The following is a 55733-nucleotide window of genomic DNA, read 5'->3' on the forward strand; positions in this document are numbered from 1 at the left end:
CGAAGACTATGTACACCGTATCGGTCGTACAGGTCGTGCCGGTCGTACAGGTAATGCAATTACTCTGGCGACTTACCGTGAACGCGGTAAGATCCGTGCGCTTGAAGACTTCCTAGATGCACGTTTAAACGTGTCTGAAATTGAAGGTCTTGAGCCATCTCCACCTCCTGCACGCGGTGCTCGTGATGGCGCTGGTCGTGGTCGTGATGGCGGTCGTGGCGGTTTCGGCGGTGGTCGTGGTCGTGATGGCGGCGGTCGTAGCGGTGGCGGTTTCAGCGGTGGTCGTGATGGCGCTCGTGGCGGTGATCGTCCACAACGTAGCTTCGATGACAAACCACGTGGCGATCGTCCACAACGTAGTTTCGATGACAAACCACGTGGCGAACGTCCTTCTTATGGCGATGATCGTCCTAAGCGTGATTTCGGTGATCGTCCAGCTCCACGTCGTGAAGGCGGTTTTGGTGATCGTCCACAACGTTCTTTCGATGACCGTCCAAAACGTGATTTCGGTGATCGTCCAGCTCCACGTCGTGAAGGCGGTTTTGGTGATCGTCCACAACGTTCTTTCGATGATCGTCCAGCGCCACGTCGCGAAGGTGGTTTCGGTGATCGTCCACAACGTTCGTTTGGTGACAAACCACGTACGGCTGATGACAACCGTGGTAATCGTGTAGATTACAAACCAGCTCGTGAAGGTGATCGTCCAGCTCCACGTCGTGAAGGGGATCGTCCAGCTCCACGTCGTGACTACGGTGATCGTCCGGCTCCACGTCGTGAAGGCGGTTTCGGTGATCGTCCACAACGTTCTTTCAGCGATGATCGTCCTAAGCGTACTTTCGGTGGCGAAGATCGTCCACGTCGTAGCTTTGATGACAAACCACGTACTGAACGTCCAGCTTTTGGTGGCGAAGAACGTCCACGTCGTAAATTTAACGACTAATTTACTCGTTAAATTTAGATAGAAAAAACCGGTGGAAACACCGGTTTTTTTATGGATTAATATTTGATCTTATAAGATAAAAATGTATACTCAATCATGTTTTGTTTTAAAATCGTTAAATATGAACAATCAATCTGTGCATCATATTCAAAATTTTAATCAAGAGGTGATTATGCCTTATATTGGTTTGGCCTTATTGTTAGGTAATATTGGGTACTATATCTATAACGTGTTTCTGTAACACAGCGTCCTGTTTTTATAGCTGGTTTTTATAAAAAATAAAATTACAATTAAATTCATTAGAAACTTCACTGGATTCATCGCCTTTTATCTAAAAGTGACATTTTAAGCTTTAATCCTTTATAGTATGGATGCTGAAAAAATGTAGGAAAACGCTCAGCTATGAATAAGCCAATACCCTCTCAATCTCATTCTTTGATTGAGATTAAAAATCTGAGCTTTAAACGAGGGGAACGTATCATTTATGACAATATCAGTCTAACGATTCGTCGGGGTCAAATCACTGCCATTATGGGACCTTCAGGTACAGGTAAAACTACCTTGCTGCGTCTGATTGGTGGGCAGCTGGTTCCAGACCAAGGCCAAATTCTACTCGATGGAAAAGATATTGCCACAATGTCGCGGTCTGACCTGTTTGCTGCACGGGCGCGTATGGGAATGCTGTTCCAAAGCGGGGCGCTATTTACCGATATGACCACTTATGAAAATGTGGCATTTCCACTTCGGGCCCATACCAGGTTGCCTGAACACCTAATCGCTGAAATTGTGGCATTAAAATTAGAGTCTGTGGGTTTGCGCGGTGCAGAACAGCTGATGCCGTCCGAGCTGTCGGGTGGGATGAACCGTCGTGTCGCACTGGCACGTGCCATTGCGCTTGATCCAGAACTGATTATGTATGATGAGCCATTCGCGGGCCAAGATCCGATTGTGATGGGGGTTTTGAGCCGTTTAATCCGTTCGCTACGTGAAGCTCTGGACTTAACCACCATTATTGTCTCGCATGATGTGGCAGAGACGTTGTCGATTGCTGACTATATTTATGTGGTGGCAGAGGGCAAGATTCAGGGGGAAGGCACGCCTGCTGAACTCAGAGAACATGCTTCACCTTTTGTGCGTCAATTTCTCACCGGTTCAATAGATGGTCCGGTCGATTATCAATTTAGCCATCAAGCTTATTTAAGTGATGAGGTACGTTCATGAATGCCATTGCCTTATTAGGTAGACGCGTTATTGAACGTGTACGTGGTATTGGTGTGGCAACGGTGATGTTGCTGCAAATTTTATTTTCCATGCCGACCAGATTAGGCGTAACGCTGTTTATCTATCAAATGCACCGTATTGGGGTCATGTCATTATTGATCATTGGTGTGTCTGGTCTGTTTATTGGCTTGGTGCTGGGTTTGCAAGGCTATTCCATTTTGGTGAATGTCGGTTCTGAAGCAATGCTTGGAACGATGGTGTCGCTGACGTTATTACGTGAACTTGCACCAGTCGTTGCAGCCTTGTTGTTTGCGGGGCGCGCCGGTTCGGCACTGACCGCTGAAATTGGCCTAATGAAAGCCACAGAGCAACTTTCCAGCATGGAAATGATTGGGGTCGATCCGCTAAAACGTATTGTTTCACCACGTTTGTGGGCAGGTGTTGTCAGTTTACCCATGCTGACCGTGATTTTTGCAGCCATTGGTATTTTGGGTGGTAAAATGGTCGGGGTCGATTTTTTAGGTGTTGATGAAGGTTCTTATTGGAGCGGTATGCAAAGTTCCGTTCAGTTTGGACATGATGTGGTCAATGGTATTATCAAAAGTATAGTTTTTGCCCTGATTTGTACCTGGATTGCGGTGTATCAAGGTTATGCCTGTGAGCCGACATCTGAAGGGATTGCAACATCTACAACCCGTACAGTGGTTTATTCGTCATTGTGTGTATTAGGTTTTGATTTCGTGTTGACTGCGGTCATGTTTGGAGGGGTTCAATGAAATCACGTACAAGTGAGCTGACCGTCGGTATTTTTGTCATTATCTTCGGTGTGGCGTTATTTTTCTTGGCCATGAAAGTGAGTGGATTGTCTGGCACCAATTTACGTGATGCTTATGATATGACTGCACAATTTGACAATGTAAATGGTTTAAAGCCGCGTGCTAAAGTCACCATGAGTGGGGTAACGATTGGTCGTGTCACCGATATTACTCTTGATCCGGTCTCACGTTTAGCCACCGTTCATTTTGAACTCGATGGCAAGCTGACTTCATTCAATAAAGAGCAGCTTAAAACGGTTAAAGCCAATGCTTTAGACGAACTGCGCTATAGCACTGAATATACTGAAGCAACGCCTGCACAACAAAAAGAAATGGAAAAACAACTCGTTGATAACATGAGCTCCATCACCAGTATTGATGAAGATGCTTATATTATGGTCGCAACCAATGGTTTATTGGGTGAAAAATATTTGAAAGTGGTTCCAGGCGGTGGTTTGAACTACGTGAAACGTGGTGAAAGTATTGCCAATACACAAGGCACCATGGACCTTGAAGATTTGATTAGTAAGTTTATTACTGGTGGTGCGGGTAAATCATCAGAAAAAGCGACAGATGCAAAAATATCAGGTGAATCGGCAGATGCAGAAGCATCCTTTGTTGAATAATTTGGAGAGGAAGTTTTAATGAATACTTTAGTTAAACATGTACTTACGGCTAGTATTTTATCAACAATGATGGCGACTACTGCATTTGCAGTACCGGCGGAAGCTCCACCTACTTTTGTTAAAAAAGTTGCAGATGGTCTGATTTCACGCTTGAAAGCGGATCAAGCTAAATTGCAAAATAATCCAGCTGCAGTGAAAACGATTGTACGTCAAAATCTTGACCCTTATATTGATTCACAAGCATTTACCCGTATTGTGATGGGGACATATGCGACCAATCAATATAGTACTGCTGCTCAGCGTGCTCAGTTTGAACGTAACTTCCGTGAAACTTTAATTGAAAACTACGGTAGCGCGTTTGCTAAGTTCTCAAATCAGTCTTATAGCCTTCGTCCATATAAAGAGACCAACAGTAAAAACCCTGTGGTGACAATGGACTTTAATAACAAAGGTGAAAAAATTCCTGTATCTTTCCAATTGGTGGATAAAGGCAATCAATGGAAAATCCGCAATATTAATGTATCGGGCATTGATTTAGGTTTGCAGTTCCGCAATCAGTTTGCTGCGACCGTAAAACGTAATGGTGGTAGTTTGGATAAAGCGATTGCAAACTTCCAGCCAGATGCAGAAGTAGCTGTTAATAAGAAATAATTGAGTAGGTGTTCGGTGATTGAATTCATTTATCAGGAATTACAGGTTTCTGGAAAAATAGATTATCTCAATGCTGAAAGCTATTATCAGCAGGGTTTAAAACTGATTCAATCTCAAAATCAGTTTCCGGTAGTAGTGAATTTGGCCCAGTTAGAGCAGGGTAGTACCTTGGCTTTGGCAGTATTGGTGCGCTGGTTGCGCCAGACTCCGAAAGCACAAGGCATCCAGTTTAAAGCTGTACCTGAAAAAATGCTGAAAATTATTCAAGCCTGTCATTTACAAAATGACCTGCAATTGATTGCCTGAATACTGAGAGATAAAAAAGCACCGTAAGGTGCTTTTTTATTGTCTGTAAATAGGTATTTATCAGCAGTTCTTGTGCTTCGCTCTAAAAGCAGTGCTTTAAAGCTCGCTTAAATCCATTTTTTCCAGCGGAAATAAATCAATGGACCAATGAAGAAAGCGAGCAAAATAATACCGACCATAATGAAGCTGCTTGTTCCTTTGGCAAAAGGCAGTACATCGGTATTCATGCCATAAATACTCGCAATCAGCATGGGAGGCGCGAGCATACTGGGCAAAATCGAGAATCGACGAATCGTATCGTTCTGTTCAGTGTTAATGAATCCGGAGGTGGTATCGAGTAAGAATCGTACTTTTTGGAATAAGAATGCATCATGTTCCACAAGGGAGCGCACGTCTTCACTCAGTTCTCGAATATCGGCATCGTAAATATGGCTGCCCAAAGCACGTGGGCGGGACAAGAACGTCAGCACACGGCGTAAATCGATTAAACATAATTGTGCTTTTCCAAGCATGTCTTCTAATTGGGCCAAGCGGGTAATCATGTCATCCAAATCGAGTATTTGTTCACGATGGCGGTTATTCAATACTTCGGTGGAATATTTTTCCAGGTCTTTGTGAACATCTTCCAGGATATCCGCAAGCTCATCCAGTTTGGCTTCAAGCAGACCCAGTAATACCCAGGTGGGATCTTTATAGTCAATTTCATAATCATTACGACGTGCACGGGCACGAAAGGCACGGAATGCAACCAGTTTTTCACCACGCAAGGTAAACAGGTGCTGTTTATGCAGAATAAATGCAACGGTTTGTACGGTGGCTAAAATACTTGAATCGTCATCTGTTTCCCCATCGACCTGAAAGTTTTTATTTTTCGTTAAAAAGTAGGTGCTGATATGTAAAATACCGTCATCATCACGGTAAAATCGTGCTGATGAGGAAATGTCTTCTAATGATTTTAGCGTGGGGAGATTCTGGTCATAGGCATCCAAGACCCACTGTTGTTCTTCTTGTGAGGGTGCAATTAAATCAATCCACACCAAATCTGGGTGAAGATCAAAGCCCCCATTAATGGTGGCATCTTCCAAACTACCGCGCTCTGTGGCGTAAAAGGCTTCAAGCATGCTGTCTTTTCCCTGCGCAGTATAGGTTAATCAATGGGTGTATTTTAGACAAGGAATTGAATAAAAACACTGCTTGAATCACTTTTTTATTAAAAATCTCCTGAAAATTTAACTTATTAGTATAGCATCTTCAAAACATGGTGAAAAAATGACGAATTCAATCGCAATTTTTTGTGGTTCAGCAGTGGGGACAGATACTATTTTTTTAGACACTGCACAGAAAGTAGGTCAAACAATTGCCAAGCAAGGCAAAACACTGGTGTATGGCGGTGGTCGTTCAGGCTTGATGGGTATTGTTGCCGATAGTGCTTTACAGGCGGGCGGTAAAGTCATCGGTGTGATTCCAAATGCATTGGTTGACAGGGAGCTTGCACATCCACATTTAACCGAGTTGCATGTGGTTACCAATATGCATGAACGTAAAACCAAGATGTCGGAATTGTCCGATGCATTTATAGCTTTACCGGGTGGTGCAGGAACGCTGGAAGAAATCTTTGAGCAATGGACTTGGGCGCAGTTAGGCATTCATTTAAAGCCATGTGCATTTTTAAATGTAGAGGGTTTTTATGATGATTTGCTGAAATTTATCCAGTTGACCACGGTAAAAGGTTTTACTCATTCACGCTTTACCGACAGTATTATTGCTTCAGATTCTATCGAAGATATTTTACTGCAATTTGATGCTTTTCAGGCCCCGCAACCGAAATGGGGTATGGTCGATCAGCAAGAATTGGTGAAATAAAGATGAAAGTGATTACCGTGGCAGCCGCCATTATTTTAAATGATCAGCACCAGCTTTTAGTGGTACGTAAACAGAATACCTCGTGTTTTATGCAGGTAGGTGGCAAGCTTGAACCGAATGAACTTCCTGAACACACCATGTTGCGTGAAATTCAGGAAGAAATCGGTTGTCAGGCATCGATTGAGCAATTTGTCGGGCGTTTTGAAACGGCCACTGCCAATGAACCTGATCATTTATTGGTAAGTTATGTCTATAGAGTGACTTTGGAGGATGCGCCGAAAATTGATGCAGAAATTGCAGAGATGAAGTGGGTTGATGTAGAGGATCAGCAAACTAAACTTGCGCCTTTAACCACAGAAATTGTGATGCCGTGGGTGCAGCAGTTTTTAACAGAAAGTGCGATTTCTTAGATAGGGACTAAAGCAAGGTTTACCTTTTTACTTGTCTTTTAAAAAAGGAAGCAATCTTTAAGTTTCGGCACTTGCGATACACGCTGCATAAATTTTATGACAACCCAGTTGTTCAAGCTTTTGTTTTAATGCATGGATAGAGCTGCCTGTGGTCACCACGTCATCTAAAATAAGCACACGGCGGTAACGAAGTTTTGATGTGGAGTTGATCTGAAACTGTTGTTCAATATTATCAAGACGTTCTAGCCGGCTTAAACCTTTTTGTGAATACTGCTGTAAACGGCTGACAGGTTGCCAGACCGGAACATTGATTTGTTTGGCCATAATTTTAGCCAGCACCAGAGACTGATTGTAGCCGCGTTCCAGCAGTCGTTGTGTTGATATCGGCATCGGGACAATAGCCTGAATTTTGGGTAGGTGAAGTTCGATTAATGTGCCGGCAAGCAGGTTTTGAAAATGTAGGTGTTGTTCATATTTAAATTTTTGAATGATGCGATCAATCGGATAGTCATAATGACAAGCCACTTGAATATTCATTTCCTGTCGCTGAACCGTACTTTTAGACCACGGCAATTGTTGCCAGCAATCTTTACAGAGTGAATGTTGGTGGTTCCGGTCAATTCCACATAGTGTGCAAGATGCAATGCCTTGGATTATTTTGCGGAATAATGGATTAATGAATTGCAGCATGGTTTGATTCTTCTTTTTATTTAGCGTTAATTTTACACAACGTGGATGAAGGCTCAAGAGTTTTTAAATGGATTTAATCACTCATTTTAAAATCTGCAAAGCGTATAGCGACTCTGGTCAGGACAGCATCCATGCTGTCGACTTGATCATAACTATCTGAGTAAATCTTTTATTTTTATATTCCTTATTGAATCTATTGTTTTAAAGTAGATTCTCTACACATATGCATAGCGTGGTGCTTCAGGCAACCAGCGTTTGAGTAAAGCTTTGGCATTTTCCGGATAATCTTTGAGAATTTGCTGTGCAACATAATGCGCTTGACTCAGCAGATGATCGTCTCGTTCAAGCTTGGCAACCCGAAAACCCATGTCACCGGTTTGCTTGGTGCCAAGTAGCTCACCCGGACCGCGAATTTCCAGATCTTTTTCTGCAATCACAAAACCATCATTACTTTCCCGCAAAATACGTAAGCGTTCCTGTCCATTTTGTGATAACGGGCTTTTATACAGCAGGGCACAGAAACTGGCTGTGGCACCACGGCCAACCCGTCCACGTAATTGATGTAGCTGAGAAAGACCTAATCGTTCAGCATTTTCAATCACCATAATCGAGGCATTCGGCACATCGACCCCGACTTCAATGACTGTGGTGGCAATCAATAGTTGCAGCTGATTATCTTTAAATTGTTGCATCACCGACTGTTTTTCATCGGCTTTCATTTTGCCATGCACCAGACCAATATTGATGTGTGGAAAGCGCTCTTTAATTTCCTGATAAGTGGCTTCAGCCGCTTGAGCATCCAAGGTTTCCGATTGTTCCACCAAGGTACACACCCAATAAGCCTGTTTGCCTTCAGCACAGTTAGTGGTAACCCGATTTAACACTTCTTCACGGCGGTCTAAAGGAATGGTGACGGTTTGAATTGGGGTACGACCCGGGGGAAGTTCATCAATCACCGAGGTATCCAAATCGCCGTAAGCAGACATTGCCAGTGTGCGTGGAATCGGGGTGGCCGTCATCACCAGTTGATGCGGTGTCATATTGTTGGCCCCTTTATTACGTAAGGCCAGCCGTTGATCGACTCCAAAGCGATGCTGTTCATCAATAATTACCAAACCGAGTTTGGCGAAACCGACATTTTCCTGAAACAGGGCATGGGTACCGACGACTAAATTGGCAGAACCTTCTTTGATGCCTTGTTCTGCTGCTGCGCGAGCTTTACCTTTTTGTTTCCCGGAAAGCCATGACACAGTTAAGCCAAGGGGTTCAAACCATTTTTTAAAATTTAAATAATGTTGCTCTGCTAAGATTTCAGTCGGTGCCATTAGCGCTACTTGCCAACCTTCTTCCAATGCATGACAGGCTGCAACACCAGCCACCAAAGTTTTACCTGCACCGACATCACCCTGAACTAAACGCAGCATCGGTTTGTTTTGTTTTAAGTCCTGCACAATTTCTTTGGAGACACGTTTTTGTGCACCGGTCAGACTAAAAGGCAAGCTGCCCAATAACTGTTTGGCAAAGTTTTTACTTGGTGAAAAAGACGGTGCTTCAATTTGCTGAATATACGCCCGGCGTGAAAGCAGACTAATCTGATGGGCGACCAGTTCTTCAAAAATTAAACGCTGCTGGGCAGGATGTGAGCCTTGTGCCAGTTGCAACATATTGGCATTTAATGGCGGTTCATGAATATATTCCAGTGCTTGTTTCAGCGCATAACCATTGGTAAATTTTTCCGGCAATAATTCAGGCAGGTCATCACTATGCTGTTTCAGGGCCTGTTTGACATAGTCACGGATTTTGGCTTGAGTTAAACCGTCAGTAGCCGGATAAATCGCGGTCAGTTCAGTTTTGGGTAAGGGGGTATGTTCGGTGATCAGCTGAATTTCTGGATGATAAAGCTCTAAACCGCGTGCACCGACACGAACTTCACCAAAGATGCGCAGTTGATTGCCGGGTTTGGCACGATCGGTCAGGGCTTTATAGACATGGTAAAAACGCAAGGTGACTTTGCCGAAATCATCTTCTAGCAGCACCGCCATAGATTTGCGCTTACCGGGTGGAAAATCTACACCTTTGACCACGCCTTCTAGCAAATAGCTGCGCCCCACGATCAATTGGTTCATGGCGATGATCGTGCTACGATCTTCATAATCACGTGGCAGATGAAAAAGTAAATCATCTGTGCTGAAAATATTCAGTTTTTCCAGTAAAGCAGCAGAGGCATTTCCTACCCCTTGCAATTGATGGACAGCGGCCATTTACCCTCAACTTCGGTTATGTAATCAGGTGTTTAATGCATATATTATTTATTGGTTATGGTAAAACATCTCAGCGCGTTGCCAAACAGTTATTTGAGCAAGGCCACCAAATTACCACAATTAGCCAAAGTCCGAAAACGGATCAATTTGCGACGCATCTGATTCAGGATGTTCATCACCTGGATTTAGCCAATATTTCCGCTATTGATTGGGTTTATGTTCTGCTGTCACCTTCACAAAGCACGATTGACGGGTATCAGCGAACCTATATCGACTCTATTGCCCCCATTGTCGCCGCATTAAACCCTCATCCAGTTCAAAAGATTGTCGTGGTGTCATCTACCCGTGTGTATGGTGAAAATAAAGGCGAGCGGGTTGATGATGATTCATTCATTCAGCCAATAGATGAACAAGGCCAATTACTCTTAAAGATGGAGCAGCTGTATCAGCAGGCTTGTCCCAATCAATGCATCATCATTCGTCCCACCGGCATTTATGGTACATCCGTTGCCCGCATGATCAAGCTGGCTGAAATCACTCAAAGTTATGCCAAAGTTCACTATAGCAACCGTATTCATATTGATGATTTAGCCCGATTTCTGGCGCAATTGATTCACGTGGAACATCCAGATCATTGCTATATAGTCAGCAATAACCAACCGATTGCTTTACATGAAGTGATTCAATGGTTTCAACGGCAGCTGAATTTACCTAAACTGGTTTTAGAAACTGAAGAGCTGTCAGGAAAAAGAATGTATGCAACGCGGATGGCTAAAACAGGATTTGAGCTGGAACATGCAGACTGTTTTGGGGATTATTTGCAGATGCTAGGAAATAAATGACGCTCCTTCTCCCTCTGGGAGAAGGTTGGGATGAGGTTGTTATAATTAACCTCTCCCTTGCGAACTTAGAATATATTCTCAGGGTTCTCCTCTCCTTGAAGGAGAGGGAACTATTAAGGCGCTACTTCTTTTTACGTTTTAAACGACGCTTCGCTTGTTGAGCCGCAACTGCATCCAATGCTTCTTTTAACTCTTCATCGCTAAAGGTGGTAATGTGCTGCAGCATTTGCAAAGTCACGTCATCCAGAACCAGGTTGGCGTACTGCGCAACATTTTTGAAGTTCTCATCAAACACAATGGCGTTGTCTTCATTGTTACGGATATAGCCCTGTTGGGTCAGTACTTTAATAAAGCTTTGGAACAGGGCTTTATCAAAGAATTCAGGTGAGTTGAACTCATACAACACCGATAGACGTTGACCGACCAAATGACTGAGCTCTTCAACCTGACGGGTTGAAATGTTGCCTGAACCACGCTGCGTGATCAGAGCCAGAGTCATGTAATAACGCTCAAGACTTTGCATCACAGGGGCAGCCAAAACCACCAGCTGGTTATGGTCTTCTGAATTAGGTGCAGGCGAAACCAGATTACCTTCAATATCTTCAAAAATCAGTTTGGCTTGAATTAAGGCTTCGACATAGGCACAGATTTGATCTTTCAACTCATCATCTTGCCATTTTAAGAACAATTCTGCTTTTAAGAAGGGATAGAGCGTACGAATCACATTAATCAAATCACCACGGCGAATTAAACCGTTATGCTCAACCAAAGCAGCAATTAAAGACGGCAATACAAAGGCATGCAGAATGTTATTGCGGAAGTAAGTCAGTAAAACCGCTTGATTGTCTTCAATCGCAATAATATCGCCCAACACATGTTTGATGCGTTTAATCAGTTTCAGTTTTAAACCGTAGGCAATAATTTCTTTGCCTGAAAGCGGTGTAACTTGTGTACGTTCGTCATAAGGCAAGGCAGCGACCAGCTTGCGATATGCATCGAGTTGTTTAATGCAGATCTCTTCATCCAAAGTATGTTTTGGTGTTGCCAGTAGAATCAGAGAAAGCAGTGAAACCGGGTTAATTACTACGGCACGGTTAATATTTTCTAAAATCGCATGCGCTGAACTGCTGACTGCATCCGACACTTCTTGCGGAAGGGGATCATCATTCTTTTCAATCTTGATCTGATCTGCACCGTGTTTTTTCAGCATGTCATCTAAAAATACCGGTTCACCAAAGTTGACATGGACTTTACCGAAAATGCGCTCGATTTTACGCAAGGTTTTTAAAATACCAATAATCGATTCAGATTCTTTCGGCTTGCCTTGCATTTCACCGACATAGGTTGAACCTTCCATCAGGCGTTCATAACCAATATAAGTCGGCAAAAACACGATTGGTTTTGATCGACCACGTAAATGACTATGGACTGTCATTGCGAGCATACCGGTTTTGGCTGGCAACAAACGCCCTGTACGTGAGCGGCCACCTTCAATAAAATATTCCAGTGGCGTATTACGTGACAAAATGCTGAACAGGTATTCTTTGAATACCGTGGTATATAAGCCATTGCCACGGAAGGTGCGGCGAATAAAGAATGCACCGCCACCCCGGAGTAATTGACCTACAAACGGCATATTCAGGTTATCACCCGCAGCGATGTACGGCACCATCATGCCGCGCTTGTAAATCACATAAGACAGCAATAAATAGTCAATGTGACTGCGGTGACACGGGGTATAGATAATTTCGTAGTCTTTGGCAAGTTCACGCACGGTACTAAAGTTATGGACTTCTACGCCGTCATACAGCTGCGTCCATAAACGGGTCAGCGCCATATCGGCAAAATGCACTGCAGAATGTGAATAATCAGAGACAATTTCGTTTAAATAAGCAATTGCACGACGTTCAGATTCAATCATGCTGACTTTACTGCGGATACTTTCACGGCGAATGGCTTCTTGTACATCCGTCGATTTGATCAGTGAATGCATCACATTACGACGGTCTGACAGGTCAGGCCCGAGCACAACTTCACGCTGACCGTCTAAATAGTTATTCAGCGTATTGAGAATATAGGTCGCAGGCGACAAGTTGGGATGGGTCTTTTGGGCAAAGTCGATTAGCCCACGCAAGGATTGTCCCTGATGGAATTCCAGATAAGACTGACGACCATGCAAGCCAATATTGACCAATTGCTTGATTGTACCTGGAGTGGCCCAGGTATCGGTAAACAGAAGCTTGAACCAGGAATCTTCTTTATCTGGCGAACGTCCCCACAGTACAGTCACTGGAATCAGTTCAATATCCACTTCAGGATGATGTTCTAAAAGATCAATTAAGCGGAGTAAACGGGGCGGAAAAGCATGGGGCGGTGGATTGAGTAAATTGTTTTCATTGTGATGCTGCAAGAACAGCACCGATGCTTTTTCTTTATGATTCCCGACCATTAAGGGGTCTAAGGCAGCAGGAAGTTTGAGCCGTCGTGTTTCACCATCGACAATCAGTGCATTGCTGCGCGAGTAATTTTGTAGCACATAACAGATGATTTTCTGCGTAACCGGTTGCTCTGTTATCGCATTTACTTCTGTAGTTGTCGGTTCAGTAGGAACCTCACCAAGAACATGTGGGGTTACCACGAGGTCAAGCAGCTTACTTGAAAGCTGACGATACATTTGACCAAAGCCACTCTTGGACATATACACTCCTACTTAAATGACCGAAACCACAGATTTTCTGAGGGGGAAATTGTTATGCTTCATTGTAATTTAAAACAGTATGTCATTTTCTGACAAAATGCATATCGAGTGTTAAATTTTATCGTTAAAAATCGTATTTTTAGCCATTTTGAAGCAAAAATAATCTGACAGACCAGTCAGTCTTAATCTAGGGTTTTGGTCTGGATTTATGGCAAAATAGCTGCAATAGTTTATCTGATTGATTTAAATTTTTCGCCTACATTTCAGGTATCCCCAGCAAAATAGGTCGTTTATGAATGCGTTAACCCAAGAACTGGTTGAATTACTTAGCCTTGAAAAAATTGAAGAAAATATCTACCGAGGCATTAGCCGCAACTTGGTGGGAAAACGTGTCTTCGGTGGTCAGGTGCTAGGGCAGGCATTACGTGCCGCTTCGTATACCACCGATCGTCCTGCACATTCATTACATGCCTATTTCTTGTATGGCGGTGATATCAATGCACCTATTCTGTATCAAGTTGACCGTTTGCGGGATGGGAAAAGCTTTGTCAGTCGCCAGGTTAATGCCATTCAACATGGTCGTACCATTTTTACCGCGATGATTTCTTTTGCTTATCCAGAAGAGGGGTTAAATTACCAGATCAGTGAACCTGAATATCCGGCGCCAGAACAGGTCAAATCAGAAGCTGAACTGAAAAAAATGTTTGTGGAATTTGTGCCGGAAAATGTGCGTGCCAGCTTCATGCGCGATCGTCACATTGATATCCGTCCGATTGATCCAAGCAATCCATTTCAACCCCAACCTGAAGCGCCATCTTATGCGCACTATTTACGCACGCATGATAAAATCGCGCCAGAAATTGACGAGCTTTCTTTACATCAGGCCATTGCTGCATTTTATTCAGACTATACTTTAATGACCACAGCGCTACGTCCGCACGGTTTAAGTTATTTATCGCCAAGTTTACAATGTGCCAGTATTGACCATGCCATGTATTTCCATAAGCCATTCCGTGTCGATGAATGGATGCTATACGACATGGATGCTACGGTAAGTGCGAGTTCGCGTGGCCTGAATTTCGGTCGCATGTGGCAAAACGGTGAGCTGGTGTGCAGTACCACTCAAGAAGGCCTAATTCGTATCCGCGAAATTGAAACTCAATAACCAATCATATTTTTTTATGATGTTATTTTAGTGGCAGTGCGGAATATCTTCCACACATCTTTATGACAGCCATGACTGGAATGAGCACAAGCTGTTTCCTATACTGAAAATGAGCGCGGCGAGAAGAATTATTTTTTTCATATGGGTACTCTTTTAATTATTGGTAGAGGAGTCCTGATTCAAAAGCAGATTTTATGTCCTTTATTCGGCAAGTCGTTGCAGATCCAGATAAAGTCTAAATTCTGCTTTTGCATATTTATGCTGAACGTGTGACAAAAAGTTTCTCGATTCTAAAAATAAGGCATGGCATAGTGCCTGCAAGACTTAACAATAAAAGCATGTAGAGATGAGCTTAAATACCCAAATTTTGATTGCTGCAATTTTAGGCGTGGCTTTCGGTCTTATTCTGAATCTTTATCCCGACACTGCATTTTTTGATGCCAGTTTGTATGGTTTGGGAATTGCCAGCAGTATTTTTATTGGCTTATTGAAGATGCTGTTAATTCCCCTTATTTTTAGTTCAATTGTAGTGGGCGTCTCCAATTTACAAGCGGGTGGGCAATTAGGCAAAGTCTGGAAAATCACCTTGGCCTGCTGCGTCACGACCACCACTTTGGCTTTAATTCTCGGGATCAGTTGTGCGCATCTGTTTGATGTTGGAAAGGGCGTAGACATTGCCCTGTTTCAGGATGCAATGAATAGCCATCAAACCCCAGACACTTTAACGGCAACGTCATTTTTCACCAATTTTATTCAAAATACCCTCATCAATCCTTTTAAAGCTTTTTCTGAAGGTAATGTTCTGGCTGTGGTGCTGTTTGCTTTATTTATTGGTGTAGCTTTGGTGCATGGTGGCGAGCGTTTCAAAACCGTACGTCAAGTCAGTCAGCAGTTTTTCGACATAATGATGTTCATGATCATCTGGGTGATGCGACTGGCACCGATCGGTATTTTTGCTCTGCTGGCAAAACTCATTTCAACCGAAGATATTTCTGTACTGAACCGTCTGATGGAATTTGCTGCTGTGGTGACCGGAACCACTATTTTTCACGGTGCCGTGGTTTTACCGCTACTACTGTGGATTTTTGGCAAGATGGATCCGATCACTTTTTTTAAAGGCACACGCACAGCCTTGATTACTGCTTTTGCCACCAGTTCCAGTTCGGCCACTCTGCCACTTTCCATGAAGTGTGCTCAAGAGAACTTGGGGGTACGTCCGGCAACGGCCGGTTTCGTCATTCCCTTGGGAACACAGCTGAATATGGATGGCACAGCACTTTATGAAGCTGCTGCGGCTTTATTTATTGCTAACCTGATGGGGCTGGATTTAAGTATTGGACAACAGCTTATTGTTTGTTTGACCGCCATGATTGCCTCCTTAGGTGCACCGGGTATTCCAAGTGCAGGCATGGTGACCATGATTATGGTATTGCAGTCAGTCGGTCTGCCGGCGGAAGCCATTGCCATTTTATTGCCGATTGACCGTTTACTGGATACCGTACGTACTGTGGTTAACGTGCAAGGCGATATGATGATTAGTGTGGTGGTTGACCGTCACACCCGTGATGATGAAATTCCAACTTGATCATTTCCCCAGTCTGGATTCCATGCTACTTCCCAACATGTTCATTGGGATCTTGAAAATCACCTGCATCTCCACCGGGAAAGTTGGCTTGTGCAGGTTTAATAATTTGAACACCTGCACAAGCTGCTTGCGCCATGACTTGATCGACTTCTCATGGACTAAAGACCTTATATCCAAGGGTCATTTGGATCGGACAGATTGCACTTAGTTCCAGAGGGGTAGCATGCTGAATACTCTGTTGCGGCTATAAGGCGAGTTTTAAATCTGATTGCAGGTGTATAAAAGCGACTGCACCCGAGTCATAGTGTTGACCCAGAAATACCTTCGTTATGTAAGCTAAACCTTGACAATAAAACTTCAGTGACTGCTCCAAATCCTTGACGGCAAAAGTGATAACAAAAATAGAGGGCTTCATCTTTTATCCGCAGCATTTTTATTATCTGGATTGATTGTAGTGCAAATAAAAATAGGGCATAAAGCCCTACGGTCCGGTATTTTTGTGATTGCCTTAAGCGACTTTCAGTGCTGCGCGTTTTGCAGCAGGTGAGTGATCTAAATAGGCAAGCGCATCTTCAGTTTTGGCTTCATGCACAGGATCGTACTAGGGCATTAAATACTTGCGCTCTACATTAATGCTGCGTACCGAGAGATATTCTTTATTCGCTGAGGCATGTGCCTGCCTGGCTTCCTGACGGATAAAAGCTTTAACATCCTGTTTGAGTTTTTTATCGCTAATTTGCGGCAAGACTTTAGGTTATACAGACAGCGGAACCAGAATTCACCGGCAGGTAAAATCATATTAATTTCATTGACGAAATAACTGACAAAGGGTTGATTTGGAATCCAGTCGAGAGGTGTCGGTTACCATTCAAATTTGACTTTACGCGGCTTGATTTGGTAATCAATTAAAGATCCAATTTTAGACTTTTTCAATCACCATAAAAGCTTCATCATGTTGTTCTTATTTTGTCTGTGATCATGATCACATCCACTTAGGAGCAGTATAAAAAAATGCCCTCCATTGTGCTTAGCAATAGAGGGCATTCAAATATCAAAAGATGATAATTTTTGTCAGACAACCGATATTAGTCAGCTTGTCTACTTTCATCGGTAGCATCTTCGGCAATTTCAATCTCTGCTTCATCATCTGCATACATCGATTCTACCGGTTCATCCAGATCATCGGCATCCGCTTCAGGAATACTATCTAAATCGAATTTGGTCGCTTGTTCCAAGGTGAAATTCAGACGGCCACCCATGACACTGGCAAGTTCTTCCAAACCTTGTTTGTTCATGGATGAGAACAATTGAATGGAGAAGTCCAGTTTCATTTTTTTCAATTGCTGTTGCACTTCTTGCAGCACTTTAGAGGCAGGACCACGGTTAAGTTTATCTGATTTGGTTAACAGGACATGGACGAATAAATGACGTGAATATGCCCATTCCAGCATCATTACGTCAAAGTGTTGCAACGGATGGCGGATATCCATGAGCAGCACCAAACCTTGCAGGCTTTGCCGATGAATCAGATAATTTTCCAGTTCTTTTTGCCAAACAATTTTCATAGCTTCAGGTACGGCGGCATAACCATAACCGGGCAAATCGACCAGACGCTGATCCGGATTACCCAAACTGAAGAAGTTGATCATCTGGGTACGACCCGGCTTTTTCGATGCACGCGCCAATTGTTTTTGATTAGTTAAAGCATTGATGGCACTGGATTTACCGGCATTTGAACGACCGGCAAAAGCAATTTCATAACCTGTGTCTTCTACACACAGGTTGAGCTTAGGCGCACTCATCAAGAATTCGGCTTGGCGTAACCAGTTGAGTGAACGCACGGAATATTCAGTAATGGCAGAATCAACTTTTTTCTCATAGCTGATCTTTTGCTTAGGCGCATTCGCTGTCTTACTGTTTTTGGATTTTCCTCTGCTGTGGTGCATAACTCAACTTCAATAAATGATCTACAAAGAAACATTATAAAGGAAGTCGTCTAGGCAAGCGACCTTTGCATTTTGAAAGCAGTACAACTTCGGCGGACGATTTAAAGATTAAGCAGTGCAATCGGGGGGGGAGATGCGGATTTAGCGGAACTGCCGGTATCCAGCACATCGCCTAAACGATAGTGATCTAGCGACCGGTAGAACTGCTCAAGTGCTTGATCTAAAATGCCTTTAAGTCCGCAGTTGCTGCGCATTACGCAGGGCGGAGTGTTGCATTCCACAATCTGGTTATCGCCTTGCAGGATACGCACAATTTGGCCCAGATTTAAATTTAAAGTTTCTGCATTCAAGCGAATCCCACCGCCTTTGCCGCGTGCGGTAACGATCCAATCCTGTTTTCCCATGAAATGGACAATTTTGACCAGATGATTTTGAGAGACATGCAAATCCTGTGCAATTTCTGCAATGGTATACGGGGTATCTCTGGGTCTAGAGATATACATCAATAGACGCAAGGCATAATCAGTAAATTTATTGAGTTGCATAGGGTCTTTAGAACGTGGGAAGGTGGATAGCCTAACTTGAAAGTTCCCAGAAGGGAACTTTCAATAACAAGCAATTAATGACTGATGATGCATTTAGCCTTTAACTGGTACAGAAACCTGAACCACATCACCAGCTTTGTAGTTTTCAAGCAAGATGTTAGCCACAGAATATTCTGTATGATTTTCTTCAGGTTTTACCTCAAAAGTAAACTGATCTGCAGATTGAGCTTCAGCAAAAGTAAATTGTTGTGGCTGTTGAATATCATGTCCAGGAACTTGAACCTTAACTGAAATATAGCTACCTGCTTCAGCAGCAGCAACCAGCTGACCATCTTGTGCTTTTAAAGTAAAACGTTTACCTGTGTCAGTTGCTTCAACTGCAGCGATTTCAAAAGTACGCCATCCAGCCCAACCGCCATTTTGTGCAGCCAAACCTTCATATTTCTGTTTTTCTACACCGGCTAAGATGCCTGCCAATTGCAGATAAGCCTCTTTCCAGGCAGCAATCAGGTCAGATTCAAAAGGTACATTTAAAACCTCGCTAATTGAATGCAACAGGTTGTCACCAACAATGGCATAGTGATCAGGCTGGATATCCAGGCTGACATGCTTAGTGGTAATGTGCTCAATTGCTTTAGCCAATACACTCGGGTTTTCAATATGTTCTGCATAAGCCAATACAGCAGCAGCCAAGGCGCGTGGCTGACGGCCGCTAGCTTGATGATCTAAGTTAAAGATGTTTTTTAATTCTGGATTGTTGTTCAGCATGCGTTTATAAAAATAGCTGGTCAGTGCAACACCATTTTCACGAAGGACAGGGACAGTGGATTTAACAAGTTCGATATGTTGTGGAGTCATGGCTAGAACATCTGTTAGGGTTATAAGATGTATTTAAAATACATCTTATAAAAATTATTGTAAATACTTCTTTTTAAAAAACCATAAAAAAATTATGGAATATTTGAATATTCCATAATTTTGAAAATCCTGCTAGGAAGAAGAAAGTTATTTTCTGCCGAAAAGAGAACCGAGCAAACCACGGACAATTTTCTGTCCTGTACTTCCCCCTAAACTGCGTGCCGTACTTTTGGCAAATGTTCCGACAATATCTTGAGTGATTTTTTCACGTTGCTTTGAGGCGCGTTCAGCCTCTTTCTGTTGTTCACGTACAATACGTTCTTGTTCGCGTGCTTGCTGTTTGGCAAAAGTTTCCTGATCCTTGGCTTGTTGTTTGATAAGGGCTTCTTGTTGTTTAGCTTGCTGTTTCGCTGTTTCCTCTGCCACTGTCTGTTGCTGACGCTGTGCCACTTTTTGCTGCAATATTTCATACGCACTTTCGCGGTCCACATGCTGCTCATAAATTCCTGCAACAATGCTTTGATTCATCAGTATTTTGCGTTCATCTAAGCTAATCGGGCTAAATGAAGAGTAGGGCGGCATTACCCAGCCACGTTCAACAATCTGTGGAGTGCCTTGCTCATCCAGGCAGCTAATTAAGGCTTCACCGACACCCAGTTCGGTAATGGCTTGATCGACTTTAAATTCAGAATTGGCGCGGAAGGTATCTGCTGCCGTTTTTACCGCTTTTTGATCTTTTGGGGTAAATGCACGTAAGGCATGCTGGATGCGATTACCCAGTTGTCCTAAAACGCTTTCAGGCAGGTCGAGTGGATTTTGTGTTACAAAGTAAATGCCGACCCCTTTGGAGCGAATTAAACGCACCATCTGTTCAATTTTTTCCTGTAGCGCTGTGCTGGCATTATCAAACAATAAATGTGCTTCATCAAAGAAGAACACCAGTTTGGGTTTATCCATATCGCCTACTTCAGGCAATTGTTCAAACAGTTCCGATAACATCCAGAGCAGGAAAGTGGCATACAGTTTGGGAGTGTTCATCAATTTGTCAGCTGCCAACAGGTTGATGTAACCCCGCCCTTGGCTATCCGTCTGAATAAAATCCAGAATGTTTAAACTCGGTTCGCCAAAAAACTGATCGCCACCTTGGTCTGCAAGCGCCAATAAATTACGTTGAATGGCACCCAGACTGGCAGGAGAAAGGTTGCCGTATTCAGCCTGAAATTCCGTGGCATGTTCAGACACATAAGTAATAATAGATTTTAAATCCTTAAAATCAATCAGCAGTAAGCCCTGATCATCTGCAATCCGGAAAACTGCCGAAAGTACCCCTTGTTGTGTGTCATTCAGATTGAGCATTTGTGCTAAGAGTAACGGTCCTATTTCCGAAACGGTGGTTCGAATCGGATGACCTAGTTGGCCAAATAAATCCCAAAACACTACGGGTGATGCAGCAAAGGGGATAGATTCAATATTTAAGACTTTAAGACGTTCATCGAATTTAGCATTACTTGAACCCGCTTTGGCCAGGCTTGAAACATCGCCTTTGGCATCGGCTAAAAACACGGGTACACCAATTCGGGAAAAGTTTTCTGCAAGAACTTTTAACGTCACCGTTTTACCCGTTCCGGTTGCACCCGCGATTAAGCCGTGACGGTTGGCAAACTGTGAATGTAAAACAATCTCTTGCTGCGTATTCGAGGTTTTCTTGGCAATAACGATAGGTGTACTCATGTCTGTTCCTATTTTATTTTCTTATGTTTGGTGTTATTCGAGTTGTGGTGTATTTAATTGTTTTAACGCGTTTTCTATATCTTGAATTAAATCATCTGGATGTTCCAGTCCTATACAAAAACGAACCAGCAATCCTTGTTGTAAATGTGTATGTTCAAGTACACGCATATCTTTTAAGTTATACAGCATGACCAAGCTGACAGGGCCGCCCCAGCTAAAACCCAGCTTGAACAGTTGTAAAGCATCACAGAATTTGCGGATATCTGAGAGCGTATAGTCAGGTTTGAAAATTACACTCACCAAGCCGGCACTTTGGCCCGTATGACAGATTTCTTTCCAGTAGTGATGTCCGGCAGAGGATTCATCGGCAGGATGCAGCACCTGAACAAATTCTTTTTGTCGTTTCAACCAGCCCAGCAGCTTTAAAGTGCTTTGGGACTGATGTTCATAACGAACTCGCATGGAAGCTAAACTGCGTTGAACTTGTGCAGCATCATCCCCTGAAATAGAGATACCTTGAATGGCATGCATACGAAACAGTTGGTGATGTAGGTTTTTATCAACTGTCACCACCGAACCCATCAAAACATCTCCGCCACCGCTTGGATATTTCGTCAGCGCATGTACCGTCAGATCAACACTTAAATGCTGATCAGAAAAATCAAAGGCATTAAAAGCAAGGCCGGCACCCCAAGTATTGTCCAGTGCCGTCAGGATATTGTGTGCTTGAGCTTTTTTGACCAAATTTACCAAATCTGGAAATTCTAAAGTCACAGAACCGGCTGCCTCTAGCCAAATCAGTTTGGCTTTATTGGTAGGCTGGAAACTATCCACATCTATAGAATTGTAAACCTTAACTGAAATGCCATAACGTGTTTCTAGATTACGCAAATGTTCCATGTTTGGCCCATAGATATTGTCTGCAACCCAGACTTCATCTCCGTGTGCTAAAAAACAAGAATTGACTAAATTAATGGCAGACAACCCACTTGGCGCAAGCAGACAATAATCACCTCCTTCAATCTGGGCGATGTTGTCAGCTAAAGTGAAAGTGGTCGGTGTACCGTGGGTGCCATAACTATAGTCATAGTCATCTGTCCAATGGCGATTAAACAGTGCATGGGTATCTTCAAAAATAATGGTCGATGCACGAAACAGGGGAGGTTGAACTGTAGATATGTATTGAGGGGCTTTGCGCGGTGCATGAATCAGTTCTGTTTGCGGATTTTTTTTCAAGGTTCTGCCCTAAGTCGTATCAAAATTAGTCTTAGCTTAAGAGAAACGCGCAAATTAGGCTATATAAATGCCGAAATGTATAGAAACGTTAATCTGCACATAATGTTGGCTTTATTTTTGCAAACCTATCGCAGAACACAACAATAGGTAGGAGCGTATGAAGTCGCATTTAAACGTCCATTATTTTCAGCATATCGCTGGCGAAGGATACGGCAGTTGTTATCCATTTTTAAAACAGCACCAGGCTAAAATGAGTGCAACGGAGTTTTTTGCATTACCTGTAGATCGTCCTTTGGATATTGAAGCTTTACCGCATGTGGAAGATGTGGATTTACTCATTATTATGGGTGGTCCAATGAGTGTGAATGATGAAGCAAATTTTCCTTGGTTAAAGGTCGAAAAACGCTGGTTGCGACGTTACCTGTCGATGGGTAAACCGGCAATTGGTTTATGTTTGGGTGCTCAGCTTATCGCTAATGCATTGGGTGCAGCGGTTAACCGTAATGAAAAACAGGAACTTGGTTGGACGGGGGTACGCAAAGTTAAGCATGTGCCTGAAGCATGTTTTGAATTACCAGCGCAATTTAATGTGATGCAATGGCATAGAGAAACCTTTGAAATACCGAAAGGGGCGATTCATTTGGCTGAAAATGATGTTTGCCGAAACCAGATGTACCAAATTGGCAAAAATGTCTTGGGATTCCAGTTTCATCCAGAAATCACGCCAGAAACACTAAAGCTATTTTTGGAAAATGATGAAGAGCGAGTAAACTTTTCAGGCGATTATGTACAATCCGCGCAACAACTAGAAAAATCGCCAAAAAATAATTTTATTCAAGGAAATCAAATATTAAATAAAGCAATAGAGTATGTTTTGCAAAATACCGGACGTTGATTTATTTTTAAACAATGTTACAAATTTATAATGTCAGAAAACCACTAAAAAGTTGAAAAGAGATTTGCTTAAGCGTTAAACAGTGGCTATAATGAGCGGCCCTTTAATAAAAGGGGTTAACTACGAATAAAGTAGTTAATATCGTGACAGTCGTGGCATCGATCATGACCTTAGTGATTTTCACTGCCTTTGACACTTACCAATAGGGTGAGATGCGTCAGAGGTGATTCTTTATATTTTTGGCTTGGAGTTTACTGGTATGTCTAACCAGAGAATCCGTATCCGTTTGAAGTCTTTTGATCATCGTCTGATTGATCAATCTGCTCAAGAGATCGTAGAAACAGCAAAACGTACTGGCGCACAAGTTTGTGGTCCAATTCCGATGCCTACACGCATCGAACGTTTTAACGTTCTAACTTCACCGCACGTTAATAAAGACGCGCGTGACCAGTATGAAATCCGCACTTACAAGCGTTTGATCGATATCGTTCAACCAACAGACAAAACTGTTGATGCATTGATGAAATTGGATCTTGCAGCTGGTGTTGATGTTCAGATCGCATTGGGTTAAGGCTTTCGGGTTAATTAACGCTCTAAGTTAATTAAGCCGCTTTTTTAGAGGTTTATGCACATGGCTATTGGTTTAGTCGGTCGCAAGTGCGGTATGACACGTATCTTTACAGATGCTGGTGTTTCTGTACCTGTTACGGTGATTGAGGTTGATCCTAACCGCATCACTCAAATCAAAACGCTTGAAACTGATGGTTATCAAGCGATTCAAATCACTACTGGTGAACGTCGCGAATCTCGCGTAACTAACCCCCAGAAAGGTCACTTCGCTAAAGCGGGTGTTGCTGCTGGTCGTTTGGTTAAAGAATTCCGCGTTTCAGAAACTGAGCTTGAAGGTCGTGAAGTTGGCGGTACCATTGGTGTTGACTTATTTACTGTTGGTCAAGTAATTGACGTAACTGGTCAATCTAAAGGTAAAGGTTTCCAAGGTGGTGTTAAACGTTGGAACTTCCGTACTCAAGACGCTACTCACGGTAACTCATTGTCTCACCGTTCTTTAGGTGCTACTGGTCAAAATCAGACTCCTGGACGCGTGTTTAAAGGCAAGAAAATGGCCGGTCACATGGGTGATGAACGCGTAACAGTACAGGGTCTTGAAGTTGTATCTATCGACATGGAACGTTCAATTCTTGTTGTTAAAGGTGCAATCCCTGGTTCAACTGGTGGCGACGTTATCGTTCGTCCAACGATCAAGGCCTGAGGGGAAATATTGTGAATTTAAATACTGTTTCCGGCTCTGCTGTTGAATTGTCTGAAGTTGCTTTCGGACGTGAGTTTAACGAAGCTCTTGTACACCAAGTTGTTACAGCTTATTTAGCTGGTGGTCGTCAAGGTTCTAAAGCTCAAAAATCACGTGGCGACGTATCTGGCGGTGGTAAAAAACCATTCCGTCAAAAAGGTACTGGTCGTGCGCGTGCTGGCTCTATTCGTAGCCCAATCTGGGTTGGTGGTGGTAAAACTTTTGCTGCTCGTCCACAAGATTGGTCTCAAAAAGTTAACCGTAAAATGTACCGCGGTGCTATGCAATGCATCTTAGCTGAACTTGTTCGTCAAGATCGCTTGGTATTGGTTGAAGAGTTTACTGTTGAAGCTCCTAAAACTAAAGAATTGCTTGCTAAACTTAACGACTTAAATGCTGTTCGCGCATTAATCGTTACGGATGCTGTAGATGAGAATCTATATCTTGCTGCACGTAACATTCCGCATGTAGATGTGGTTGATGCTGCTGCAATTGATCCTGTTAGCTTGATCGCGTTCGACAAAGTTGTTATGTCTGTAGCTGCTGCTAAGAAAATTGAGGTAGAACTCGGATGAACAACGAACGTATCTATCAAGTCCTACAAGGACCTGTATTCTCAGAAAAAGCGCAAGTTCTAGGTGAAGCTGCTGGTGTTCAAGTTTTTAAAGTTGCTATTAACGCAACTAAACTTGAAATCAAAAAAGCAGTGGAACAACTCTTTGGTGTTCAAGTTGTTAAAGTTAACACGACGATCACTAAAGGTAAGACTAAACGCTTTGGTAAAACATTAGGACGCCGTTCTGATGTTAAAAAAGCATACGTCACCCTGAAAGCTGGCCAAGATGTTCAGATGGCTGACTTGGGCGATACCGCTGAAAGCGCAGCGGAATAAGGACGAGAATTATGCCTATTCAAAAATGTAAGCCAACGTCACCAGGACGTCGCTTTGTAGAGAAAGTCGTTCACGACCATCTTCACAAAGGCGCGCCTTATGCACCGTTGATTGAAGCTAAAAAACGTACTGGTGGTCGTAATAATAACGGTCACATTACGACTCGTCACATTGGTGGCGGTCATAAACAGCACTACCGTTTAGTTGACTTTAAACGTAACAAAGACGGTATCCCTGCTACTGTAGAGCGTATCGAATACGATCCTAACCGTACTGCACACATTGCTTTAGTTTTGTATGCTGATGGTGAACGTCGTTATATCATTGCTCCTAAAGGTTTGCGTGCTGGTGATAAAGTACAATCTGGTAACGATGCTCCAATTCGTCCAGGTAACTGCTTGCCACTTCGTAACATGCCTATCGGTTCTACTCTTCACAACATCGAACTTAAAATCGGTAAAGGCGCGCAATTAGCTCGTTCAGCTGGTACTTCTGTTCAGTTGTTGGGTCGTGACGGTTCTTACGCAATTGTTCGTCTACGTTCTGGCGAAATGCGTAAAATTCACGTTGAATGCCGTGCTGTACTTGGTGAAGTTTCTAACCAAGAAAGCAACCTTCGTTCACTCGGTAAAGCGGGTGCTTCACGCTGGCGTGGCGTTCGTCCTACCGTACGTGGTATGGCTATGAACCCAGTTGATCACCCACATGGTGGTGGTGAAGGGCGTAATAAAGGTATTCAACCTGTAAGCCCATGGGGTCAAAAAGCTAAGGGGTACAAAACACGTACCAACAAGCGTACGACTAAGATGATCATTCGCGACCGTCGCGTTAAGTAACAAGTAAAGGAATCTGACAATGCCTCGTTCTCTGAAAAAAGGCCCATTCGTCGATGCGCACTTGTTCGCTAAGGTTGAAGCGGCTATCGCGGCTAATAACCGTAAGCCGATCAAAACTTGGTCGCGTCGTTCGATGATACTCCCAGATTTTGTTGGTTTAACAATTTCTGTTCATAATGGTCGTAACCATGTTCCGGTAATCGTATCTGAACATATGGTTGGTCATAAACTCGGTGAATTCGCGCCAACTCGTACCTATCGTGGTCACGGTGTTGACAAGAAATCTAAACGTTAAGGTGCTATGATGGAAGTTACTGCTAAATTACGCGGTGCCGCTATCTCGGCACAAAAAGCACGTTTGGTTGCAGATTTGATTCGTGGCAAATCTATTGCTCACGCTTTAAACATCTTGAACTTCAGCAATAAAAAAGCTGCAGTTTTAGTGAAAAAAGCGTTGGAATCTGCAGTTGCAAACGCTGAACATAATAACAGTTTAGATGTAGACGACCTTAAAGTTGCTACGATTTACGTTGATGAAGGTGTGAGCCTTAAACGTATTATGCCACGTGCTAAAGGCCGTGCAGATCGTATCACTAAGCGTACTTGTCACATCACCGTTAAGGTAGGGGTTTGATATGGGTCAGAAGGTTCATCCAATCGGTATCCGCCTAGGTGTTGTGAAACGTCATAACGCTAACTGGTATGCGAGTCCGAAACAATACGCTGAATATTTGCTTAAAGATCTTCAAGTTCGTGAGTTTTTAAATAAAAAACTTAAAAACGCGATGATCAGCAAAATTCTTATCGAACGTCCTACAGGCGCTGCTAAAATTACCATTAGCACTGCTCGTCCAGGTATCGTTATCGGTAAAAAAGGCGAAGATATTGAGAAATTACAACGCGAATTAACATCTATTATGGGTGTTCCTGCGCAAGTAAGCATCAACGAAATCGATCGCCCAGATTTAGACGCTCGTTTGGTTGCTGAAGCTATCGCTTCTCAACTAGAAAAACGTGTAATGTTCCGTCGTGCTATGAAGCGTGCGGTTCAAAACTCTATGCGTGCTGGTGCTAAAGGTATCAAAGTTGAAGTTTCTGGTCGTTTAGGTGGTGCAGAGATTGCCCGTACTGAATGGTATCGTGAAGGTCGTGTACCTTTGCATACACTTCGTGCTGACATCGACTACTCATCTGTACGTGCTGAAACTACTTACGGTACGATTGGTGTTAAAGTTTGGGTATTCCGTGGCGAGATCTTAGGTGGCATGAAACAAGTCATGAACCCTGCTCCTGCTGAAGAACGTCCAGCTAAACGCGGTCGCGGTCGTGGTGAAGGTCAAGAGCGTCGTGGTCGTCGCAATGATCGTTCTGCTGAAAAAGGAGAATAATCCATGTTGCAACCTAAACGTACTAAGTTCCGCAAGGTACAAAAAGGCCGTAACACTGGTCTAGCGCATCGTGGTAGCACTGTATCATTCGGTACTATTGGGCTTAAATCTCTCGAGCGTGGTCAAATGACTGCTCGTCAAATTGAAGCTGCGCGTCGTACAATTAGCCGTCGTGTAAAACGTGGTGGTAAGATCTTTATCCGTGTTTTCCCAGACAAACCAATTACTGAAAAACCATTAGAAGTTCGTATGGGTAAAGGTAAAGGTTCTGTGGAATACTGGGTTTGCCAAATCAAACCAGGTAAGATCTTGTACGAAATGGATGGTGTTAGCGAAGAATTGGCACGTGAAGCGTTTACGCTTGCAGCTGCTAAGCTTCCGTTTAAAACCACTATCGTTACTAAGACGGTGATGTAATGAAAACTAATGATCTACGTGAAAAGTCGGTAGAAGAGTTGACAGCTTTGCTTGATGAGCAACAGCTTAACCAATTCCGTCTTCGTATGGCTAAGGCAACTGGTCAATTGGGTAAATCGCATGAAGTTGCGCTTACTCGTAAGACTATTGCTCGTATTAAGACACTCCTTACCGAAAAACAGGGGAACGGACAATGAGTGAACAAACAGTTCGCACGTTAACCGGCAAAGTCGTAAGCGACAAAATGGACAAGTCTATTGTTGTGCTTATTGAACGCCGCGTTCAACACCCGTTGTATGGCAAATCAATCCGCCGTTCAACTAAATTACACGCTCATGATGAGAACAATGTTGCTAAAACCGGCGACTTGGTAACCATTAAAGAAAGCCGCCCAATTTCTAAAACTAAAGCTTGGGCTTTAGTGGCAGTTATTGAAGCAGCTGCTGAGTAATTAGACGTTCTTGTTGCATCATCGGTTAATTTCGAGTACTCTTTGAGCCTTTCGAAATTGTAACCGGTGATGCTCGGTTTTGGAGTAGGGCAATGATTCAAACCGAAAGTATGCTCGACGTAGCAGACAACAGTGGTGCTCGCCGCGTACAATGTATTAAAGTACTAGGTGGTTCACACCGTCGTTATGCTTCTGTTGGCGATATTATTAAAGTTACTGTAAAAGAAGCTATTCCTCGCGGTCGTGTTAAAAAAGGCGACGTGATGAATGCTGTAGTTGTACGTACGAAATTCGGTGTACGTCGTCCGGATGGTTCTATCATCCGTTTTGATGACAATGCTGCTGTGATTTTGAACAACAACAAAGCGCCGATTGCAACTCGTATTTTCGGACCAGTGACTCGTGAACTTCGTACTGAACAGTTCATGAAAATCATTTCATTGGCTCCTGAAGTTCTATAAGAGGCACTCATGGCTAAGATTAAAAAAGGCGATCAAATTATTGTGATCGCAGGTAAAGAAAAAGGCAATCAGGGAACTGTTCTGTCTGTTTCAAATGACCGCGTTAAGGTTGAAGGCCTTAACTTGGTTAAGAAGCATCAAAAGCCGAACCGAGCTACTGGTGTTGAAGGCAGCATCGTAACTCAGGAAGCGACGCTTCATATCTCAAACGTGGCAGTTTTTAATGCTACAACCCAAAAGGCTGACCGTGTTGGTTACCAATTTGATGCTGAAGGCGTGAAAACTCGCGTATTCAAATCAAATGGTGAATCAGTGGCGGTAGCGAAGTAATAGGTTGATATAGGCCATGGCCAGACTTAAAACACGTTACAACGAAGAACTTAAAGCTCAATTGTTAGAAACATTGGGCGTTAAGAATGTGATGGAAATTCCACGCATTACAAAAATTACCATCAACATGGGTGTTGGTGCTGCATCAGCTGACAAGAAATTGTTAGATGGCGCTCTTTCTGATATGCAAGCAATTGCTGGTCAAAAACCAGTACTTACTTTAGCTCGCAAATCTATCGCTGGTTTTAAAATCCGTGATGGTTGGCCGATTGGTTGTAAAGTTACTTTACGCGGCGAACGTATGTACGAATTCTTAGACCGTTTGATCTCTATTGCGATCCCTCGTATCCGTGACTTTCGTGGTTTTTCTGCGAAATCATTTGACGGTCGTGGGAACTACTCAATGGGTTTGAAGGAACAGATCATGTTCCCTGAAATCGATTTTGATAAGATTGATCGTATTCGTGGTATGGATATTACCGTTACTACGACTGCTCGCACCGATGACGAAGGCCGTGCGCTATTGCGTGCATTCGGCTTCCCGTTTAAATAAGAGGTCGATATGGCTAAGAAAGGTATGATTAATCGCGAATTGAAACGCGAAAAAACTGTTGCTAAATACGCTGCAAAACGTGCTGAATTAAAAGCTGTTATTGCAAACGTAAATGCATCAGATGAAGAACGTTTCGAAGCGATGATGAAATTTCAGGCATTACCACGTAATGCGTCTCCAGTACGTCTTCGTAACCGTTGTGGTTTAACTGGTCGTCCTCATGGTTACTTCCGTAAGTTCGGCTTAAGCCGTAACAAATTACGTGAAACTGTCATGCAAGGTGATGTACCGGGCATGGTTAAGGCAAGCTGGTAAGGAGCGACTATAATGAGTATGCAAGATACCGTTGCCGACATGTTAACCCGTGTTCGTAACGCACAAATGGCTAAGAAACAAACTGTTTCTATGCCTAACTCTAAGTTGAAGGTTGCTATTGCTAACGTTCTTCAACAAGAGGGTTACATTTCTAACGTAGAAGTTGCTGATGCTGAAGGCAAAGCAACTTTAACAATTACGTTAAAATATTTTGAAGGCAAACCAGTTATCGAAACTGTGAAACGCGTAAGCCGTCCAGGTCTACGTCAGTATCGCGGTAAAGATGCACTTCCGAGCGTTAAGCAAGGTTTAGGTATTGCAATTGTTTCTACAAGCAAAGGCATCATGACTGATCGCGCAGCACGTTCTGCTGGTATCGGTGGTGAAGTTATTGCTTTTGTTTCTTAATAGGTGAATCCTCATGTCTCGTGTGGCTAAAGCCCCAGTAACTGTGCCTAACGGCGTTACAGTTACTCAGAACGGCCGGCAGGTCGAAGTGAAAGGCAATAAAGGTACATTGTCTTTCAACCTGCATGCGCTGGTCGAGCTAAAACAGGAAGAAGGTCAGCTTCATATTGCTCCAGTTAAAGAATCTAAAGATTCTTGGATGCAAGCTGGTACAGCTCGCGCTGTTCTTAACAACCTTGTGAAAGGTGTTAACGAAGGCTTCGAACGTAAGTTACAACTAATCGGTGTTGGTTATAAAGCTGCGGTTAAAGGTGACGTTGTTCATCTTAACCTAGGTTTTTCACACCCTATCGATTATAAACTTCCTGAAGGTGTGACTGCTGAAACTCCAACTGCTACTGAAATCGTTTTGAAATCAGCAAGCAAACATATGTTGGGTCAAGTAGCTGCAGATATCCGTTCATATCGTGAGCCAGAGCCTTATAAAGGTAAAGGTGTTCGTTATTCGGATGAAGTTGTTCTTCGTAAAGAAGCTAAGAAGAAATAGGGCGCGAGGTTCTTATGAACGAAAAGAAACAATCCCGTTTGCGTCGTGCGAAAAGCACACGCTTGCACATCCGTGCATTGGGTGCGACTCGCTTGTGTGTAAACCGCACTCCGCGTCACATCTATGCTCAAGTTATTTCAGCAGATGGTGGCAAAGTTTTAGCGCAAGCTTCAACTTTAGATGCTACTTTACGTGCTGGCACAACTGGTAACGTTGAAGCAGCTCAGAAAGTAGGTGCTTTAATCGCAGAACGTGCTAAAGCAGCTGGTGTAACAAAAGTTGCATTTGACCGTTCTGGTTTTAAATATCATGGTCGTATCAAAGCCTTGGCTGATGCTGCTCGTGAAAACGGCTTGGAGTTCTAATCATGGCTAAAGTTGAACAAAACGAAGGTCTTGTTGAAAAGCTGGTTGCCGTTGATCGTGTAGCCAAAGTTGTTAAGGGTGGTCGTATCTTCTCTTTCACAGCATTAACTGTTGTGGGTGATGGTAATGGTCGCGTAGGTTTTGGTCGTGGTAAAGCACGTGAAGTTCCAGCTGCTATTTCTAAAGCACTTGAAGCTGCACGTCGCAACATGATTACTGTTGATCTTGTTAACGGTACTGTACAACACCCTATTAATGCTCGTCACGGTGCAAGCCGCGTTTACATGCAACCTGCTTCTGAAGGTACTGGTGTAATTGCTGGTGGTGCTATGCGTGCAGTTCTAGAAGCTGTTGGCGTACATAACGTATTGACGAAATGCTATGGTTCTACAAATGCTGCTAACGTAGTTAACGCAACTTTTAAAGGTTTGCGTGATATGACTTCTCCTGAGAAAGTCGCTGCGAAACGTGGTTTATCTGTAGCACAAATTCAAGGGTAATCAATCATGAAAACGATTAAAGTTACCCAGACTAAATCTTCATCGCATCGCTTGAAAAATCACAAGCTTAGCCTTCAAGGTTTAGGTCTGCGTCGTATTGGTCATACAGTAGAAGTTGTTGATACTCCTTCTAACCGCGGTATGATCAACCAAGTCTACTATATGGTTAGTGTAGAGGAGTAAACCATGACTCTGCGTTTAAATACAATTGCACCTGCAGAAGGTGCTAAACGTGACAACCTTCGTGTAGGCCGTGGTATCGGTTCTGGCGTTGGTAAGACTGGTGGCCGTGGTGTCAAAGGTCAGAACTCACGTAAGAGCGGTGGTACTCGTCCAGGATTTGAAGGTGGTCAAACTGCGTTATATCGTCGTTTGCCTAAATTCGGTTTTACTAGCCAACTCGCTTTAAAAACTGCTGAAGTACGTTTATCAGAGCTTGCTAAAGTTGAAGGTGATATTGTTTCACTTGAAACTTTAAAAGCAGCGAATGTTGTACGTAGAGATATGACTCGTGCTCGTATCGTACTTTCTGGTGATATTACTCGTGCATTCACTATTCAAGGTGTTGCATTGACTAAAGGCGCTAAAGCTGCTGTTGAAGCTGCTGGCGGCAAAGTCGAGGAGTAATCGCTAGTGTCTATGTCTCCTAGTTCTTCAGGTCATGTTAACATGATGAAAGGGCAGCCGTTTCATGTGAAATATCGTGAAATTATTCGCCGAATGATGTTCCTTATTGGTGCATTAATGGTCTTTCGACTAGGAGCACATATTCCAGTACCAGGCATTAATAATGCTGCACTCGAAAATTTGTTTAATGCAAACCAAGGTACGATCCTTGGTTTGTTTAACATGTTTTCAGGTGGTGCATTAGAGCGGATGTCAATTCTTGCTTTAGGGATCATGCCGTACATTTCTGCTTCAATTATTGTGCAGTTAATGTCTACGGTTATTCCTTCGCTGGAAGCTTTAAAGAAAGAAGGCGAGCAAGGTAAGCGTAAGATTAATCAATATACGCGACAAGGTACATTGTTGCTTGCACTTGTGCAGTCTGTAGGGATGTGTGCAGGACTTATTAGTCAAGGGATCACTTTGACTGGAGGCCTAGCTTTTTATATTCCTGCTGTCACTTCACTGGTCGCGGGTACGATGTTCTTGATGTGGTTGGGTGAGCAAATTACTGAACGTGGAGTTGGGAATGGTATTTCCATGATCATCTTTGCGGGTATTGTTGCTGGATTGCCTAATTTAGTTATGCAATCTTTATCATCAGTAGATAATGGTCAAACAAGTCTTATTGGCTTGGCAATCTTTGGTTTGTTATCTATAGGTGTATTGGCAGCTATTGTGTTTATTGAAAAAGCACAACGTCGCATACCAGTCAATTACGCTCAAAAACAACAAGGTCGTCGTGTATTTACTGCACAGCAGACACATTTGCCATTAAAAATTAATATGGCGGGTGTGATTCCGGCAATTTTTGCCAGTTCATTGCTTTTGTTCCCAGCGAGCTTAGGTCAATGGGTGGGTAGTGCTGATCCTAGTGCAAATATTATCAAGCGTAGCCTACAAGATTTGGCACTCGTATTGTCGCCTGGACAGCCGTTGTATTTGGTGCTCTTTGGTGCGTTAATTATCTTTTTCTGTTACTTCTATACTGCGCTAGTCTTTAGCCCTAAAGAAGTGTCAGAGAACTTGAAACGCAGCGGAGCTTATGTGCCTGGTATTCGTCCAGGTGAGCAAACTGCTCGTTACTTAGATCATATTCTCAATCGTTTGACCTTTATTGGCGCGATTTATATCACAGTGATTTGTTTAATGCCGATGGTATTACAGAGCTCATTTGGTATTCCATTCTCTTTGGGTGGTACCTCTTTGCTGATCGTTGTGGTAGTCGTGATGGACTTTATGGCTCAGCTACAAGCACATCTCACCTCGCATCAATACGATAATCAAACGTTAATGAGAAAAACGACTGCTCATCCTAAGGGATAAGCGCACTTGAGGTTTCATCATGAAAGTACAAGCTTCTGTTAAAAAAATTTGTGGTAGCTGTAAAGTTATCCGTCGTAATGGGGTTATCCGCGTGATTTGTAGCGCAGAACCTCGTCATAAACAGCGTCAAGGTTAATCTGATCTAGACCTGTTGATTTCAGTAGGCGAATTGGGTTAATATCCGCCCCTCAAGGTTTTTGTCGGGCGGTTGATTATCTCTACTGCCTTTTTGGAGAAAGTGAATGGCTCGTATTGCCGGTGTAAACATTCCGGATAACAAGCATGCTGTTATCTCCCTCACGTATATCTTTGGTATCGGCCGCCACACTGCTAAGAACATCTTAGCTGCTGTTGGTATTCCAACTACTACTAAGATCCGTGAATTGGATGATGCTCAGCTTGATGCGATTCGTGCAGAAATTACCAAGGTTCCGACCGAAGGTGATTTACGTCGCGAAATTTCCATGAACATTAAACGTTTAATGGATTTAGGCTGCTATCGTGGTCTTCGTCATCGTCGCAGCTTGCCTGTCCGTGGACAACGCACCAAAACTAACGCACGTACCCGTAAAGGTCCGCGCAAACCTATTAAGAAATAAGATTTCTGGAAGCTAAAAGATGGCTAAAGATACTCGCGCACGCAAGAAGGTCACCCGTACCGTCTCTGAAGGTGTTGCACACATTCACGCTTCTTTTAATAACACCATTGTTACTATTACCGATCGTCAAGGTAATGCATTGGCTTGGGCCACTTCAGGTGGACAAGGCTTCCGTGGATCACGTAAATCAACTCCGTTTGCTGCTCAGGTAGCTGCTGAAGTTGCTGGTAAAGCTGCTTTAGATTACGGTTTGAAAAACTTGGACGTCCTTGTAAAAGGTCCTGGTCCTGGTCGTGAATCTGCGGTTCGTGCTTTAGGTGCAGTGGGTTATAAAATTAACAGCATTACCGATGTGACGCCAATCCCGCACAACGGTTGTCGTCCACCTAAAAAACGTCGCGTGTAAGGAGAAACATTCATGGCTCGTTATATTGGTCCAAAATGCAAACTCTCTCGCCGCGAAGGGACAGACCTGCAACTTAAATCAGGCGTTAAACCGTTTGATGTTAAGACAAAAAAACATGCGAAAGCTCCTGGCCAACACGGTGGAGCTCGTGGTAGTAAACAATCTGAGTACTCACTACAATTACGTGAAAAACAAAAAGTACGTCGTACGTATGGTGTGTTAGAACGTCAATTTAGTAATTACTATAAAGAAGCTGCTCGTGTTAAAGGCGCAACAGGTGAAAACTTGTTGAAATTGCTAGAAAGCCGTATTGATAACGTCGTTTATCGCATGGGTTTTGGTTCTACACGTGCAGAAGCTCGTCAGCTTGTATCTCATCGTTCAATCACTTTAAATGGTCGTCGCGTTAACATCGCTTCAATCCAAGTTAAAGCGGGCGACGTGGTTGCAGTTCACGAAGGTGCTAAACAACAATTGCGTATTAAAGGCGCAATCGAGTTAGCTACTCAACGTGGTATGCCTTCTTGGATGGAAGTTGACCATTCTAAGTTGGAAGGTACGTTTAAAGCTGCACCGGATCGTTCTGATTTACCTGCTGAAATCAATGAAAGCTTGATTGTAGAATTGTATTCTAAATAATCCCTTGAGGTAGCAATAATGACGCGTACTGCAAATGAGTTTCTAACTCCGCAAGCGATCAAGGTCGAAGCGGCTAGCGGGACCTCGGCAAAAGTGATTCTAGAACCCTTAGAGCGTGGCTTTGGTCATACTTTGGGTAATGCTTTACGTCGTATCCTTCTTTCTTCTTTACCTGGCGCTGCTGTGGTTGAAGTTGAAATAGAAGGGGTTGAGCACGAGTACAGTACCTTGGAAGGCTTGCAGCAGGACATCGTCGAGCTCTTGCTGAACCTAAAAGGATTGTCGATTAAGCTGTTCGATCAAAACGAAGCATATTTGACATTAGAAAAACAAGGTCCTGGCGACGTAACAGCCGCTGATCTTCGTTTACCTCATAATGTTGAAGTGGTAAACCCTGAGCATTTGATTGGCACGTTAAGTGCTTCAGGCTCATTAAAAATGCGCCTGAAAGTTTCTCAAGGCCGTGGTTATGAGACTTCTGACTCACGCTTCCCAGAAGGCGAAACTCGCCCAGTGGGTCGTTTACAGTTAGATGCTTCTTATAGCCCGATCAAACGCGTGTCTTACACAGTTGAAAATGCTCGTGTAGAACAACGTACTGACCTTGATAAATTGATCATTGATCTTGAAACCAATGGTACAGTTGATCCGGAAGAAGCAATCCGCAAAGCGGCAACAATCTTGCAACAACAAATTGCAATCTTTGTTGATCTTCAGAAAGATCAAGCTCCTGTTGCTCAAGAGCCTCGCGAAGAAGTGGATCCAATCTTGCTTCGTCCAGTAGATGATCTAGAGCTTACTGTTCGTTCTGCTAACTGTTTGAAAGCAGAAAATATTTACTACATCGGTGACTTGGTTCAACGTACTGAAGTTGAGTTGTTAAAAACTCCTAACTTAGGTAAAAAATCGTTAACTGAAATCAAAGATGTTCTGGCATCGAAAAGCTTGCAATTGGGTATGCGTTTAGAGAACTGGCCACCGGCTAGCCTCCGCATGGACGATCGCTTTGCTTATCGTAGCCGTTAATTAAGTAGGACTATCACCATGCGTCATCGTAATAGTGGTGTGAAATTAGGCCGTACAAGCAGTCATCGTAAAGCGATGTTCCAAAACATGGCTAATTCTTTGTTCGAACATGAGTTAATTAAAACTACTGTTCCTAAAGCAAAAGAATTACGTCGTGTTGCTGAGCCTTTAATCACTTTATCTAAAGTCGATTCTGTAGCAAACCGTCGTTTGGCGTTTGCTCGTACTCGTTCAGCTGCAACTGTAGGTAAATTATTTACAGTTCTTGGCCCTCGTTACAAAGAACGTAACGGCGGCTATCTACGTGTTCTTAAAGCGGGCTTCCGTGCAGGTGATGCTGCACCGATGGCTTACGTTGAGCTAGTAGATCGCGAAGTTAAATAATTTCGCAAAAAAGAACTTCAGTTGTTCGAAAAAAGACCGGTGTTTCACCGGTCTTTTTTTATGCCTGATGTTTTTTCATTGTTAGACAATTTTAGATTTTGTCCTGAAATGATATATTTTTTGTCAAATTTATTTAAACTTGACATTGTGTATTGTCAAATTTATGGTTTAATAAAATAAAGTTCAACAAGGTCATAAAAAGAACATGGAAAAGCACATTGATATTTTGATTGTGGGTGCAGGTATTTCAGGTATTGGTCTGGCTGCACATCTTTCGAAGAATTGTCCACAACGTCAATTTGATATTATTGAACGGCGCGAAAGTTTTGGCGGGACGTGGGATTTGTTCAAATATCCCGGGATTCGTTCGGACTCTGATATGTCGACCTTTGGCTTTAATTTTAAGCCGTGGCAAAAGGCCAATGTTCTTGCAGAGGGAGCCTCTATTAAAGGTTACTTATCTGAAGTCGTTGATGAATATAATTTAAAAAATAAAATTCATTTTAAGCACCGCGTATTATCTGCGAATTATGATTCCTGCCTCAGTAAGTGGGTGGTACAAATTGAAGATGGCAATCAAAAACAACACACCTGGATGGCCAACTTTGTATTAGGCTGCACTGGTTATTATAACTATGACCATGGTTTCCAGCCGAATTTTCCAAACCAAGCCGAATTTAAAGGTCAGCTCATTCATCCGCAACATTGGCCAGAAAATTTCGATTATAAAGATAAAAAAGTGGTGATTATTGGCAGTGGTGCAACTGCCATCACACTGGTACCTGCAATGGCAAAAGGTGGGGCGGCGCATGTCACCATGTTGCAACGCTCACCGACCTATATTGCTTCTATTCCATCGGTTGATTTTGTCTATGACAAAATGCGCAAAGTCCTGCCTGAAGATTTAGCTTATAAACTGACCCGAGCCCGAAATATTGGAATGCAACGTGGTATTTATGCGCTTGCTCAAAAGCAGCCGAAATTGCTGCGTAGATTATTACTCAAATCAATCGAGATGCAGCTCAAGGGCAAAGTGGATATGAAGCACTTTACCCCAAGCTATAACCCTTGGGATCAACGTCTTTGTGTGGTGCCGGATGGAGATTTATTCAAAGTTTTACGCTCAGGTAAAGCAAGTGTGGAAACGGATCAAATTGAAAAATTTACTGAAAATGGGATTCAGCTGAAATCAGGTCAACATTTGGATGCGGACATTATTGTCTCTGCGACAGGCCTGGAAATTCAAATTTTAGGCGGTATTAAAGCCACCATCGATGGCAAGCCGATGGATACTTCTAAACATATGTTGTATCAAGGAATTATGGTCAGCGATGTGCCGAATATGGCGATGATTATTGGTTATATCAACGCATCCTGGACGCTTAAAGTGGATATTGCTGCCGAGTATATTTGTCGTCTGATTAACTATATGGATAAGAATGGTTATGACCAAGTGACCGCTCAAGGAGATCAGACTGAATTGATGGAAGACACCGTCATGGGTAGCTTATCTTCAGGTTATATCGCACGTGCAGCGGATGTGATGCCGAAACAGGGCAAACATGCGCCTTGGAACGTGACCAATAATTATCTGGCTGATCGAAAAGTGCTAAAAAATGCGAGATTTGATGATAGCGTACTTAAATTTCAAAAGCGTGATGCACAGGTTTCCACTAAGCCTAAATTAGTGTCTTAATTTAAAGAGTATATAAAAAAGGAGCTTTAGCTCCTTTTTTAATTTATTTGGGTTGAGTTAATCTAGAGGGAACGGGAGATTAATTCTTTCATGATCTCGTTGGTGCCTGCATAGATCCGGTTGGCACGGTTATCTATATAGGCTCGTGCAATCGGATATTCCATCATGTAGCCATAGCCGCCATGCAATTGCAGACATTCATCAACCACTTTGGAGAAGATCTCGGAAATTTTGTATTTCGCAGCGGCAGCTGCATCAATGCCAAGTTTCTCTTCAAGCTGTAATTCCATGCAGCGATCTAAATAAGCCCGACAGAAATCAATTTCTGTACGCAATTCGGCCAGCTTAAAACGCGTATTTTGAAAAGCACTGATCGGTTTGCCAAAAGCTTGACGCTCTTTGGTGTATTTTACAGTATGCGCGAATGCAGCTTCTGCGCCAGCTTGGCAAATGATCGCAACCAGCATGCGTTCCCAGGCCAACTCTTTCATCAGCATCATAAAACCCATGCCTTCCATACCGAGCAGATTTTCTTTAGGTACGCGGACATTATCGAAGAACAATTCACAGGTATCTTGTCCTTTCATGCCAATCTTGTTGAGCGGCTTTCCTTTACTAAAACCTGCCCGATCCGCCTCAACCATCAGCAAAGATAAATTGGCTGAACCTTTATCTGCACTGCCGGTTTTGCAGACCACAATGGCCATATCGCATAAATAGCCATTGGTGATAAAGATTTTTGAACCATTAATCACATAATCTTCACCATCCAGTACCGCAGTAGTACGTACTGCTTGCAGGTCTGATCCTGTTCCCGGTTCAGTCATGGCAATAGCGGTAACGACGTCTCCGGTTGCCATTTTCGGTAACCATTTTGATTTTTGGCTTTCATTGCCGAAATTATTTAAGTAGTTGGCAACAATATCCGAATGCAGAGAAAAGCCGGTAGAGGAATCCATGGCATAAGCCTGTTCCTCAATCAGAATCATGCTGTAAAGACGATCCACGCCAGAACCGCCATATTCTTCCGGCATGGTGGCGCAGAGCAGCCCGATTGCACCGGCTTTGTTCCATAAATCCCGGTCGACATGCTGTTGCTGCTCATATTTTTCTATATTTGGAACCACTTCTTTTTCATAAAACTTACGTACGGTTTCACGAAATGCCTCATGCTCTGCTGTGAATAAATTGCGCGCTAACATATTGGCTAGGGGGCGGATTGCAGCTGATTGCATTTTTATTCTGTCCATTTTCAAATTCATTGTTATATACAAAGTAAAAGATCTATCAGCAGGCAGCAATGTGCTGAATGCTCAAATATTTGAAGTAAATGATGAATTTGGTCAATTGAAGCAAATGAGTCGAAACATACGACACTGATAGGGTAAACTAGCAAAAATTTGACACTAGTGGGGAATGCTATGAGCGAAGAAATGAGCTTGGAAGAACGTAAAGTAATTTATCGTGCCCGTCGTGGTTTAAAAGAAATTGATGTGTACTTTGATCCCTACGTAAAAAATTATTATTTGAAGGCCGATGCTGCGGAAAAAGAAGTGTTTGCAGAGCTAGTGGCACAAGAAGATCCAGATTTGCTGGATTGGTTTATGGAAGTGTCTGAACCCCCACGTCCTGAAATGAAAGATTTGATTGTTAAGTTGAAACATTACATCCATGGCTAATCGATCTTTTCAACTGAAACGCAGCCGCTTGGCCTTTGTGTTTCAGTTGATTATTTTTACCCTGATCATTGTCTTTTTGCAGCAACTGTTGTCGCCATGGCTATGGTTGCTTTTTGTTCTGCTGGGTGTGCTGGCTTATGCTTATGGGTTAAAAGCACCGCAACCCATGTGTTTTGAATATTTAGATGAGCGAGAATGGTCACTCACAAGTGTCAAGTCTGAACAGATTAAACGCGTTTCGATTAGTCATATTATTGATCATCAACTTTATATTGTGGTTTATTTCCAGCATTTTCAGGAAAAACCGTTACTGATTTGGATTGATCAATTGCCGTTAAAACAATGGAAAGCATTAAAGAAATTGGCTAAATTGATTTGATTGTTAGACAATTGAATCTTTAAAATTATAATTAAAATATTAATAATCAAATATATGAAAACTTTCAACTGGTCTTTGTAAGACAGGTTGAATATAAAGTTAAGAAATATGCTTATTGTCAGACAACATTTCTTGTTAATTATTTGCGCTAAATGTACATTAAATCTACCAACAGCTATTGAGGAAATCATGATGGTGATTCCAACTTGGATGTTTCTGGTGGTAGCGATTGTTTTGGCAATTGTTATTGGACGACTAGGAACTGTGCTGAAGGATCGATTTGCACAACATGAAAGCCGTTAGGCTTTTACCCCTTAATAAGTAGCATGTGTCGAACCGTCGCAATGCTACTTTTTTTTGCCCAAAAATTATAACTTCATTGAATCCAGTCAATTTTCCCAACTTCATTTCATGGCAAAGTAGCTAATCTGATTAGAGTAAATGCTCTTTTATTCAGATTTCGCATCTGATATGTTTAGTTGCTATGGACATAAACACAATTATAGAGGACAGGAAAATGTCGAGAGTCCAAAAAATATGCCAGGGTATGGCAGTTATTGCAGTTGCAAGTTCTTTATTATCAGGTTGTTCTCATGTGGTTAAATCAGGGGCAAATATTGCACTCGGTTTTAGTGAGAAACATATTGTACCGCCTATTTTAGCGATGGATGATGCTGATATGGCGTGTAATTCGGGGAGTGCATTGACCCCTGCCATTATGTCAACCAAGGATATGGGTGCAGATCCGACCCGTATTGCCGTACTTTTATATGCTTCATCTGGAATCTGCGCTGAAAATCAGGCGCTCGAAGCAGAATTGCGCTATTTACGTGCCTCTAAAGCGGGGCAGGTTTCAGAAGCCCAAGATGCGCGTATACAACAAAAACGCTGGGCGGCGATTGCTGCGCAACGTCAATACGCAGGTTATCAGCTTCTGGAAAGTCGTTGGGAGGCAAAATATAACAAGAAACTGGGCGACGGTTGCCCGAAAATGAAGAGTGATCTGGATCAAACCGTTTATTTGATGGGGATGATTAGCGGTTTGCAAGCCATGACCAATGACATTAATTCTGGTGGTGCAATTAATGTTCCGAAAGATATTGCTGCAGTGGTTGAACGTGGCATGGAATGTATAGACAATGCCAAATTCTGGGGTGCGCCAAATGCAGCACGTGCTGTGATTTGGACACTATTGCCCGGTGCCGGTGATGGCAAACCTGATCCATATCAAACCTTAAAAGAATCAGTGCAATTGGGTGAACAAAAAGGGGTACGTCTATCCCATGCCTTATATGCTGTTGCTGCGCAAGCCAGTGGTGATGATGCCAAAATTCGTGAGGCACTCAAAACATTTGCCGCTTCACGTTCAGAAGAAAAACCTGTGAATCCACAGTTTAAGCTGGTGGATAGCATGGCGAAGAATATGGTACAGGGTATTTCAGACCGATACTGGACTGAACATACCGGTATTCGTACCAGCGATGATGGTATGCAGCGCTTCTGGGATGATCAAGATAACAGCGCAGAACTCGATGATTTATTTAACGAAGATGTAACTGCTACATCCTAAGCTGAGTTCGGTTAAAAGAGGATTTTCATTGACCTGAATGGCTGATTTTAATCTTGGATAAGTCATTTTTAAACAGAGGGCATGCCAATGAAAGACCAATTTCTCATGCAGAAAATTGTTTTTATTGCAATCGTAATGTCAGTTTCGGCATGCCTTCAAGTTTTTGCGGATTCATTTATCTATTGGCAAGCAAGCCTATTTCAGGAATTTTGGCGATTATGGACGGCGCATTGGGTTCATGTGGGCTGGATTCATTATGTGCTGAATATGGTGGCTTTTGCTTGTTTACCCTTCATTTTCCCAAGGGTTAGAATTTGGCATTTTGTTGCCTTACTGCTGTTATTGCCCTTATTTATTAGTCTTTGTTTCTACTATTTATTTCCTGATATTGAAGCTTATGCAGGCCTCTCCGGGGTATTGCATGGTGCCTATGTCACGGTTGCATGCGTACATTTGTTGTATAAAAAAGAACGAAATTTCGCAGCATTTGTCTTGTTTCTTATTCTGGCCAAACTGATTTGGGAAAATACTATCGGCAGTGTAGGGACGGCTAAACTGATTGGCAGTCCGGTCTTGGTTGAGGCACATTTATTAGGGGTGATTGGGGGAGTGATTATCGCGATGTTATATATTTTATGGGATTATTTCTTTGAATAATGATCATATTGACATTTAAAACATAAAAGAAAATGCATATTGTCATTTTTATTAATACAGAATTGATGCAAATTTGTTCATAACAATAAAGAGATTGAATAGCGAAAGGATATTTTCTATTCAGAAAAGGAAAGTTGGCATTGCTGAAGCTGTGGTAATGACCAAGATATAAAATAGGAATGCACATGCAAAATGATGAAAATAACAGATCAGGATTAGGTCTGGTACGTTATATATGGACAGAGTGGATATCGACTTTTGTCGTCCTTGTCTTACTTTTGCTGACTTTGGTTATTGGTACCGGTGAAATGATTCACGGGCAGCTGTTACGGATGGGCGAACGTCTATATGGTGATCCGGCTACAGGCATGCAATATTCATTTCTACGTGCTGAGCCGAGTTCACCCACATGTGAACGCACTGTCAATGTCGATAATAAAGTCCAGCAGCAGATGAAGACCGATGCAGCCGATGAGTATGCTGATTTTTTCGGTGTACGTTCAGAAGCTGATGTTCGTGCCGCGATATTGCAGGCTCAGCAGGTTTGTGAGGAATCTTATCAGTTTTATGATAAAGCGATTGTCCATACTCAGGCGCATCCAAGTATTCGCGCATATCGTACGTTTGAAACCTCTTTCTTTGGCATATTCAAGTTTGGTACTGAAAACCGTGCCCTGTTACTGGTCATCATGGTGGTATTCGCAGCAATCAGTGCAACCTTGAAAACCCATCATATTGGTTTGCGTAGTCCTGTAACGCGTATTGACTTTAAGGTCTATTCGATAGCAATGCTGATCGCGAATGCTTTCTTGGCATTCTCATCTTATAGCCAATATATGTCGATGCTGAATTCTGGCGTTCCGGTCGGTGAAATGAAGTATATTTACTGGTTGTGGATGATTCTGTTCAGTACGCTGACCTTGATCAGCTTGTATCAAATATTCAGGCAGCCCAAGCCGACACAAGAGGGTGGTAGCTTTGGGCTGGCCTTTCTCAGTGTGCCGCTCTATGGCTATATGGCCATAATAACTGGGATTAATTTCACCTTCTTGATGGATTACCCCATGGGCCAGGGAATTTACCTGGGTCAATTGGTCGAGTTTTCCAGTATTTTCTTGAATCTGGCACTGTTTATTTGGGCAGGTATGTTACTGAAACAAACCCGTGTCGTGGATATGTTCCTGAATATTCTGCGTCCATGGAATCTGGCACCTGAAACCTTGACCTGGTTGATCTTGGTGGCGGCGGCATTACCCACAGCCTATACAGGAGCATCGGGAATTTTCGTGATCGCAGCAGGTGCGATTATTTATAAGGAAGTCTGGAATGCAGGGGGGCGGCGTCAGTTTGCACTGGCAGCAACAGCCATGTCCGGTTCTCTGGGTGTGGTATTACGTCCATGTTTATTGATTGTCGTGGTTGCTTCTTTGAATAAGGAAGTCACGACTGACTTGCTGTATCACTATGGCGCGTATGTATTTCTCATCACTTCAACTTTATTTCTGATCATTTCGCTGTTCCTGGCCGAAACTAAATTCCGTATAGCAGCGCCAAGGGTAGCAGCGCCTCAATCTGCCCGTGCTTTGGTTGCCATTGTTCCTTATATCGTAATTTTCATCTTGATCTGGTTGTTCTACAAATATGCATTGTCGACCGATCTGAATGAATTTACTGCACCTGTGATGATGCCGGTCATTCTGTTACTGGTGGTGCTTTTTGATAAGTTACGTCACGAACCTGCACCTTTACCACCTGTGGGACATTGGGATGAAACCTTGACAGCTCAACTGAATCCGGGATTCACGCCTGCACTGGCAACGACGGGTACAGCCGCGAATGTCGAATACCGTGAAGCAGAGCATAGTGCGCAGCAGAGCAAAGAATTGGCAGTTGATCATGGGGTAAAACGTTCTACCTATGGAGAGAGTCTGCGAAATGTCGGCTTCTGGAAATCCCTGCATATCTCCACCAGTGAAACTGTAGGACATATTGGTGCCTTGGTGATCCTGATGGCCCTTTCTGTCAGCGTAGGGGGATTACTGGAGCGCATGCAAGTCATGGACGCTTTCCCGACGGATATCAGTAGCACCATTCTGGTGATTACTTTAATTGTCGGGCTAATGGTCTTTGTGGGCATGATTATGGACCCCTTTGGCGCAGTCATCTTGATTTCTGCTACGGTGGCTCCAGTGGCCTATCAATACGGTATTCATCCGGTACATTTCTGGATGATTACCCTGATTGGTTTTGAGCTTGGTTATGTCACACCGCCGGTAGCGCTGAATCATCTTCTGGCCCGGCAGTCTATTGGCGATGCCGAGGTAGCTGAAGCGGATGCAGAAGTTCGTCATTTGTCCTTCTACTATCGCTATGAACGCTGGATTTTACCGATGATCGTGTTGCTACCTGCCATGCTGATCATCGCCTATCTTCCTTATGTATTTAAGCTATTTGGCTGGTATCAATAATTTTTAAGCTGTTAAAAAAGCACCTTCGGGTGCTTTTTTCTTGTCGCTGTTACTTATTTCATTAAGCGTTTTTGTACTACGGGGCTACACAGCACAATTGTACTAAGAATCAGTATAAAACCGATCAAACTATAGTGATTGGATGTTTATCGCCAAAATATAAAAGCCAAAACTGGCAGATATAATTGTAATATAATTCACCGGTTCAATTTGTCCAGTAGGGGGTAAATTTATAGGCATTCGATATAAAAATTTGACTGATATTAGCGAGTAAACCTGCGCAAATCAGGAAATTGAGTTCAGTCCAGATCTACGGATGTCACAGCCAGAACATTGGAACCATGGAAATAAGTGTGCTGATAAAACAGAAATAAAACACGATTTTTTCAGGCAAATCGGTAGTAGTTAGTGCTCGAACAGTGACAAAGGCCAGGGCGGCCAAGAAGCTCACATTCAACCCAATCCCGATATTTGATTAAACATGCCTATATTTAGCCTGACGACAATATCATACCGACTAAACCAATTGCTACTGCAACAAACATGGATGGGGTGATTTTCTCTTTGAGGAATAGGAAGGCAATTAAGGTAATAAAAATGGGCGACGAGTACTAGACACCATGACCTTGGACAGCTTTAAATGAGCGGTGGCATAAAACAAGCTATATATCGCAATCAACCCCATGACTACACGCCAGATAGGCATCCAGATTTTTTCAGTTTTAAAAAAACCTGTCCTTTGCTTAAAATGAAGGGTAGAAAAATAAATAAGCCGACAAAATTTCGGAAAAAGAAAATAATGGGATGACCGACTGTATGCGAGGCATAACGAATGCATACGTCCATTAGGGAAAATAGAAAAGCAGAGCGGATGAGTCAGGCAAGCGCTTTAAATAAGTTGCGTTTATTTGTAGCAATAGACATGAAAAAATTCGGCTAGAAGATTTACGGATATTTTAGCTAAATCTTCCATTCTAAAATGATTATTTTTGAGCCAGTTGAGCTTCAAGTAATTTAATCTGCTCTTCTTTTAGTGCCACCAAATCCTCGGCATCCGCATGTTGCGCCTTTAGCACGGCTTTCTGATCCTTCAATTGTGTTTGAATATCTTTCAGTTTGGCGACTTCTTCTTTGGCTAGGGATTCATTTTCTGGAACAGCGGCTTTCAGAATTTTTTCATCAACCAATTGAATGGTTTTTTCATCTGTCGCAACTGCGGGTTCAGTCGGTTTGACTTCAGCAGAAACCGCAGGCTTTGCCGGCGTATTTAAGCTTGTTGCTTCATGTTGAGGAAGAACTTCGTTTGAGGGTGCAAAAAACCATTGATATGCCAAAAAAAGCACAATGATTGCAACCAAGCCCCCAGTAATGCCCAATAAAAGTTTTGGGCTATTTCGTTGATCTAACGTCATGTAGTGAACCTATTTTTATTTTGGCTGACGAGGTTTGAATTGAATGACGCCAATCTCATCCGGCACTTCCGGCATTTGCGGTTCATCAATATGTGTCGGGCGGTTTTCTGTATAACCGCATTCGACACATTCAATCCATTCGTCTTCGCCAGAGCTAAGCATGACCACTCTATCTTGCGCTTCACATTTAGGACATTTTGCACCTGCAATGAAACGACGTTTAATAGCCATCATACTTACCTTCTGATCAATCTAAGACGCCTAGTTTAAGCGTTTTTAGCGGGGTTCGTCCAACCTTGATGACGTAATAAAGCATCTATTTTCGGCTCGCGTCCGCGGAAATTGATAAACGCATCAAGTGCTGTATCTTTTCCGCCAACTGCTAGAATAAATTGACGAAATTCTTTTCCGGTCTGAATGTTAAAAACCCCTTCTTTTTCGAAACGGTCGAAGGCATCACTGGCTAAAACTTCCGCCCATTTATACGAGTAATAGCCTGCGGCATAGCCCCCGGCAAAAATATGGCTAAAACTATGCTGGAAACGGTTATAACTTGCTGTTGGCGCTACCGCATATTTTTGGCGAATATCGTCCAGGGTGGCTTGGACTTGTGCTGCATTTAAAGGGGAACTGTGCTTGTGGATGGATAAGTCAAATAGGGCAAATTCGATTTGACGCAAGGTTTGCATACCCGACTGAAAGAAACGTGCATCCAGTAAAGCTTTTAACAAGTCTTGCGGTAAATGCTTTTTGGTTTCGATGTGTTCGCTGAGCAGATCCAGACTTTCGGTATCCCAAGTCCAGAATTCCATAAACTGGCTTGGCAGCTCGACCGCGTCCCAGTCTACGCCGTGGGTGCCCGCTACGGCAATATGGTCGACCTCAGTTAGCATGTGATGCAAGCCATGGCCAAATTCATGAAATAAGGTATTGACTTCATCATGAGTGAGCAGGGCAGGTTGATCACCGACCGCAGGAGTGAAATTACACACCATGTAGCAAATCGGTTTTTGCAAACCTTGTTTGGTTTGCATGCGTGAACGGAAGCCACTCATCCATGCGCCACCGCGTTTGCCACTGCGGGCGTACAGATCAAAGTAAAAACCGCCCACCACCGTGCCTTGATCTTCCAGTTCAAAGTAGCGTGCATCTGTATGCCAAACCGGAGCTTCGCGTTCCACAATATTGATGCCGTAAAGACGATTCACAATACTAAATAAACCTTGCAGAATTTTTGGTGCCGGGAAATAGGGCTTTAATGACTCCTGGGATAAATTGAATTGCTGAACTTTAAGCTTTTCAGAATAGTAGCCAGTATCCCAGGGCTGTAAATCATGAATACCGTCTTGAGAGGCGATGGCTTTGAGTTCGGCAATTTCTTGCGTTGCCGGTGCACGTGCATGTTCGGCCAAGTCGACCAAAAATTTATCGACAGTTTCGACATCAGGTGCCATTTTGCTGGCCAGTGAAAGCTCTGCATAATTGTTAAAACCTAATAGCTGAGCCAGTTCATGACGCAGGCTTAAAATTTCTTCCATCACCTGCGTATTGTCAAATTCAGGATGCTCAGACAGATCTGAGGCACGTGTAGTGTAGGCTTTATACAGTTCCTCACGTAAGCTACGGTCAGCTGCATAGGTCATGATGGCAAGATAAGATGGAATATCTAAAGTAGCAACCGCTTGTTCTAGTTCACGTTGCTGACCATATTGCTTTAATAGGTCGATGCTGCTTTGCGGTAAACCTTTGAGTTGCTCTTCAGTGAGGGGTTTGAAGTAGGCTTGTGTTGCATCAAGCACATGATTTGAGAAGTCGGATGAAAGTTGAGATAAGCGAGCAGAAATTTCCGCATAACGTGTTTTGGCCTCGCCTTCTAAAGCCACGCCTGAAAGTTTAAAGTCACGCAGTGCCAGTTTAATCGCACTTTGCTGTGCTGCCGATAATGTATTAAACACAGTTTCGTCATGCACCTGTTGATAGGTTTGGTACAACGCCGTGTGTTGACCCAGTTGGGTATAGTATTCGCTTAAAGCAGGAAGCAATGCTTGATAGAGTTCACGGGTTTCTGCGTTGTTCATCACCGCGTTGAGATGGGATAGCACACCCCAAGATTCACTCATATTATTTTCAAGGCTATCGACTTGATCCAATACGGCCAGTTGTGCCTGAATACTTTCCGGGACTTCGGTTAACTCAGTTAAAAAGTTTTGTCCTTGTTGAATGGCTTGTTCAATCTGTTGTTTTAAGTCTGCAAGTTGAATTTGATCAAATTGTGGAACGGGCAAGGTCGCCTTTTCTAAAGTCATTTCTAATACGCCATATCATTTATTAACTTAATAGTAGATGTAGGGCTTAGGCAGCAGGAAATCAAGGTCTATACTGCGTTTATGGGTAAATACATATGAATATTGATGATCAATAAAAAAAGCCCTACACAAGTAGGGCTTAATTTTTAAAAATTACTCTATTTTAGGTTTTGCATTATCCTTTTTCTTTTTCGGCTTAGCCTTTTTCTTCAACTTATCTTTTGCTTTTAGGTCTGATTTAGCTGACGGCTTTCTATCTGACTTTTTAGCAAAAGAAGCGGATTTGGTTTTTGGCTTTTTCTTGCGAATAGGCTGTTCACCATCTTGATTCACCACCGCTTTGGCGCGAGGGTTATAAACATCTTCTTTCGCTGTGGTGTTGGCTACACGCGGTGCTCGGCTACGAATTGCACGACCGGCATGGGTCATTTGTTGTAGCAGTTGAAAGTCAATTTTGCGATCTTCCAGATTCACGGCTGCGACTTTGATTTTAACCTCATCGCCCAAACTAAAGGTCTGACCACGGCTTTGACCGATCAGGCTTTGGCTGGCTTGATCATAAACAAAGAAGTCATCACCCAACTGGCTGACGTGAATCATGCCATCGACATACAGGTCTTTAAGGGTGACGAATAAACCAAATTCAGCGACTGCACTGATAATCCCCACGAACTCTTCACCTAAATGCTGCTGCATATAGTGACATTTCAACCAGGTGGTGACAGAGCGAGAAGCTTCATCGGCACGGCGTTCAGTTTTTGAGAAATGCTCGCCGGCATCATCTAAAGCGGCACCTGAAAGCGCAAAAGGCTTTTGTTTCAGATGCGCTTTGATAGCACGGTGCAACAACAAGTCAGGGTAACGACGAATTGGGGAGGTGAAGTGCGTATAGGCATCATAGGCCAAACCAAAATGTCCGGCGTTGTTTGCGCCGTAATAGGCCTGCATCATTGAACGCAACAACACGGCATGAATACTTGGCGCATCAATACGGTCTTTGGTCGCATCAATCACCGCTTGGTAATCTTTTTGGGTCGGCTGTTCAGGGAATGGCAAGCCAAGCAACTTCACATATTCACGAACTTTCTGGATACGTGAAAATTCAGGTGGCTCATGCACACGGTACAACATTGGAATGTCATTTTCTAATGCATATTCTGCTGCTGCAACGTTGGCCAGCAACATGCATTCTTCAATCAGCTTATGCGCTTCATTGCGTGAACGAGGCAGAATTTCTTTAATTCCGCCCAACTCATCAAAAGTCATATAGGTTTCAACAGTTTCGAATTCCATCGCATGGCGCTGTGAACGTAAACCTTTGAGAATCTGATAAAGCTGGAACAGGGTATTCAATGATTTGTGCACACTGCGGTCGTCAGGAATCGCATCGCTTTCGCCATCAAAATATTGCGCAACCTGTGTATAGGTTAAACGAGCTTTTGAATGCATCACCGATGGATAGAACTGGAAGCCAGTCACTTTGCCTGCACGAGACAAGGTTAAATCACACACCATACATAAGCGATCTAGGTGAGGATTGAGTGAACACAGACCATTGGAAAGTGCTTCAGGCAACATTGGCAAAACATAGTGCGGGAAATATACCGAGGTGCCACGTTCTTTGGCTTCCTCATCCAGAGGATGATCGGTACGGACATAATGACTGACGTCTGCAATAGCCACCACCACGCGGTAACCGCCACCTGGACGTTTTTCTGCATATACTGCATCGTCAAAGTCGCGCGCATCTTCACCATCAATGGTCACTAATGCTAAATCGCGTAAATCGATACGACCCTGAAGATCCTGTTCGTTCGGTTCCTTAAAGCTTTCTGCTTCACGAACCACTTCTTCTGGAAATTCATACGGCAAACCAAATTCTAAAATGGTTTGTGGAATAATGATTTCAGTGTCGGCCTTATCCGCCATCGATTGCACGATGTGTCCGGTAGCTAACTCTTCACGGGTCGGGTAGTCATCAATGGCGACACGAACAGAATCACCGACTTTGACTTGGGCATGCTCAATCAGTTCTTTTTCTAAGGTAATCGGCTGATGTGCATTTGGATTCGCGGGTTGAATAAAATATTCGCCGTCATATACCGCAACTTTACCAATAATCTCTTTTACACGATGCTGCACAACTTCGGTAATAAAACCCCAAGCTTTACCTTTACGGTCAACAGAAGTCTGACGAACTTTAACGCGGTCACCATTAAAGACCAAACGCAGTTCACGTTCAGGCAATAAAATATCATCATGATCGGAAATGTTCGCAGTACCTAAACCTTTCGAGTTGATGTACACGGTGGCTTCATGAATCGGCTGGCTGGTTGCGAGCACGAACTTAAAGCCATCTTTCATCAACTGACCATCGCGTACCATGGCACTTAAACGATGGCTGAGTGCTTCTATACTTCTTTCATCTGCAATATTAAAGTGTTCCACTAAATCTGCATGAGATTGTGGTGCTTGTAATTTTTCAATCGTTTCTGAAATGAGAATACGGCTGGGAATAGGATTGTCATAACGTTCGGCTTCAGCCTTGGCTTCAGGATCGACCCAATTTTTCATAATGTCTTTGGCTTCATGTCAGAAGATAGGATTAGCATAAGTCATGCAGCATGATACTGCACGAAAATGATTGCAATATTGTGTTTTCAATTCCAATTTTACAGGGAAGCCGCACATTTCACACGAGCAACTGTCGAGAAAAGCGAGAAAAGAGGGCAATAATCTAGGAAATCGTTTAAAAAATAGATGATTGATTAAAAATATTGGAAATTTTTGAAATGTCACTTGAAGAAGTAGAGTTTAGTTTGTATTATGGCGGCTCGTTACGGTGAGGTGGCCGAGTGGCTGAAGGTACTCCCCTGCTAAGGGAGCGTGGGTCTTAAAGCCCACCGAGGGTTCGAATCCCTCTCTCACCGCCACGAATAACTTGAAATGCGCTCATAGCTCAGCTGGATAGAGCACTTGGCTACGAACTAAGGGGTCGGGAGTTCGAATCTCTCTGAGCGCACCAATCAAGTTAAACGTAAATGTAACGAATGCTGAAAGGCAACTCAAGTATGCGCTCATAGCTCAGCTGGATAGAGCACTTGGCTACGAACTAAGGGGTCGGGAGTTCGAATCTCTCTGAGCGCACCAACTTGAACACATCGACAGATGTAAAAATGGAAGAAACCGCACATGTTGCGGTTTTTTTGCGTCTGAACTTTTTAGCATTGACATAAGCTGAATAATAAACCCCAGTACGAGGCTATAAAATAAAAATGCATGGCTGATACGAGAAAAATAAGAACAGAAAGATTATTGTTTAGGAATTTATAACGCTAGATGCTGTGATTCAAGCACCAGGCGAACCAGAAGAAGATTCATCCAGCGAGTTTAAATAGGGCGGCTGGGTTGCGCCTTATTTTCTAACACAGAAGAAGTAGTCGATACCATTATGCAAAAATGGATGTCGTCTATAGATATTCTTTTAGAAAAGAACACCTTGTTTTGTCTTTTTGAAAAATGTCGATGATCTGAAGAAGCTTAAAGCCTCAGAAGGTGCTGATCTCAAAGTTCATGGCAGTGCCAATCAAACCTGATCTGGTTGATGAACTTGGTTGGATGACTTTTCTAATTATCCTGGGTACAGATAAACGTTTACTTGCTGAGGGTTTAGCTGCTACGGCTTTTGAATTAACGGATCACTTGGTCAGCTCAAGTGGTGTGGTGTGCACTTATTACCAGGGAGTAGGAAAGATGAAAACGGCTAGAGTGGGGGAATACAAATCATTAAATCATGGTTTTTTATGGGATCAGTTTTGATCTGATGAAAAATGACGAACATGGCTTTTGTTTAAAAAATAGATGAAAAATCCAATTTTGCCCAATAACTGTTCACTTGGTTACGGATTTGTTAAAAATCACTTAACAGAAAGTTAAAAACGCGTATAATGCAGCACATCAAGACGTCGCGCTCATAGCTCAGCTGGATAGAGCACTTGGCTACGAACTAAGGGGTCGGGAGTTCGAATCTCTCTGAGCGCACCAACTTGATCACATCGACAGATGTTAAAACTGGAAGAAACCGCACATGTTGCGGTTTTTTTGTGTCTAGCATAAAGTAAATCTGTTAAAGAATTATTTCATCTTCTGCTTAATCTTTAATGCCAATACGGTATTGCCACCCAACGCAGGCAACATGTCGTGATAAGGCATGCTGCGCATCGCCCGAAGCAGGAATGGTGCTTTGTCGTGAATTTTCATGGCGCTGGTGATCTTTAATAAAGTACCGTTGCCTTGAGGAATCAGCTGCATTCCGCCTTTGACAAATTTTAAATCGCCGCCGACGGCCTGAAACTCATTTTCTAAGCTGGTGGGGTAATCAAAACGCAGCTTAAAATCGAATGGAATATTGATTACGCCTAAGCCGACTGAAATTTTATAATCTGCATCAAAGGTGTTGGGATCAATTTTTGTGATCTCAATATTTTTAATCTGGCGTGGAAAAATTTCCTGATAAGCAGGCACACTCAGCCAATGCTGTAACTGTTGTGGGCTTTTGGCAAAATATTGATAGCTGCTACTAAAACGCATGCTTTCCAGGCCATGCGAATAGCGGACTTTATTGGATGGCAAAATAAACGAGACGGGTTCTTGCGAGGACTGGCTCAATGCTGCAATTTTTTGAACCTGAGTTGAACTTAATGGGGTTTCAGGTAATTCTCCAGTTTTGAGAATTTGAGAGCTAGACGTTTTAAAATGTTGTTGCAAGGCTTCTAATAAAAAAGCGTTGGTGCCAGACGGAATACCCAGTTTGGCCTCTGGAAGGGCATTTAAAATGGTGCTGAATAAAAAACCTTTGGGATGGTTTAAGTCGCCCCATTGAGTAACGGTAATTAAAGTCTTGTTTCCGCCCAAGTCAAACCATTCAATTTTACCCGCGCCGTAAGGAATCGGGGCATCCAGTACAAGGGTGGAAATACTGTTGGCTGTTAGATGATGCTGCATCAACACATTTTCTTTAAAGTTCAAGATTGGAATGGGGGTGGGGATCGACACCTGATATTTCATCTGGGTAATGTTGCCTTGTTGCTCCAAGAGCTTTGCAGACTTTAATACCGGAAATAGTGCATTGTACTGGCTGTAGTTGCTTAAAAGCCGCGCTACGTTTTGGCTATTTGTAGGAACAACTACTGCACCCGTATAAAATTTGCCTGTCATACTTTGCGGATTTTTAAAGGTCGGTAAAGTAATTGCCTGTGCAGGATGGGCATAAATCAAAATACGGTTTGCAGTCAAATCTGCCAGATTTTGCGCCTTCCCTTGAAATACACTTAAGCTACTGGGAATCTGTTCTTTCCATTGAATGATTTTTGCAGAAGTCTGCATGCCAATCAGGCAGCACAGAATCAATAGGCTGCATTTTTTTTTATGGGTTTGCATATCACATCCTGTTTATGCTTTTTATCAGTGAATGCTGATGTTTTAATCAATTTTTACAGCATTGGGAAGCAAACTTATGTAATTTTGCCCGGTAAAAACCACAAGGAAAAGGCTAATCTGGTGTAATATCTAGCTTAATTGTTGTAATAATTTGATGATGAAATATGTCAGAGACCCAGCCCGCGCTATCACTACGTTATTCCTTAAACCTGGAAGAATCACAAGATGGTTTTGCCCTTGCGACTTTTGGTAAAAAACAATTAACTCGTTTTATTACCCCGTTGGTGAGTATCGGAATCATTGTGTGGGGTTTTTACCTCGGCTTTAATGGCGTAGGTCGCTATTACGTGGCGCTTGGCGCTTTCTTTTTAATTCTGCAATTGATTATGCGTTACTGGTTTTTACCGATGATGTTTAAACGTCAATTTGTAAAATACCAGTTTGGTAAAAGTGAACAGGGCATCGAATTATTTCAAGATTATGCGGAAATTTATGCCAATGGTCGTAAGCAGATATTCAACTATAGTGAAGTGCAAAATTTTGCTATAGGTAAGCTGACCTATATGATCGAACTGAAAAACCGTACCGTCATTATTATACCGAAACGTGCTTTTGCGCATGCTGCAGATCAAACCGTATTTGAAAATACATTTAAAAAATAAGTTTTAAAATATTTAAAGGTAAATTAAAAGGAAGATCATGAATACACGTCCATCTAAAATTGTCTGTGTCGGTCGTAGCTATGCAGACCATGCCAAAGAATTAGGCAATGCTATTCCTGATCGTCCAGTTTTATTTATTAAGCCGCCCAGCAGTCTGGCAAGTTTAGCGCAAGGTATTTCATGGAATCCTCAGTGGGGCAATTGCCACTATGAATGTGAACTCAGCTTAAGGATTGACCGTACTTTAAAAGCAGAAACTGACCCAGCCAAAGCCCTGCAAGCAGTCGGTGCAGTAACTTTAGGTTTAGACTTGACCCTGCGAGATTTGCAAGATGATTTAAAGAAGAAAGGTCAGCCTTGGGA

At 42.9% G+C, this 55733-nt stretch carries 62 protein-coding genes, 4 tRNA genes and 4 pseudogenes (1 of these 70 running past the window's edge); 53 read left to right on the forward strand and 17 right to left on the reverse strand.

Annotated elements, in window-relative coordinates:
- The 6 genes and pseudogenes from E0H80_RS14365 to E0H80_RS14390 form a co-directional block, all read left to right on the forward strand.
- A pseudogene (locus E0H80_RS14365) lies at positions 1-940 on the forward strand (DEAD/DEAH box helicase); the annotation flags it as partial.
- A 402-nt stretch (positions 941-1342) separates the two neighbouring features.
- A complete protein-coding gene (locus E0H80_RS14370) occupies positions 1343-2161 on the forward strand; it encodes an ABC transporter ATP-binding protein (protein ID WP_131366881.1) in 819 nt (272 codons plus the stop codon).
- Positions 2158-2937 (forward strand): lipid asymmetry maintenance ABC transporter permease subunit MlaE, encoded by a 780-nt coding sequence (gene mlaE, locus E0H80_RS14375; RefSeq protein ID WP_131366883.1) that lies wholly within the window; start codon positions 2158-2160, stop codon positions 2935-2937. The genes E0H80_RS14370 and mlaE overlap by 4 nt, the downstream gene beginning before the upstream one ends.
- On the forward strand, positions 2934-3602 hold the full coding sequence (locus E0H80_RS14380) for an outer membrane lipid asymmetry maintenance protein MlaD (protein ID WP_131366885.1): 669 nt from the start codon (positions 2934-2936) through the stop codon (positions 3600-3602). Before mlaE ends, E0H80_RS14380 begins: the two co-directional genes overlap by 4 nt.
- 18 nt (positions 3603-3620) lie before the next feature.
- Complete coding sequence (locus E0H80_RS14385; protein ID WP_131366887.1) at positions 3621-4253, forward strand: MlaC/ttg2D family ABC transporter substrate-binding protein; 633 nt, start codon at positions 3621-3623, stop codon at positions 4251-4253.
- Positions 4254-4268: 15 nt separating this feature from the next.
- A complete protein-coding gene (locus E0H80_RS14390) occupies positions 4269-4559 on the forward strand; it encodes an STAS domain-containing protein (protein ID WP_131366889.1) in 291 nt (96 codons plus the stop codon).
- A 107-nt stretch (positions 4560-4666) separates the two neighbouring features.
- On the opposite strand, the gene E0H80_RS14395 is transcribed toward E0H80_RS14390, so the two are convergent.
- Positions 4667-5680: a CorA family divalent cation transporter gene (locus tag E0H80_RS14395; protein ID WP_131366892.1), complete on the reverse strand. Its 1014-nt coding sequence runs from the start codon at positions 5678-5680 to the stop codon at positions 4667-4669.
- Positions 5681-5828: 148 nt separating this feature from the next.
- On the opposite strand from E0H80_RS14395, the gene E0H80_RS14400 reads away from it, so the two are divergent.
- Together E0H80_RS14400 and E0H80_RS14405 are read left to right on the forward strand one after the other, a co-directional pair.
- The gene (locus E0H80_RS14400; RefSeq protein ID WP_131366894.1) at positions 5829-6422 is read left to right on the forward strand and encodes a TIGR00730 family Rossman fold protein; all 594 of its coding nucleotides are present in this window, start codon (positions 5829-5831) and stop codon (positions 6420-6422) included.
- A gap of 2 nt (positions 6423-6424) precedes the next feature.
- Entirely contained in the window at positions 6425-6832 is a 408-nt protein-coding gene (locus tag E0H80_RS14405; RefSeq protein WP_131366896.1) for an NUDIX hydrolase, read from the forward strand.
- Positions 6833-6889: 57 nt separating this feature from the next.
- Here the strand turns inward: E0H80_RS14405 and E0H80_RS14410 are convergent, their stop codons facing one another.
- Entirely contained in the window at positions 6890-7522 is a 633-nt protein-coding gene (locus tag E0H80_RS14410; protein ID WP_131366898.1) for a ComF family protein, read from the reverse strand.
- Positions 7523-7737: 215 nt separating this feature from the next.
- Entirely contained in the window at positions 7738-9783 is a 2046-nt protein-coding gene (recG, locus tag E0H80_RS14415; RefSeq protein ID WP_131366900.1) for an ATP-dependent DNA helicase RecG, read from the reverse strand.
- Positions 9784-9818: 35 nt separating this feature from the next.
- Here recG and E0H80_RS14420 point away from each other — a divergent pair, with 35 nt between their 5' ends.
- Entirely contained in the window at positions 9819-10625 is an 807-nt protein-coding gene (locus E0H80_RS14420) for an NAD-dependent epimerase/dehydratase family protein (protein ID WP_131366902.1), read from the forward strand.
- A gap of 121 nt (positions 10626-10746) precedes the next feature.
- Here E0H80_RS14420 and plsB read toward each other — a convergent pair whose 3' ends face one another.
- Positions 10747-13323, reverse strand: a complete 2577-nt coding sequence (gene plsB / locus E0H80_RS14425; protein WP_131366904.1) for a glycerol-3-phosphate 1-O-acyltransferase PlsB — start codon at positions 13321-13323, stop codon at positions 10747-10749.
- Positions 13324-13615: 292 nt separating this feature from the next.
- Between plsB and E0H80_RS14430 the strand changes: the two genes are divergently transcribed.
- Both E0H80_RS14430 and E0H80_RS14435 read left to right on the forward strand, forming a co-directional pair.
- A complete protein-coding gene (locus E0H80_RS14430) occupies positions 13616-14488 on the forward strand; it encodes an acyl-CoA thioesterase (protein ID WP_067868620.1) in 873 nt (290 codons plus the stop codon).
- Between the two features lie 346 nt (positions 14489-14834).
- Positions 14835-16073 (forward strand): dicarboxylate/amino acid:cation symporter, encoded by a 1239-nt coding sequence (locus E0H80_RS14435; protein WP_131366906.1) that lies wholly within the window; start codon positions 14835-14837, stop codon positions 16071-16073.
- 619 nt (positions 16074-16692) lie between these two features.
- On the opposite strand, the pseudogene E0H80_RS14445 reads toward E0H80_RS14435, so the two are convergent.
- The 6 genes and pseudogenes from E0H80_RS14445 to E0H80_RS14470 form a co-directional block, all read right to left on the reverse strand.
- Positions 16693-17006 (reverse strand): annotated as a pseudogene (locus E0H80_RS14445) (metal-dependent hydrolase); the annotation flags it as partial.
- A 152-nt stretch (positions 17007-17158) separates the two neighbouring features.
- Positions 17159-18019, reverse strand: coding sequence for a ribosome biogenesis GTP-binding protein YihA/YsxC (gene yihA, locus E0H80_RS14450; protein ID WP_131366908.1), 861 nt, complete (start codon positions 18017-18019; stop codon positions 17159-17161).
- Between the two features lie 101 nt (positions 18020-18120).
- Positions 18121-18564, reverse strand: a complete 444-nt coding sequence (locus E0H80_RS14455) for an RrF2 family transcriptional regulator (protein ID WP_131366910.1) — start codon at positions 18562-18564, stop codon at positions 18121-18123.
- A 93-nt stretch (positions 18565-18657) separates the two neighbouring features.
- Positions 18658-19422 carry a globin domain-containing protein gene (locus E0H80_RS14460; protein ID WP_131366912.1) on the reverse strand — a complete coding sequence of 255 codons (765 nt, stop codon included), beginning with the start codon at positions 19420-19422 and terminating at the stop codon, positions 18658-18660.
- Between the two features lie 147 nt (positions 19423-19569).
- Positions 19570-21153 carry a helicase HerA-like domain-containing protein gene (locus E0H80_RS14465; protein WP_131366914.1) on the reverse strand — a complete coding sequence of 528 codons (1584 nt, stop codon included), beginning with the start codon at positions 21151-21153 and terminating at the stop codon, positions 19570-19572.
- Between the two features lie 33 nt (positions 21154-21186).
- Positions 21187-22389 carry a PLP-dependent transferase gene (locus E0H80_RS14470; protein ID WP_131366916.1) on the reverse strand — a complete coding sequence of 401 codons (1203 nt, stop codon included), beginning with the start codon at positions 22387-22389 and terminating at the stop codon, positions 21187-21189.
- Positions 22390-22546: 157 nt separating this feature from the next.
- Here E0H80_RS14470 and E0H80_RS14475 point away from each other — a divergent pair, with 157 nt between their 5' ends.
- The 30 genes and pseudogenes from E0H80_RS14475 to E0H80_RS14620 all read left to right on the forward strand — a co-directional run bounded on the left by E0H80_RS14475 (position 22547) and on the right by E0H80_RS14620 (position 38798).
- The gene (locus tag E0H80_RS14475; protein ID WP_131366918.1) at positions 22547-23284 is read left to right on the forward strand and encodes a type 1 glutamine amidotransferase; all 738 of its coding nucleotides are present in this window, start codon (positions 22547-22549) and stop codon (positions 23282-23284) included.
- 259 nt (positions 23285-23543) lie between these two features.
- On the forward strand, positions 23544-23855 hold the full coding sequence (gene rpsJ / locus E0H80_RS14480; RefSeq protein WP_000070912.1) for a 30S ribosomal protein S10: 312 nt from the start codon (positions 23544-23546) through the stop codon (positions 23853-23855).
- Positions 23856-23915: 60 nt separating this feature from the next.
- Complete coding sequence (gene rplC, locus E0H80_RS14485; protein ID WP_131269174.1) at positions 23916-24554, forward strand: 50S ribosomal protein L3; 639 nt, start codon at positions 23916-23918, stop codon at positions 24552-24554.
- A gap of 11 nt (positions 24555-24565) precedes the next feature.
- Positions 24566-25168, forward strand: coding sequence for a 50S ribosomal protein L4 (rplD, locus tag E0H80_RS14490; RefSeq protein WP_131319110.1), 603 nt, complete (start codon positions 24566-24568; stop codon positions 25166-25168).
- A complete protein-coding gene (gene rplW / locus E0H80_RS14495) occupies positions 25165-25485 on the forward strand; it encodes a 50S ribosomal protein L23 (protein ID WP_067868573.1) in 321 nt (106 codons plus the stop codon). Before rplD ends, rplW begins: the two co-directional genes overlap by 4 nt.
- 11 nt (positions 25486-25496) lie before the next feature.
- Complete coding sequence (gene rplB, locus E0H80_RS14500) at positions 25497-26321, forward strand: 50S ribosomal protein L2 (protein ID WP_067868570.1); 825 nt, start codon at positions 25497-25499, stop codon at positions 26319-26321.
- Between the two features lie 19 nt (positions 26322-26340).
- A complete protein-coding gene (gene rpsS, locus E0H80_RS14505) occupies positions 26341-26616 on the forward strand; it encodes a 30S ribosomal protein S19 (RefSeq protein WP_004281508.1) in 276 nt (91 codons plus the stop codon).
- A gap of 9 nt (positions 26617-26625) precedes the next feature.
- A complete protein-coding gene (gene rplV, locus E0H80_RS14510) occupies positions 26626-26955 on the forward strand; it encodes a 50S ribosomal protein L22 (protein WP_039619839.1) in 330 nt (109 codons plus the stop codon).
- Position 26956: 1 nt separating this feature from the next.
- Positions 26957-27773 (forward strand): annotated as a pseudogene (rpsC, locus tag E0H80_RS14515) (30S ribosomal protein S3).
- The gene (gene rplP, locus E0H80_RS14520; protein WP_067868565.1) at positions 27713-28126 is read left to right on the forward strand and encodes a 50S ribosomal protein L16; all 414 of its coding nucleotides are present in this window, start codon (positions 27713-27715) and stop codon (positions 28124-28126) included. The pseudogene rpsC and the gene rplP overlap by 61 nt, the downstream one beginning before the upstream one ends.
- Entirely contained in the window at positions 28126-28323 is a 198-nt protein-coding gene (gene rpmC, locus E0H80_RS14525; RefSeq protein ID WP_005012982.1) for a 50S ribosomal protein L29, read from the forward strand. Before rplP ends, rpmC begins: the two co-directional genes overlap by 1 nt.
- Positions 28320-28577, forward strand: coding sequence for a 30S ribosomal protein S17 (rpsQ, locus tag E0H80_RS14530; protein WP_131366920.1), 258 nt, complete (start codon positions 28320-28322; stop codon positions 28575-28577). Before rpmC ends, rpsQ begins: the two co-directional genes overlap by 4 nt.
- Positions 28578-28669: 92 nt before the next feature.
- The gene (gene rplN, locus E0H80_RS14535) at positions 28670-29038 is read left to right on the forward strand and encodes a 50S ribosomal protein L14 (RefSeq protein ID WP_004650480.1); all 369 of its coding nucleotides are present in this window, start codon (positions 28670-28672) and stop codon (positions 29036-29038) included.
- Positions 29039-29047: 9 nt separating this feature from the next.
- A complete protein-coding gene (gene rplX, locus E0H80_RS14540) occupies positions 29048-29368 on the forward strand; it encodes a 50S ribosomal protein L24 (RefSeq protein WP_067868562.1) in 321 nt (106 codons plus the stop codon).
- A gap of 16 nt (positions 29369-29384) precedes the next feature.
- Positions 29385-29921: a 50S ribosomal protein L5 gene (rplE, locus tag E0H80_RS14545; protein WP_067726643.1), complete on the forward strand. Its 537-nt coding sequence runs from the start codon at positions 29385-29387 to the stop codon at positions 29919-29921.
- Positions 29922-29930: 9 nt separating this feature from the next.
- Positions 29931-30236 (forward strand): 30S ribosomal protein S14, encoded by a 306-nt coding sequence (rpsN, locus tag E0H80_RS14550; RefSeq protein WP_067868559.1) that lies wholly within the window; start codon positions 29931-29933, stop codon positions 30234-30236.
- A gap of 12 nt (positions 30237-30248) precedes the next feature.
- Entirely contained in the window at positions 30249-30644 is a 396-nt protein-coding gene (gene rpsH, locus E0H80_RS14555; protein WP_067726639.1) for a 30S ribosomal protein S8, read from the forward strand.
- Between the two features lie 13 nt (positions 30645-30657).
- The gene (gene rplF / locus E0H80_RS14560; protein ID WP_067868556.1) at positions 30658-31191 is read left to right on the forward strand and encodes a 50S ribosomal protein L6; all 534 of its coding nucleotides are present in this window, start codon (positions 30658-30660) and stop codon (positions 31189-31191) included.
- 14 nt (positions 31192-31205) lie between these two features.
- Entirely contained in the window at positions 31206-31556 is a 351-nt protein-coding gene (rplR, locus tag E0H80_RS14565) for a 50S ribosomal protein L18 (protein ID WP_004281497.1), read from the forward strand.
- A gap of 2 nt (positions 31557-31558) precedes the next feature.
- Positions 31559-32056, forward strand: coding sequence for a 30S ribosomal protein S5 (rpsE, locus tag E0H80_RS14570; RefSeq protein ID WP_067726635.1), 498 nt, complete (start codon positions 31559-31561; stop codon positions 32054-32056).
- Positions 32057-32062: 6 nt separating this feature from the next.
- Positions 32063-32239 (forward strand): 50S ribosomal protein L30, encoded by a 177-nt coding sequence (rpmD, locus tag E0H80_RS14575; RefSeq protein ID WP_067726633.1) that lies wholly within the window; start codon positions 32063-32065, stop codon positions 32237-32239.
- 3 nt (positions 32240-32242) lie between these two features.
- Entirely contained in the window at positions 32243-32683 is a 441-nt protein-coding gene (gene rplO / locus E0H80_RS14580; RefSeq protein ID WP_067868554.1) for a 50S ribosomal protein L15, read from the forward strand.
- Positions 32684-32728: 45 nt separating this feature from the next.
- Positions 32729-34048 (forward strand): preprotein translocase subunit SecY, encoded by a 1320-nt coding sequence (gene secY / locus E0H80_RS14585; RefSeq protein ID WP_171255409.1) that lies wholly within the window; start codon positions 32729-32731, stop codon positions 34046-34048.
- A gap of 19 nt (positions 34049-34067) precedes the next feature.
- On the forward strand, positions 34068-34184 hold the full coding sequence (gene rpmJ / locus E0H80_RS14590; RefSeq protein ID WP_000867907.1) for a 50S ribosomal protein L36: 117 nt from the start codon (positions 34068-34070) through the stop codon (positions 34182-34184).
- Between the two features lie 106 nt (positions 34185-34290).
- Positions 34291-34647, forward strand: coding sequence for a 30S ribosomal protein S13 (gene rpsM, locus E0H80_RS14595; protein WP_053579520.1), 357 nt, complete (start codon positions 34291-34293; stop codon positions 34645-34647).
- Between the two features lie 19 nt (positions 34648-34666).
- Positions 34667-35053, forward strand: coding sequence for a 30S ribosomal protein S11 (gene rpsK, locus E0H80_RS14600; protein WP_004281491.1), 387 nt, complete (start codon positions 34667-34669; stop codon positions 35051-35053).
- Between the two features lie 12 nt (positions 35054-35065).
- Entirely contained in the window at positions 35066-35692 is a 627-nt protein-coding gene (gene rpsD, locus E0H80_RS14605) for a 30S ribosomal protein S4 (RefSeq protein WP_067868547.1), read from the forward strand.
- Between the two features lie 18 nt (positions 35693-35710).
- On the forward strand, positions 35711-36718 hold the full coding sequence (locus tag E0H80_RS14610) for a DNA-directed RNA polymerase subunit alpha (protein WP_067868544.1): 1008 nt from the start codon (positions 35711-35713) through the stop codon (positions 36716-36718).
- Between the two features lie 18 nt (positions 36719-36736).
- On the forward strand, positions 36737-37102 hold the full coding sequence (gene rplQ, locus E0H80_RS14615) for a 50S ribosomal protein L17 (RefSeq protein ID WP_067868541.1): 366 nt from the start codon (positions 36737-36739) through the stop codon (positions 37100-37102).
- A gap of 205 nt (positions 37103-37307) precedes the next feature.
- Entirely contained in the window at positions 37308-38798 is a 1491-nt protein-coding gene (locus E0H80_RS14620) for a flavin-containing monooxygenase (protein WP_131366922.1), read from the forward strand.
- A 62-nt stretch (positions 38799-38860) separates the two neighbouring features.
- Here E0H80_RS14620 and E0H80_RS14625 read toward each other — a convergent pair whose 3' ends face one another.
- A complete protein-coding gene (locus E0H80_RS14625) occupies positions 38861-40033 on the reverse strand; it encodes an acyl-CoA dehydrogenase family protein (protein WP_131366924.1) in 1173 nt (390 codons plus the stop codon).
- Between the two features lie 186 nt (positions 40034-40219).
- Here E0H80_RS14625 and E0H80_RS14630 point away from each other — a divergent pair, with 186 nt between their 5' ends.
- From E0H80_RS14630 to E0H80_RS14650, 5 genes are all read left to right on the forward strand, one after another.
- The gene (locus E0H80_RS14630) at positions 40220-40477 is read left to right on the forward strand and encodes a succinate dehydrogenase assembly factor 2 (RefSeq protein ID WP_067868535.1); all 258 of its coding nucleotides are present in this window, start codon (positions 40220-40222) and stop codon (positions 40475-40477) included.
- Entirely contained in the window at positions 40470-40856 is a 387-nt protein-coding gene (locus E0H80_RS14635) for a hypothetical protein (protein ID WP_131366926.1), read from the forward strand. Before E0H80_RS14630 ends, E0H80_RS14635 begins: the two co-directional genes overlap by 8 nt.
- Before the next feature lie 517 nt (positions 40857-41373).
- Positions 41374-42426, forward strand: a complete 1053-nt coding sequence (locus E0H80_RS14640; RefSeq protein ID WP_131366928.1) for a hypothetical protein — start codon at positions 41374-41376, stop codon at positions 42424-42426.
- Between the two features lie 87 nt (positions 42427-42513).
- A complete protein-coding gene (gene rrtA, locus E0H80_RS14645) occupies positions 42514-43083 on the forward strand; it encodes a rhombosortase (RefSeq protein WP_131366930.1) in 570 nt (189 codons plus the stop codon).
- Positions 43084-43268: 185 nt separating this feature from the next.
- On the forward strand, positions 43269-45551 hold the full coding sequence (locus tag E0H80_RS14650; protein WP_131366933.1) for a TRAP transporter large permease subunit: 2283 nt from the start codon (positions 43269-43271) through the stop codon (positions 45549-45551).
- 53 nt (positions 45552-45604) lie between these two features.
- Here the strand turns inward: E0H80_RS14650 and E0H80_RS16920 are convergent.
- The 5 genes and pseudogenes from E0H80_RS16920 to rnr all read right to left on the reverse strand — a co-directional run bounded on the left by E0H80_RS16920 (position 45605) and on the right by rnr (position 51846).
- Positions 45605-46424, reverse strand: a pseudogene (locus E0H80_RS16920) (DMT family transporter).
- Between the two features lie 110 nt (positions 46425-46534).
- Positions 46535-46963: a hypothetical protein gene (locus E0H80_RS14660; RefSeq protein WP_131366935.1), complete on the reverse strand. Its 429-nt coding sequence runs from the start codon at positions 46961-46963 to the stop codon at positions 46535-46537.
- Positions 46964-46978: 15 nt separating this feature from the next.
- Complete coding sequence (locus tag E0H80_RS14665; protein WP_171457838.1) at positions 46979-47188, reverse strand: YheV family putative zinc ribbon protein; 210 nt, start codon at positions 47186-47188, stop codon at positions 46979-46981.
- Positions 47189-47229: 41 nt separating this feature from the next.
- On the reverse strand, positions 47230-49269 hold the full coding sequence (locus tag E0H80_RS14670; protein ID WP_131366939.1) for a M3 family metallopeptidase: 2040 nt from the start codon (positions 49267-49269) through the stop codon (positions 47230-47232).
- Positions 49270-49422: 153 nt separating this feature from the next.
- Positions 49423-51846 carry a ribonuclease R gene (rnr, locus tag E0H80_RS14675; RefSeq protein ID WP_213073410.1) on the reverse strand — a complete coding sequence of 808 codons (2424 nt, stop codon included), beginning with the start codon at positions 51844-51846 and terminating at the stop codon, positions 49423-49425.
- A 264-nt stretch (positions 51847-52110) separates the two neighbouring features.
- Between rnr and E0H80_RS14680 the strand changes: the two genes are divergently transcribed.
- The 5 genes from E0H80_RS14680 (at position 52111) to E0H80_RS14700 (ending at position 53313) form a co-directional block, all read left to right on the forward strand.
- A tRNA-Ser gene (locus E0H80_RS14680) sits at positions 52111-52202 on the forward strand.
- 15 nt (positions 52203-52217) lie between these two features.
- A tRNA-Arg gene (locus E0H80_RS14685) sits at positions 52218-52294 on the forward strand.
- 48 nt (positions 52295-52342) lie between these two features.
- Positions 52343-52419 (forward strand) — tRNA-Arg (locus tag E0H80_RS14690).
- A 423-nt stretch (positions 52420-52842) separates the two neighbouring features.
- Positions 52843-53088 (forward strand): hypothetical protein, encoded by a 246-nt coding sequence (locus tag E0H80_RS16925; protein ID WP_228260004.1) that lies wholly within the window; start codon positions 52843-52845, stop codon positions 53086-53088.
- A gap of 148 nt (positions 53089-53236) precedes the next feature.
- Positions 53237-53313 (forward strand) — tRNA-Arg (locus E0H80_RS14700).
- A 90-nt stretch (positions 53314-53403) separates the two neighbouring features.
- On the opposite strand, the gene E0H80_RS14705 is transcribed toward E0H80_RS14700, so the two are convergent.
- On the reverse strand, positions 53404-54708 hold the full coding sequence (locus E0H80_RS14705; protein WP_131366942.1) for an SRPBCC family protein: 1305 nt from the start codon (positions 54706-54708) through the stop codon (positions 53404-53406).
- A gap of 164 nt (positions 54709-54872) precedes the next feature.
- Between E0H80_RS14705 and E0H80_RS14710 the strand changes: the two genes are divergently transcribed.
- Both E0H80_RS14710 and E0H80_RS14715 read left to right on the forward strand, forming a co-directional pair.
- The gene (locus tag E0H80_RS14710) at positions 54873-55370 is read left to right on the forward strand and encodes a YcxB family protein (protein WP_067868506.1); all 498 of its coding nucleotides are present in this window, start codon (positions 54873-54875) and stop codon (positions 55368-55370) included.
- 37 nt (positions 55371-55407) lie between these two features.
- Positions 55408-55733 carry the 5' portion of a fumarylacetoacetate hydrolase family protein gene (locus E0H80_RS14715; protein ID WP_131366944.1) on the forward strand. Its footprint extends 316 nt past the window's final position, so 326 of the gene's 642 nt are visible here — the first part of the coding sequence; it begins with the start codon at positions 55408-55410; its stop codon lies beyond the right edge, outside the window.

It is taken from the genome of Acinetobacter sp. ANC 4779 (genome assembly GCF_004331055.1).
Lineage (GTDB): Bacteria > Pseudomonadota > Gammaproteobacteria > Pseudomonadales > Moraxellaceae > Acinetobacter.

What these genes read in the sequence shown, in the direction of transcription:
- E0H80_RS14370 (WP_131366881.1), top strand. Translation starts at nt 1,343, where the DNA reads ATGAATAAGCCAATACCCTCTCAATCTCATTCTTTGATTGAGATTAAA.
- mlaE (WP_131366883.1), top strand. Translation starts at nt 2,158, where the DNA reads ATGAATGCCATTGCCTTATTAGGTAGACGCGTTATTGAACGTGTACGT.
- E0H80_RS14380 (WP_131366885.1), top strand. Translation starts at nt 2,934, where the DNA reads ATGAAATCACGTACAAGTGAGCTGACCGTCGGTATTTTTGTCATTATC.
- E0H80_RS14385 (WP_131366887.1), top strand. Translation starts at nt 3,621, where the DNA reads ATGAATACTTTAGTTAAACATGTACTTACGGCTAGTATTTTATCAACA.
- E0H80_RS14395 (WP_131366892.1), bottom strand. Translation starts at nt 5,680, where the DNA reads ATGCTTGAAGCCTTTTACGCCACAGAGCGCGGTAGTTTGGAAGATGCC.
- E0H80_RS14400 (WP_131366894.1), top strand. Translation starts at nt 5,829, where the DNA reads ATGACGAATTCAATCGCAATTTTTTGTGGTTCAGCAGTGGGGACAGAT.
- E0H80_RS14405 (WP_131366896.1), top strand. Translation starts at nt 6,425, where the DNA reads ATGAAAGTGATTACCGTGGCAGCCGCCATTATTTTAAATGATCAGCAC.
- E0H80_RS14410 (WP_131366898.1), bottom strand. Translation starts at nt 7,522, where the DNA reads ATGCTGCAATTCATTAATCCATTATTCCGCAAAATAATCCAAGGCATT.
- recG (WP_131366900.1), bottom strand. Translation starts at nt 9,783, where the DNA reads ATGGCCGCTGTCCATCAATTGCAAGGGGTAGGAAATGCCTCTGCTGCT.
- E0H80_RS14420 (WP_131366902.1), top strand. Translation starts at nt 9,819, where the DNA reads ATGCATATATTATTTATTGGTTATGGTAAAACATCTCAGCGCGTTGCC.
- plsB (WP_131366904.1), bottom strand. Translation starts at nt 13,323, where the DNA reads ATGTCCAAGAGTGGCTTTGGTCAAATGTATCGTCAGCTTTCAAGTAAG.
- E0H80_RS14430 (WP_067868620.1), top strand. Translation starts at nt 13,616, where the DNA reads ATGAATGCGTTAACCCAAGAACTGGTTGAATTACTTAGCCTTGAAAAA.
- E0H80_RS14435 (WP_131366906.1), top strand. Translation starts at nt 14,835, where the DNA reads ATGAGCTTAAATACCCAAATTTTGATTGCTGCAATTTTAGGCGTGGCT.
- yihA (WP_131366908.1), bottom strand. Translation starts at nt 18,019, where the DNA reads ATGCACCACAGCAGAGGAAAATCCAAAAACAGTAAGACAGCGAATGCG.
- E0H80_RS14455 (WP_131366910.1), bottom strand. Translation starts at nt 18,564, where the DNA reads ATGCAACTCAATAAATTTACTGATTATGCCTTGCGTCTATTGATGTAT.
- E0H80_RS14460 (WP_131366912.1), bottom strand. Translation starts at nt 19,422, where the DNA reads ATGACTCCACAACATATCGAACTTGTTAAATCCACTGTCCCTGTCCTT.
- E0H80_RS14465 (WP_131366914.1), bottom strand. Translation starts at nt 21,153, where the DNA reads ATGAGTACACCTATCGTTATTGCCAAGAAAACCTCGAATACGCAGCAA.
- E0H80_RS14475 (WP_131366918.1), top strand. Translation starts at nt 22,547, where the DNA reads ATGAAGTCGCATTTAAACGTCCATTATTTTCAGCATATCGCTGGCGAA.
- rpsJ (WP_000070912.1), top strand. Translation starts at nt 23,544, where the DNA reads ATGTCTAACCAGAGAATCCGTATCCGTTTGAAGTCTTTTGATCATCGT.
- rplC (WP_131269174.1), top strand. Translation starts at nt 23,916, where the DNA reads ATGGCTATTGGTTTAGTCGGTCGCAAGTGCGGTATGACACGTATCTTT.
- rplW (WP_067868573.1), top strand. Translation starts at nt 25,165, where the DNA reads ATGAACAACGAACGTATCTATCAAGTCCTACAAGGACCTGTATTCTCA.
- rplB (WP_067868570.1), top strand. Translation starts at nt 25,497, where the DNA reads ATGCCTATTCAAAAATGTAAGCCAACGTCACCAGGACGTCGCTTTGTA.
- rpsS (WP_004281508.1), top strand. Translation starts at nt 26,341, where the DNA reads ATGCCTCGTTCTCTGAAAAAAGGCCCATTCGTCGATGCGCACTTGTTC.
- rplV (WP_039619839.1), top strand. Translation starts at nt 26,626, where the DNA reads ATGGAAGTTACTGCTAAATTACGCGGTGCCGCTATCTCGGCACAAAAA.
- rplP (WP_067868565.1), top strand. Translation starts at nt 27,713, where the DNA reads ATGTTGCAACCTAAACGTACTAAGTTCCGCAAGGTACAAAAAGGCCGT.
- rpmC (WP_005012982.1), top strand. Translation starts at nt 28,126, where the DNA reads ATGAAAACTAATGATCTACGTGAAAAGTCGGTAGAAGAGTTGACAGCT.
- rpsQ (WP_131366920.1), top strand. Translation starts at nt 28,320, where the DNA reads ATGAGTGAACAAACAGTTCGCACGTTAACCGGCAAAGTCGTAAGCGAC.
- rplN (WP_004650480.1), top strand. Translation starts at nt 28,670, where the DNA reads ATGATTCAAACCGAAAGTATGCTCGACGTAGCAGACAACAGTGGTGCT.
- rplX (WP_067868562.1), top strand. Translation starts at nt 29,048, where the DNA reads ATGGCTAAGATTAAAAAAGGCGATCAAATTATTGTGATCGCAGGTAAA.
- rplE (WP_067726643.1), top strand. Translation starts at nt 29,385, where the DNA reads ATGGCCAGACTTAAAACACGTTACAACGAAGAACTTAAAGCTCAATTG.
- rpsN (WP_067868559.1), top strand. Translation starts at nt 29,931, where the DNA reads ATGGCTAAGAAAGGTATGATTAATCGCGAATTGAAACGCGAAAAAACT.
- rpsH (WP_067726639.1), top strand. Translation starts at nt 30,249, where the DNA reads ATGAGTATGCAAGATACCGTTGCCGACATGTTAACCCGTGTTCGTAAC.
- rplF (WP_067868556.1), top strand. Translation starts at nt 30,658, where the DNA reads ATGTCTCGTGTGGCTAAAGCCCCAGTAACTGTGCCTAACGGCGTTACA.
- rplR (WP_004281497.1), top strand. Translation starts at nt 31,206, where the DNA reads ATGAACGAAAAGAAACAATCCCGTTTGCGTCGTGCGAAAAGCACACGC.
- rpsE (WP_067726635.1), top strand. Translation starts at nt 31,559, where the DNA reads ATGGCTAAAGTTGAACAAAACGAAGGTCTTGTTGAAAAGCTGGTTGCC.
- rpmD (WP_067726633.1), top strand. Translation starts at nt 32,063, where the DNA reads ATGAAAACGATTAAAGTTACCCAGACTAAATCTTCATCGCATCGCTTG.
- rplO (WP_067868554.1), top strand. Translation starts at nt 32,243, where the DNA reads ATGACTCTGCGTTTAAATACAATTGCACCTGCAGAAGGTGCTAAACGT.
- secY (WP_171255409.1), top strand. Translation starts at nt 32,729, where the DNA reads ATGAAAGGGCAGCCGTTTCATGTGAAATATCGTGAAATTATTCGCCGA.
- rpmJ (WP_000867907.1), top strand. Translation starts at nt 34,068, where the DNA reads ATGAAAGTACAAGCTTCTGTTAAAAAAATTTGTGGTAGCTGTAAAGTT.
- rpsM (WP_053579520.1), top strand. Translation starts at nt 34,291, where the DNA reads ATGGCTCGTATTGCCGGTGTAAACATTCCGGATAACAAGCATGCTGTT.
- rpsK (WP_004281491.1), top strand. Translation starts at nt 34,667, where the DNA reads ATGGCTAAAGATACTCGCGCACGCAAGAAGGTCACCCGTACCGTCTCT.
- rpsD (WP_067868547.1), top strand. Translation starts at nt 35,066, where the DNA reads ATGGCTCGTTATATTGGTCCAAAATGCAAACTCTCTCGCCGCGAAGGG.
- E0H80_RS14610 (WP_067868544.1), top strand. Translation starts at nt 35,711, where the DNA reads ATGACGCGTACTGCAAATGAGTTTCTAACTCCGCAAGCGATCAAGGTC.
- rplQ (WP_067868541.1), top strand. Translation starts at nt 36,737, where the DNA reads ATGCGTCATCGTAATAGTGGTGTGAAATTAGGCCGTACAAGCAGTCAT.
- E0H80_RS14620 (WP_131366922.1), top strand. Translation starts at nt 37,308, where the DNA reads ATGGAAAAGCACATTGATATTTTGATTGTGGGTGCAGGTATTTCAGGT.
- E0H80_RS14625 (WP_131366924.1), bottom strand. Translation starts at nt 40,033, where the DNA reads ATGCAATCAGCTGCAATCCGCCCCCTAGCCAATATGTTAGCGCGCAAT.
- E0H80_RS14630 (WP_067868535.1), top strand. Translation starts at nt 40,220, where the DNA reads ATGAGCGAAGAAATGAGCTTGGAAGAACGTAAAGTAATTTATCGTGCC.
- E0H80_RS14635 (WP_131366926.1), top strand. Translation starts at nt 40,470, where the DNA reads ATGGCTAATCGATCTTTTCAACTGAAACGCAGCCGCTTGGCCTTTGTG.
- E0H80_RS14640 (WP_131366928.1), top strand. Translation starts at nt 41,374, where the DNA reads ATGTCGAGAGTCCAAAAAATATGCCAGGGTATGGCAGTTATTGCAGTT.
- rrtA (WP_131366930.1), top strand. Translation starts at nt 42,514, where the DNA reads ATGAAAGACCAATTTCTCATGCAGAAAATTGTTTTTATTGCAATCGTA.
- E0H80_RS14650 (WP_131366933.1), top strand. Translation starts at nt 43,269, where the DNA reads ATGCAAAATGATGAAAATAACAGATCAGGATTAGGTCTGGTACGTTAT.
- E0H80_RS14660 (WP_131366935.1), bottom strand. Translation starts at nt 46,963, where the DNA reads ATGACGTTAGATCAACGAAATAGCCCAAAACTTTTATTGGGCATTACT.
- E0H80_RS14670 (WP_131366939.1), bottom strand. Translation starts at nt 49,269, where the DNA reads ATGACTTTAGAAAAGGCGACCTTGCCCGTTCCACAATTTGATCAAATT.
- E0H80_RS16925 (WP_228260004.1), top strand. Translation starts at nt 52,843, where the DNA reads ATGGCAGTGCCAATCAAACCTGATCTGGTTGATGAACTTGGTTGGATG.
- E0H80_RS14705 (WP_131366942.1), bottom strand. Translation starts at nt 54,708, where the DNA reads ATGCAAACCCATAAAAAAAAATGCAGCCTATTGATTCTGTGCTGCCTG.
- E0H80_RS14710 (WP_067868506.1), top strand. Translation starts at nt 54,873, where the DNA reads ATGTCAGAGACCCAGCCCGCGCTATCACTACGTTATTCCTTAAACCTG.